40 protein-coding genes, 1 other RNA gene and 1 pseudogene are annotated in these 43,724 nt (G+C 69.1%); 29 read left to right on the top strand and 13 right to left on the bottom strand.

What is annotated here, in order from left to right; translation table 11 throughout:
* The 3 genes from I0C86_RS04045 to I0C86_RS04035 all read left to right on the top strand — a co-directional run.
* Positions 1-813 (top strand): Nif3-like dinuclear metal center hexameric protein (locus tag I0C86_RS04045; RefSeq protein WP_196199830.1); only part of this gene is annotated, 813 nt, incomplete at its 5' end.
* On the top strand, positions 810-1,550 hold the full coding sequence (locus tag I0C86_RS04040; RefSeq protein WP_196199829.1) for a zinc ribbon domain-containing protein: 741 nt from the start codon (positions 810-812) through the stop codon (positions 1,548-1,550). The genes I0C86_RS04045 and I0C86_RS04040, both read left to right, overlap by 4 nt.
* Positions 1,551-1,559: 9 nt before the next feature.
* On the top strand, positions 1,560-2,780 hold the full coding sequence (locus I0C86_RS04035; RefSeq protein ID WP_407676262.1) for a bifunctional RNase H/acid phosphatase: 1,221 nt from the start codon (positions 1,560-1,562) through the stop codon (positions 2,778-2,780).
* A gap of 1 nt (position 2,781) precedes the next feature.
* Here the strand turns inward: I0C86_RS04035 and I0C86_RS04030 are convergent, their stop codons facing one another.
* Positions 2,782-3,675 (bottom strand): alpha/beta fold hydrolase, encoded by an 894-nt coding sequence (locus tag I0C86_RS04030; protein WP_196199827.1) that lies wholly within the window; start codon positions 3,673-3,675, stop codon positions 2,782-2,784.
* A gap of 264 nt (positions 3,676-3,939) precedes the next feature.
* Between I0C86_RS04030 and I0C86_RS04025 the strand changes: the two genes are divergently transcribed.
* A complete protein-coding gene (locus tag I0C86_RS04025) occupies positions 3,940-4,179 on the top strand; it encodes a DUF3311 domain-containing protein (RefSeq protein WP_196199826.1) in 240 nt (79 codons plus the stop codon).
* Between the two features lie 6 nt (positions 4,180-4,185).
* Entirely contained in the window at positions 4,186-5,862 is a 1,677-nt protein-coding gene (gene mctP / locus I0C86_RS04020; RefSeq protein WP_196199825.1) for a monocarboxylate uptake permease MctP, read from the top strand.
* A gap of 349 nt (positions 5,863-6,211) precedes the next feature.
* Here the strand turns inward: mctP and I0C86_RS04015 are convergent, their stop codons facing one another.
* The gene (locus I0C86_RS04015; RefSeq protein WP_196199824.1) at positions 6,212-6,973 is read right to left on the bottom strand and encodes a sulfite exporter TauE/SafE family protein; all 762 of its coding nucleotides are present in this window, start codon (positions 6,971-6,973) and stop codon (positions 6,212-6,214) included.
* Between the two features lie 129 nt (positions 6,974-7,102).
* On the opposite strand from I0C86_RS04015, the gene I0C86_RS04010 reads away from it, so the two are divergent.
* From I0C86_RS04010 to I0C86_RS03970, 9 genes are all read left to right on the top strand, one after another.
* A complete protein-coding gene (locus I0C86_RS04010) occupies positions 7,103-7,732 on the top strand; it encodes a SigE family RNA polymerase sigma factor (protein ID WP_196199823.1) in 630 nt (209 codons plus the stop codon).
* Positions 7,729-9,240 (top strand): hypothetical protein, encoded by a 1,512-nt coding sequence (locus I0C86_RS04005; RefSeq protein ID WP_196199822.1) that lies wholly within the window; start codon positions 7,729-7,731, stop codon positions 9,238-9,240. The genes I0C86_RS04010 and I0C86_RS04005 overlap by 4 nt, the downstream gene beginning before the upstream one ends.
* 134 nt (positions 9,241-9,374) lie before the next feature.
* Positions 9,375-9,816, top strand: an RNA gene (gene rnpB, locus I0C86_RS04000) — RNase P RNA component class A.
* Between the two features lie 457 nt (positions 9,817-10,273).
* The gene (locus I0C86_RS03995) at positions 10,274-10,639 is read left to right on the top strand and encodes a hypothetical protein (RefSeq protein ID WP_196199821.1); all 366 of its coding nucleotides are present in this window, start codon (positions 10,274-10,276) and stop codon (positions 10,637-10,639) included.
* 379 nt (positions 10,640-11,018) lie between these two features.
* A complete protein-coding gene (locus I0C86_RS03990; RefSeq protein WP_196199820.1) occupies positions 11,019-11,543 on the top strand; it encodes a hypothetical protein in 525 nt (174 codons plus the stop codon).
* Between the two features lie 84 nt (positions 11,544-11,627).
* Positions 11,628-13,937 (top strand): hypothetical protein, encoded by a 2,310-nt coding sequence (locus tag I0C86_RS03985; RefSeq protein WP_196199819.1) that lies wholly within the window; start codon positions 11,628-11,630, stop codon positions 13,935-13,937.
* Positions 13,938-13,959: 22 nt separating this feature from the next.
* Positions 13,960-14,664: a hypothetical protein gene (locus I0C86_RS03980; protein ID WP_196199818.1), complete on the top strand. Its 705-nt coding sequence runs from the start codon at positions 13,960-13,962 to the stop codon at positions 14,662-14,664.
* Positions 14,665-15,553: 889 nt separating this feature from the next.
* Entirely contained in the window at positions 15,554-16,309 is a 756-nt protein-coding gene (locus I0C86_RS03975) for an XRE family transcriptional regulator (RefSeq protein WP_196199817.1), read from the top strand.
* A 2-nt stretch (positions 16,310-16,311) separates the two neighbouring features.
* Positions 16,312-16,779, top strand: coding sequence for an NUDIX domain-containing protein (locus I0C86_RS03970; protein ID WP_196199816.1), 468 nt, complete (start codon positions 16,312-16,314; stop codon positions 16,777-16,779).
* A 59-nt stretch (positions 16,780-16,838) separates the two neighbouring features.
* On the opposite strand, the gene I0C86_RS03965 is transcribed toward I0C86_RS03970, so the two are convergent.
* From I0C86_RS03965 to I0C86_RS03955, 3 genes are all read right to left on the bottom strand, one after another.
* Positions 16,839-17,528 (bottom strand): HAD family hydrolase, encoded by a 690-nt coding sequence (locus tag I0C86_RS03965; protein WP_196199815.1) that lies wholly within the window; start codon positions 17,526-17,528, stop codon positions 16,839-16,841.
* Positions 17,525-18,367: a GntR family transcriptional regulator gene (locus I0C86_RS03960; protein WP_196199814.1), complete on the bottom strand. Its 843-nt coding sequence runs from the start codon at positions 18,365-18,367 to the stop codon at positions 17,525-17,527. Before I0C86_RS03960 ends, I0C86_RS03965 begins: the two co-directional genes overlap by 4 nt.
* 628 nt (positions 18,368-18,995) lie before the next feature.
* Positions 18,996-19,613, bottom strand: coding sequence for a hypothetical protein (locus I0C86_RS03955; RefSeq protein ID WP_196199813.1), 618 nt, complete (start codon positions 19,611-19,613; stop codon positions 18,996-18,998).
* A 53-nt stretch (positions 19,614-19,666) separates the two neighbouring features.
* Between I0C86_RS03955 and I0C86_RS44865 the strand changes: the two genes are divergently transcribed.
* The 3 genes from I0C86_RS44865 to I0C86_RS03940 all read left to right on the top strand — a co-directional run bounded on the left by I0C86_RS44865 (position 19,667) and on the right by I0C86_RS03940 (position 21,576).
* Positions 19,667-20,137, top strand: coding sequence for a hypothetical protein (locus tag I0C86_RS44865; RefSeq protein WP_323373449.1), 471 nt, complete (start codon positions 19,667-19,669; stop codon positions 20,135-20,137).
* A gap of 86 nt (positions 20,138-20,223) precedes the next feature.
* Positions 20,224-20,661, top strand: a complete 438-nt coding sequence (locus I0C86_RS03945; RefSeq protein ID WP_196199812.1) for a hypothetical protein — start codon at positions 20,224-20,226, stop codon at positions 20,659-20,661.
* 372 nt (positions 20,662-21,033) lie between these two features.
* Positions 21,034-21,576, top strand: coding sequence for an SUKH-4 family immunity protein (locus tag I0C86_RS03940; RefSeq protein WP_196199811.1), 543 nt, complete (start codon positions 21,034-21,036; stop codon positions 21,574-21,576).
* 51 nt (positions 21,577-21,627) lie between these two features.
* Here the strand turns inward: I0C86_RS03940 and I0C86_RS03935 are convergent, their stop codons facing one another.
* A complete protein-coding gene (locus tag I0C86_RS03935; RefSeq protein WP_196199810.1) occupies positions 21,628-22,314 on the bottom strand; it encodes an alpha/beta fold hydrolase in 687 nt (228 codons plus the stop codon).
* A gap of 2 nt (positions 22,315-22,316) precedes the next feature.
* Positions 22,317-23,117, bottom strand: coding sequence for a DinB family protein (locus I0C86_RS03930; protein WP_196199809.1), 801 nt, complete (start codon positions 23,115-23,117; stop codon positions 22,317-22,319).
* A 72-nt stretch (positions 23,118-23,189) separates the two neighbouring features.
* Here I0C86_RS03930 and I0C86_RS03925 point away from each other — a divergent pair, with 72 nt between their 5' ends.
* From I0C86_RS03925 to I0C86_RS03915, 3 genes are all read left to right on the top strand, one after another.
* The gene (locus I0C86_RS03925; RefSeq protein WP_196199808.1) at positions 23,190-24,167 is read left to right on the top strand and encodes a helix-turn-helix transcriptional regulator; all 978 of its coding nucleotides are present in this window, start codon (positions 23,190-23,192) and stop codon (positions 24,165-24,167) included.
* Positions 24,168-24,289: 122 nt separating this feature from the next.
* Positions 24,290-24,631: a VOC family protein gene (locus I0C86_RS03920; RefSeq protein WP_196199807.1), complete on the top strand. Its 342-nt coding sequence runs from the start codon at positions 24,290-24,292 to the stop codon at positions 24,629-24,631.
* A gap of 28 nt (positions 24,632-24,659) precedes the next feature.
* Complete coding sequence (locus tag I0C86_RS03915; protein WP_407676264.1) at positions 24,660-25,037, top strand: DUF6968 family protein; 378 nt, start codon at positions 24,660-24,662, stop codon at positions 25,035-25,037.
* 134 nt (positions 25,038-25,171) lie between these two features.
* Here I0C86_RS03915 and I0C86_RS03910 read toward each other — a convergent pair whose 3' ends face one another.
* Together I0C86_RS03910 and I0C86_RS03905 are read right to left on the bottom strand one after the other, a co-directional pair.
* A complete protein-coding gene (locus I0C86_RS03910; RefSeq protein ID WP_196199805.1) occupies positions 25,172-25,684 on the bottom strand; it encodes an NUDIX hydrolase in 513 nt (170 codons plus the stop codon).
* Between the two features lie 34 nt (positions 25,685-25,718).
* The gene (locus I0C86_RS03905) at positions 25,719-26,246 is read right to left on the bottom strand and encodes a hypothetical protein (protein ID WP_230393507.1); all 528 of its coding nucleotides are present in this window, start codon (positions 26,244-26,246) and stop codon (positions 25,719-25,721) included.
* A gap of 336 nt (positions 26,247-26,582) precedes the next feature.
* On the opposite strand from I0C86_RS03905, the gene I0C86_RS03900 reads away from it, so the two are divergent.
* The 3 genes from I0C86_RS03900 (at position 26,583) to npdG (ending at position 28,506) form a co-directional block, all read left to right on the top strand.
* Positions 26,583-26,786 carry a hypothetical protein gene (locus I0C86_RS03900; RefSeq protein WP_196199803.1) on the top strand — a complete coding sequence of 68 codons (204 nt, stop codon included), beginning with the start codon at positions 26,583-26,585 and terminating at the stop codon, positions 26,784-26,786.
* 87 nt (positions 26,787-26,873) lie between these two features.
* Positions 26,874-27,629, top strand: a complete 756-nt coding sequence (locus I0C86_RS03895; RefSeq protein WP_196199802.1) for a histone — start codon at positions 26,874-26,876, stop codon at positions 27,627-27,629.
* 178 nt (positions 27,630-27,807) lie between these two features.
* The gene (gene npdG / locus I0C86_RS03890; protein WP_196199801.1) at positions 27,808-28,506 is read left to right on the top strand and encodes an NADPH-dependent F420 reductase; all 699 of its coding nucleotides are present in this window, start codon (positions 27,808-27,810) and stop codon (positions 28,504-28,506) included.
* A 157-nt stretch (positions 28,507-28,663) separates the two neighbouring features.
* On the opposite strand, the gene panB is transcribed toward npdG, so the two are convergent.
* On the bottom strand, positions 28,664-29,521 hold the full coding sequence (gene panB / locus I0C86_RS03885) for a 3-methyl-2-oxobutanoate hydroxymethyltransferase (protein WP_230393506.1): 858 nt from the start codon (positions 29,519-29,521) through the stop codon (positions 28,664-28,666).
* 128 nt (positions 29,522-29,649) lie between these two features.
* Entirely contained in the window at positions 29,650-31,434 is a 1,785-nt protein-coding gene (locus I0C86_RS03880) for an NAD+ synthase (protein WP_196199800.1), read from the bottom strand.
* 359 nt (positions 31,435-31,793) lie between these two features.
* On the opposite strand from I0C86_RS03880, the gene glnA reads away from it, so the two are divergent.
* Positions 31,794-33,146 (top strand): type I glutamate--ammonia ligase, encoded by a 1,353-nt coding sequence (glnA, locus tag I0C86_RS03875; RefSeq protein ID WP_196199799.1) that lies wholly within the window; start codon positions 31,794-31,796, stop codon positions 33,144-33,146.
* 168 nt (positions 33,147-33,314) lie between these two features.
* Positions 33,315-33,740 carry a DUF350 domain-containing protein gene (locus I0C86_RS03870; protein WP_196199798.1) on the top strand — a complete coding sequence of 142 codons (426 nt, stop codon included), beginning with the start codon at positions 33,315-33,317 and terminating at the stop codon, positions 33,738-33,740.
* A gap of 283 nt (positions 33,741-34,023) precedes the next feature.
* Here the strand turns inward: I0C86_RS03870 and I0C86_RS03865 are convergent, their stop codons facing one another.
* On the bottom strand, positions 34,024-34,572 hold the full coding sequence (locus tag I0C86_RS03865; RefSeq protein WP_196199797.1) for a hypothetical protein: 549 nt from the start codon (positions 34,570-34,572) through the stop codon (positions 34,024-34,026).
* A gap of 219 nt (positions 34,573-34,791) precedes the next feature.
* Here I0C86_RS03865 and I0C86_RS03860 point away from each other — a divergent pair, with 219 nt between their 5' ends.
* The gene (locus I0C86_RS03860) at positions 34,792-38,088 is read left to right on the top strand and encodes an NACHT domain-containing protein (RefSeq protein WP_196199796.1); all 3,297 of its coding nucleotides are present in this window, start codon (positions 34,792-34,794) and stop codon (positions 38,086-38,088) included.
* A 41-nt stretch (positions 38,089-38,129) separates the two neighbouring features.
* Here the strand turns inward: I0C86_RS03860 and I0C86_RS03855 are convergent, their stop codons facing one another.
* The gene (locus I0C86_RS03855) at positions 38,130-39,074 is read right to left on the bottom strand and encodes a S66 peptidase family protein (protein WP_196199795.1); all 945 of its coding nucleotides are present in this window, start codon (positions 39,072-39,074) and stop codon (positions 38,130-38,132) included.
* Positions 39,075-39,143: 69 nt separating this feature from the next.
* Here I0C86_RS03855 and I0C86_RS03850 point away from each other — a divergent pair, with 69 nt between their 5' ends.
* From I0C86_RS03850 to I0C86_RS03840, 3 genes and pseudogenes are all read left to right on the top strand, one after another.
* A complete protein-coding gene (locus I0C86_RS03850; RefSeq protein ID WP_323373448.1) occupies positions 39,144-39,947 on the top strand; it encodes a type 1 glutamine amidotransferase in 804 nt (267 codons plus the stop codon).
* Positions 39,948-39,959: 12 nt separating this feature from the next.
* On the top strand, positions 39,960-43,223 hold the full coding sequence (locus I0C86_RS03845) for a bifunctional [glutamine synthetase] adenylyltransferase/[glutamine synthetase]-adenylyl-L-tyrosine phosphorylase (protein ID WP_196199794.1): 3,264 nt from the start codon (positions 39,960-39,962) through the stop codon (positions 43,221-43,223).
* Positions 43,216-43,724: pseudogene (locus tag I0C86_RS03840) on the top strand (hypothetical protein); the annotation flags it as partial. The gene I0C86_RS03845 and the pseudogene I0C86_RS03840, both read left to right, overlap by 8 nt.

Genomic DNA, 43,724 nt, shown 5'->3' with positions numbered 1-43,724 from the left:
GGTCTGGTGGTCGGTGACCCCTGGGCGCCGGTACGTCGGGTCTGCTGCGTTGTCGACGTGGTGCCCGAGACCGTCGCCGAAGCGTTCGACCAGCGGGCCGATCTGATCGTGGCGCATCATCCGCTTCTGCTGCGCGGCGTCTCGTCCGTCGCCGCGACCACGTACAAGGGCCGGATCGTGCACGAACTGATCAAGAACGACGTGGCCCTGTACGTCGCGCACACCAACGCCGACGTCGCCAGTCCGGGCGTCTCCGACGCGCTCGCCGCCCGGCTGGGCCTGATCGACCTGCGGCCACTGGTTCCGCCCGCCCCGGGCGATCCGGCGGCGGGGCAGGGGCGGGGAATCGGCCGGATCGGCCGGCTGCCGACCCCGATGACGCTGGCCGAGCTGACCGCGTACGCCGGCCGGGTGCTGCCGCCCACCGCCTGGGGCGTACGCGCCGCCGGTGAGCCGGACCGGCTGATCCGGACCGTGGCGGTCAGCGGCGGCGCCGGCGACTCCTATCTCGCGGACGCCGAGCGGGCCGGCGTCGACGCGTACCTCACCGCGGACCTGCGCCACCATCCGGTAAGCGAGCACCTGGCCGGGGGCGGGCCGGCGCTGCTGGACGCCGCCCACTGGGCGACGGAGCGCCCCTGGCTGGACGACGTCGCCGAGCACCTGCGGACGCGACACTCCGTCGAGACCGTGGTGTCCGATCTGGACACCGATCCCTGGACGGTGCACGCTGCCTCCGCCGAACCCGCGGTACATCCCGCATCTCCGATGCCATCCCCCGCATCTCCAGTGGACAAGGAGTCCCACCGATGAAGGCCGACCCGAAGGACCAGCGTCGTCTGCTCGACTTACAGGCGATCGACACCGGCCTGGCGCAGCTCGCCCACCGGCGCCGTACGCTGCCCGAGCACGCCGAGTTGGAGGCGCAGGCCCGGGAGCTGTCCGCGCTGGAGGACGAGCGGGTCCGTGCCCAGGTGGCGGTGGACGACCTGGATCGTGACATCGCCCGGCTGGAACGGGACGTGGAACAGGTCCGGATCCGCAAGGACCGGGACCAGGCCCGGCTGACGGTCGGCTCCGGACCGGCCCGGGAACTGGAGGCGTTGCAGCACGAACTCGTCTCGCTCAACCGGCGGCAGACCGAGCTGGAGGACGCCGAGTTGGAGCTGATGGAGCAGCGGGAGACCGCGCAGGGCGTACTCGACGGTATCGAGCAGCGGATCACGGCGACCCGCCAGCGGCGGGCCGAGACCGAGGAGCGGCGGAACCAGAACCTCGCCGAGATCACCAAGGAGGAGGAGTTCAAGGCCGGCGCGCGGCAGCCGCTCGCGGCCGACCTCCCGGCGGACCTGCTGACCCTCTACGACAAGATCCGGGAGACCTCGGGTGGGCTCGGTGCGGCGCTGATGCAGGGTGGGCGCTGCGGCGGCTGCCGGCTGGATCTGTACGGGGCGGACCGGGCCCGGATCAGGGCCGCCGCACCGGACGAGGTCGTGCGCTGCGAGGAGTGCCGGCGGATCATGGTGCGTACCGCCGAGTCGGGGCTGTGACCGTAGTCGATGGCAGGATCGGAAGGGGGATCGGTGCCCGGTCGTAGGGTCGTGGTGGAGGCGGACGGCGGCGCTCGGGGCAATCCCGGTCCGGCAGGCTACGGCGCGGTGGTCCGGGACGCTGGTACCGGTGAGGTGCTGGCCGAGCGGTCCGAGTCGATCGGCGTCGCCACCAACAACGTCGCGGAGTACCGGGGCCTGATCGCCGGCTTGGAGGCAGCCCGCGAGGCGGGGGCGACCGGGGTCGAGGTGCGGATGGACTCCAAGTTGGTGGTCGAGCAGATGGCCGGCCGCTGGCAGATCAAGAACGCCGGGCTCCGACCACTCGCCGCCCAGGCCGCCGGGCTGGTCCGCCGGTTCGACGCGGTGTCGTACACCTGGATTCCCCGGGAGCGGAACCGGCACGCCGACGCGCTCGCCAACGCGGCGATGGACCTCGCCGCGGGCAAGGTTCCCGGCATCGACCGGGACAGCGCCGCCGCCGGTCGGGCGGCCGAACCCGACGGGGCCGGGGCGCCCGCCGATCCGACCGGGCGGGCCCGGACCCACGAGGCCGCAGCCCAGGGGTCCACGGCGAAGAGTTCCTGGGAGCCGCGGCCGTCGGACACCGCCACCCGGCTGCTGCTGCTCCGGCACGGCGAGACGGAGTACACCCAGCGGGGCCGGTACTCCGGCCGGGGCGACGTCCCGCTCTCCGACCGTGGCCTGGCCCAGGCCGGGGCGGCGGCCCGCCGGGTGGCCGGGCTGGTCTCCTCGGTCGCCGCCGTGGTCAGCTCACCGTTGTCCCGGTGTACGTCGATGGCGGGGATCATCGCCGGTGGGCTCGGCGGCGTACCGCTGGTGGTCGAGCCGGACCTGATCGAGTGCGACTTCGGCGAGTGGGAGGGACGGACCTTCGCCGAGGTACGCGAGCGGTGGCCCGCCGAACTCGACGCCTGGCTGGCCTCGCCGGCCGTCGCCCCGCCGGGCGGGGAGTCCTTCGTCGAGGTCACCGCTCGGGTGAACCGGGCGACGGCCAAGTTGCTGGCCTCGTACCCGGGGGAGACGGTGGTGGTGGTGTCGCACGTCTCGCCGGTGAAGATCGCGCTGCGCGACGCGCTCGCCGCGACGGACGCCTTCCTGCACCGGCTCTACCTCGACCCGGCCGGTCTCTCCCTGATGGATATCTGGCCGGACGGCGGGATGGCGGTCCGGACGGTCAACGACACCGCCCACCTGGCCGGGATCTGATTCACCGCTCGTTGGTCAGCCGCTCGTTAGTCAGCCGCTCGTCGGTCAGGAACGTGAGCACCGTCTTGACGAACCGGCTCCGGTCGTCCATCCAGGGGAAGTGGCTGGCGGCTTCCTGGACCGCGACCTCGGTCCTCGGGAAGAGCGCGGCGAGTGCCTCGGCGGCCTCGGGGGTCGGCGCGGGATCCAGTGCGCCGGCCACGATCAGCACCGGGGCGTCGAGTTCCGCCAGTGCCGCACGGACCGCCGGCACGTCCGGGGCGAAGCCGGCGTAGTACCCGGCGGCGGCCGGACCGGACCACTCCCACTGTTCGGCCTCGACATGCGCGCGGGCCCGTTCGTCCCACCGCCCGTAGGCGAACGGGGCGGCGCGGGTGCGCAGCACCGCCACCTCGTCCGGTGCGGCGCCCCGGGCCGCCGCCTCCTGCCAGGCTTCCATCGCCGCCTTCGCTTCCGGGTACCACCACTCGGTGGATCGGGCGACGATGGCCTCGTCGAAGCCGACCGTCTCCACTCCGACCGACCGCAGGCCGGGCGTGACCAGTACGAGCCGGGTCAGCCGGTCGGGGAACCGGGCCGCGTACAACTCCGCGAGGTTTCCGCCGGCGGAGTGGGCGAGCAGGTCCATCCGGTCCAGTCCGAGGTGGAGCCGAAACGCTTCGACGTCGTCCACGAGCCGGTCGCACCGGTAGCTCGCGGAATCCTCCGGGACCGCCGACTCGCCGCTGCCCCGCAGATCGAGCCGGAGCAGGGTGCGGTCCCGGCCCAGTCCACCCAGGTCACCGAGGTAGCTCGAGGCCCGGGCTGGCCCGCCGGGCAGACAGACCAGCGGCGGCCCCGAGCCGAGCACGTGGTACGCCAGTTCGGTGGTGTCGTACGAGCGAAATCGCGGCACCCGGCCAGCATGGCAACCTCCCGTCCGGCGATCAAGGCTTATCGCCGACCCTCGATCCGTTCTTCGACCCGAACGGTCTGCGCTGCGGGCCTTGTCGGTCCTGTTGGTCACCATTCGGCGCACCGTGCTCGCCGTTTGGCGCAACGGCCCCGGCGCGGCCACGTGACGCCCGTCACTCTGTCCTAGCCTCCGGCGGCACGTGTGGATCCATGACGGACAGCCCCGGAGGAGTTCCGGTATGAGCGAGCGCAGCGAGGTGACGGCATGAGCGAACCTGAAACCCAGGCGGCGCCGGTCCCGGCGGTGTCCAGAGCGAAGGACCACAGTCCGTGGAACTGGCTGCTCTTCATCCCGATCGTGGTGCCACTGATCACGCTGCTGTTCAACGCCGACTCGCCCCGGCTGTTCGGCTTCCCGGTCTTCTACTGGCTGCAGCTGGCCTTCATCCTGCTCGGGGTCACCACCACGACGCTGGTCTACCAGATGACGAAGAAGCGGAGGTGAGCGGCGGTGTGGCGGGACCATCTCACTGAGATCATCGTCTTCGCGGTCCTGTTCCTGCTGGTCAGCGGGATGGGCTTCGTGGCGGCCCGATGGCGGGCGCCGAACGACATGGCCCATCTCGACGAGTGGGGCCTCGGCGGGCGCAGCTTCGGCGGCTGGATCACCTGGTTCCTGGTCGGCGGCGACCTCTACACCGCGTACACCTTCGTGGCCGTACCGGCGCTGCTGTTCGGAGCCGGCGCGGCCGGGTTCTTCGCCGTGCCGTACACGATCATCATCTATCCGCTGGTGTTCCTGGTGCTGGTGCGGCTCTGGTCGGTCTCGCACCGGCACGGGTTCGTCACCCCGGCCGACTTCGTCCGGAAGCGGTTCGACTCGCCGACCCTGGCGCTGATCATCGCGATCACCGGCATCGTCGCCACGATGCCGTACATCGCGTTGCAGTTGGTCGGCATCGAGGCGGTGCTCAAGACGATGGGCGTGACCGGGGAGAGCACCATCGCCCGGCACCTGCCGATCATCATCGCGTTCGCCATCCTGGCCGCCTACACGTACCAGTCCGGGCTGCGGGCACCGGCGCTCATCGCGTTCGTCAAGGACACGCTGATCTACATCGTGATCCTGGTGGCGATCGTCTACCTGCCGTACAAGCTGGGTGGCTGGGGGAGCATCTTCGACGCGGCGGACGCGAAGTTCGACAAGAGTCCGTCGCCGAACGACGGCATCCTGCTCAACGCCAACAACCAGTTGCAGTACGTCACCCTGGCGCTGGGCTCGGCGCTGGCGCTGTTCCTGTACCCGCACAGCATCACCGGCGTACTGGCCAGCCGGAGCCGGGACGTGATCAAGCGGAACATGTCGGCGCTGCCGGCGTACAGCCTGCTGCTCGGGTTGATCGCCCTGCTCGGGTACGCCGCCATCGCGGCCGGGGTCACCCCGCTGCCCGGCTCGACCGAGGGCACCGTCGACAACAACACGGTGGTGCCACTGCTGTTCGAGCAGCAGTTCCCGAGCTGGTTCGCCGGGGTGGCGTTCGCGGCGATCGGGATCGGCGCCCTGGTGCCGGCGGCCATCATGTCGATCGCCGCCGCGAACCTGTTCACCCGGAACATCTACAAGGAGTACCTGAACAAGGACGCCTCGGCGGCGCAGGAGGCCAACGTCTCCAAGATCACCTCGCTGGTGGTCAAGGTTGGCGCGGTCGCCTGCATCGTCTTCCTCGACCCGCAGTTCTCGATCGACCTCCAGCTCATCGGCGGCGTCATCATCCTGCAGACGTTGCCGGCGGTCGCGCTGGGCCTCTACACCCGCTGGTTCCACCGTGGTGCGCTGATCGCCGGCTGGGCCGCCGGGATGGGCCTGGGAATGTGGATGCTCTACCAGATCCCGAACCCGGCGACGAAGCGGCTGCACTTCGGCGGGTCCGCCTTCCCGCTGGAGAAGTTCGGCTTCGACGGCTCGACCAAGACGATCTATGTCGGACTCGTCGCGGTCGCGGTGAACCTGCTGGTCGCGGTGCTGCTGACCCTGGTCCTGCGGGCCGCGAAGGTGACCGAGGGAGTCGACGGCACCGAGCGGGACGACTACTTCGCCGACGAGGGCGACCCGAGGCTCGTCCCCAGCCCCCGGGAGGAGGCCGAGATGGCGGCGGCCGACCCGGCCGAGCCCGCCCCCAAGGTCTGACCCTCAACCGAACCACCACCTCGCCCCCCGAAGATCCCCGTGACCAGGGGACCGTCCCGGCACCGTCCGGAGTACGGCTTCCCTGGTCACGGGGATCGCCCACGGGTGGAGAGCGGCGAGGCTTGGTAGCCTGGGATCGACCGACAGGGCACGGCCGACCGGAGGTGTGATCGATGGCGGAGACGATCGTCCTCGGCCTGATCGCGGCGTGCGAGATGGCATTCTTCGGCTGGATGCTGCGGGAGGTCCGCCGGCGGTACCCCGCCCAGCGGGGCCGCTGACCGGCGTTGACCCGGGACGACCCGGCGCGACCCGGGGTCGCGGAGAAGTCGGGCCGCACTGGCTGTGGTCAGGACAGCGCGCGGTAGAGCAGGAGCAGGCCGATCGCCGTACCGAAGACCACGATCACTGACTTGAGCACGGTGGGCGGCAGCCGACGGACCAGCCACGCACCGCCGTACCCGCCACCGATGGTCGCGGGCGCGACCAGCGCGACGGCGGTCCAGTCGACCGGGCCGAACGCGGCGAAGACGGCCGTGGTGGTCAGCCCGACCACCGCGGACAGCACATTCTTGATCGCGCTGACCCGGGCCAGCGTCTCGTCCAGGACCAGGGCCAGACCGGCGATCAGCATGACGCCGAGCGCGGCGCCGAAATAGCCGCCGTAGACCGCGCCGAGCACGACCATGAGCTGTACGGAGAGTCCGCGACGGCGTGGGCCGAGGTCCCGGGGATGCCCGACCAGCCGGCGCAGCTGGTCCTGGAACGCGAGTACGGCCGTCGCGCCCAGCACCAGGAACGGCACGACCAGCTCGAACGCCCGCTCGGGCGTGGAGAGCAGCAGCGCGCCGCCGGCGGCCGTGCCCAGCACGGTGCCCGGGAGCAGACGGAGCAGCCGGCGTCGTTCCGGCAGGTCCGCACGGCTGCCGACCACGCTGGCCAGGTAACCCGGGCAGACCGCGATCGAGTTGGAGACGTTCGCCGGCACCGGGGGCAACCCGACCGCGATCAGCGCGGGAAACGTGATGAGCGAGCCGCCACCGGCCACCGCGTTCACCGTGCCGGCGGCGAGCCCGGCGGCGACCAGCAGCAGCATCTCGGAAAGCCCCATAAGTCACCGAGGCTAACCGCTCGCCGGTCGGCGGCCACCGTCCCGTCCCTTCTCCATGTCCAGTCTCTCAACTTTCCGGCGGCGTGCCGCGTTCTGTTCGGTGACACTGGCCAGCAGAAGGGACGGCATGTGGATGACGACGGGTTCCGCGAGTTCGTGGAGGTCCGGTACGCGGACCTGCTGCGGACCGCGTACCTCTTGACCGGCACCCGGGACGCCGCCCAGGACCTGCTGCACGCCGCCCTGCTGAAGGCGATGCGTCGGTGGCGCCGGCTCGACGAACCGGTGGCGTACGTCCGGAAGATACTGGTGAACGAACGCACCAGCCGATGGCGCCGGATGGGTTCCCGCGAGCTGCTCACCGCGACCGTGCCGGACCGGGTACGCCCCGACGCGGCCGAGGCCGTGGTGGTACGCGACGAACTGATGACCGCGTTGCAGAAGCTGCCCGCCCGGATGCGGGCGGTACTGGTGCTCCGGTACTGGGAGGACCAGTCCGAGGCGGACACGGCGGCGCTGCTCAACTGCTCGGTGGGCACGGTAAAGAGCCAGGCGGCCCGGGGACTGACCCGGCTACGCGAGGTGCTGGCCTCGGAGAACGGTTCGTCGGGGGACCGTCCCGCGTCGTCGGTGCCGGTCGTCCCGCCGACCCGGCCGGTTCGACCGCTCCAGCCGCTTCCTCCGGTTCCACCGCTTCCTACGGTTCCACCGCTTCCTCCGGTTCCGCCGGGGAACATGATCGTTGGGGGGAACGCATGAGTGTGGACGAGCTGCGCGCCGGGTTCGCCCGGCTGGCCGAGTCGGTCGTACCGGACGAGGACCCGTACGCGCTGCTGTTGCGCCGGCACGGGCGCCGCCGCCGACGGATCAGATTCGCCGGGATCGGCGGAGGGCTGGCAACCCTGCTGACCACCGCCCTGCTGGGATCCGCGGTGGTGGGGTTGAGCCCGGCCGGGCCCGGTGACGGAAGAGGCAGCGCCGGGCCGTCGGAAAACGGCTATCCGGTCGCCTCGGATCTGACCTGGCGGCTGATCGAGTCCCCAACCCGGGGCAATCTCGGCGACGACCGGGCACTGGTCGACGAACTTACCCGCGTATTCGCGGCCGACCGGGTGCACCAGGCCGCCGCAGCGCTCCCCGAGGCCAAGGTGCTCTTCGTACACGACTTCCCGACAGCGCGAACCGTCGTCGTCGCGTACCACTCCGAATCGCGGGCCAGCCTGGTGATCCGAATGGGTCGGCGGGGGGCGTCCGTCCAGGAGTTGGCCACGGGGGCGGGCATCATGAACGGCCGGGTCGAACCGTTCCTCGTCGTATCGGAGGCGCTCCAGGGGGACGACTGGTCGGCCCGGTTCACCCTGGGCCTCGCCCCGGCCGGCTGCGCGGTCGAGGTGTCGGACACGGCGACCATCGGCCCGGCGGACGACGGAATCCAGCGAAACTGGCGACCGGCACCGGGCGGTGACTACACGCTCGACGAGCGGGTGCCGGCTCCGGGCTACTGGCAGGCCACCTGTGCCGGGACGCTTCGGCACCGGGCCCCGCTCGACAATCAGCTCGACGAGATCACCGGGTCAGCGGTGGTGGCGGCGACCTCCACACCGGCCACCGAAAGGGCGACGATCGGCGGGGTCACGGTGTCGGCCGGGATCGGCTCGTACCGGGAACTGGCCCGCAGAGCCGGAGTCGGCGACTCCCTGACCAGCGGACCCGCTCCGGCAGCACGGTGGGTCGGTCTACTCCCGTACGACGACGGCGCCGGCAGCGGCAGCACCGGTGACGAGGGAGCCCCGCCAGCCGTACTGGTCAGCTCGAGCGTGCCGGGACCGGTGCTCCTGCAGGTCGGCTGGGGAGTGAAGGGGATGCTGGCCCTGGCCGGGCGAGACGATTCGGGTCCGGATGACTCGGCGACATCCGCCGCCAGCCGGGAGGAGTGGTCCCTCGTCTCCACCGGGTACGCCGACTCCGCAGACCTGATCGCGGTACGAGTCCCGCTACGGGACGGCGGACGGGCGGTGCTGTCGGACCGACTGCTCGTGGTGGGGCGTTCGACCGACGTCTCGTACTCGGCGACCGACGAGGCGGGGAAGGAACTGGCCAGCGGGAGACCGGAACCGTACGGCGCCGCTCTGCTCACCGTGCCGCTCGGTACCAGGGCAACCGTACGGGCCCTCGACGCGGAGGGCAGGACGCTCGCCTCCACCACCCTGACCGAGCCCGAGGCCGGTCGGCAGATGTTCGGCGAGGCGTTCGTGTCCGACTGGTGAGGCGTACCCGGAGCCGGCGGCGGAACGGATCGCCCCCGCCGGCTCCGGGGATCCGGGTGCGAGTGCGCCGCTCAGCGAGGTCGGGTCGGTGGATCGCTTTTACGGATTATCGCTACTATTGGGTACGCGACGGACGAGTCGACCGGGCGGTCGCGTCGGTGGGCCCTGAGCCCGCCGCCGAGGAACGTCCGGACTCCACAGGGCAGGGTGGTTGTTAACGGCAACCCGGGGCGACCCGCGGGAAAGTGCCACAGAAAACAGACCGCCGGACCCGGTCTTCTGGGCGGAAACGCGTGGGATGACCGGTTCGGTAAGGGTGAAACGGTGGGGTAAGAGCCCACCAGCATCCCGGGTGACCGGGATGGCTCGGTAAACCCCACCCGGAGCAAGGTCAAGAAAGGGTCATCGCCGAAAGGCGACGGCTCGCGCAGGCGATCGAGGGCGGCCCGCCCGATGTCTGCGGGTAGACCGCTGGAGCCTGCCGGCAACGGTAGGCCGAGATGGATGACCGCCGCCGGCGCCACCGGCAACGGTGCGCGCTGGTCACAAAATCCGGCGTACAGGTCGACTCGTCCGTCGTACCCCAGGTCAGAGCCGTGATCATGGCTCTGACCTGCTTCTTTGTCTGGTGTCGTTGGTTGACCTTGGTCAGCGTTGGGCGGCGTCTGACGGCCCGGCGACGGCCCAGACGGCCCAGAGACGGCCCAGAGGCGGCCCGGGAGATGCTGACTCCCCGATCAGTTGATCTCGGCTGCGGATGGCTTTGGTGGACTCTGCGGCGGTCTGGTGCTCGTTCACGGCGGGCGACGCGGCGGACGGGTCGGGTACGTCCTGACGGTGGAACTGGTGCCATGACCCGGTGACCCGGTGGCAAGCCAGTCCCGGGGTTGGACTGGCGCGGCAGCCGGAAGCCGGGAGCGCGGCGGCGGCCAACCCCGCCGGCTTCCGTACCGCCTGGCGGTAGTCGAGCTTGCGAGAGTCGGAGTCTGATCCCTCCTCGGCTCGAACGTCGACCGCCCGGCAGGATGACCCGGTGGAGCGGGACACCCTGATCATCCTTCTCGGCGCTGAGGCAGGCGACGTCTACGTGGCATGTCGCGACGCTCTACGGGCGGGTTGCGACTTCAAAATTTTCGACGGGACAGTGCCGGTTAGGAACCTGATCACTATCTACGGGCGTCGAGAGCGTCACACCCGCGCACGCGGCATCCGGACGCTCGGGTTTGTCCAAGCGGTGGATCGGCTGGCCTCGGCCGAAGGGCCGGGAGAGGCGCTGCTCGGTCAGGTTGGCGGTGCGGGGACAGTCTGGTTCTTCCAGCTCTTCCTCACGCCTGACGGCTCTCGTGTCGTCGCCTGCGTCGCAGTCCACCAGGCTGAGGGAGAGGCTGCACGCCCGTAGTTCGGTGGACTTTCCCATCTCGGCACGCGGGCGGCTGCCCGGCGGCAGTCGGTGGCCTTCCGCCCCGGCCGCGTAGCGGTCCGGGGCGGCTCGCCGCCGGGCGGTCTACCGCCCGCGCCGCGCAGCGGCGCTCTTGATCAGAAATAGCGCGATTCGGCAATTGTCAAACCAAGCCAAACCAAGCCCTGGCCAGGCCATCGACGTCGGTTGAGCCGAACAGATCACGGGATGGCTGCCTGGTACCTGAGTGTGAACCTGTAGCGCAACAAAGACAGACGTGACTGTCCGTCATGTTTCCGACACTCTCACCGCATTCGCCCTTGATACTCTGAGGAGGCTTGTGGCCACTTTCTGTAACGATCTTCGTCCTGGAGGCCCAGTGGCAGATTTTCTAGATTTTCCCGCACTCACCGGAACGGCGCTTACGCAAACTTTGTCATTCCTATTCGGGCGACTCAACGCAGTTCTTGATCGACGCCAACAGCCAGGATCTGAACTCGCAGAGGTGCCGGGGGCATTCGAGGGCGATATTGCGAGTTTAGAAGCGAACCAAGAGATTGTCGAACAAAGAAGATCAGAACTCGAGTCCTTGGCGGATATTCTGGGTGCGTATGTCGATCAGCGCGAAACGGTGCGCCATGACGACGGGCGGCTCATGAGGAGTTTGGCGCATCTCAGAGGTCTCCTCGAAGAAGTGTATGGCCAGCACTTCGCGTTTGAGGGCGAATCACGGCCGACGTCCGGTGTCCAGATTCGACAGCGGGTGAAAGAAGCTGAGGGCGGTCTGGTCGGCTTAGACGCAGAGACCGTGGGAGGGGAAGCGCGGGTGGACATCGCGCAGGACGCCGAGCATACCGGACCGGAAGCCACCATTATTGGGGCGCGAATCAGGAGGCTCGGTTAGGCCGCCCAGACCGGAACGACCTTAGCGAAGGGCCACAATGGCATGAATCATGGCTCGGACGTTCCCAGTGGAAATCATCAGCCGATGCGGACGGGCCCCGATCGCGACTGGCTGGCTGACAATATAGGTCGGGACGAACAACGACAGACTCTTACTGAAAACTCGGACAGCCAAGTGACGGATGAGCAAGCATCAGGCAACCAGATTGAAGTCGACGCCGAAGCCGTCAGTGACCAAGCCGAGGGTTCTGCATCGCCGCCTGCGGGAAACGCGTCGGGCGGTCTGGGAAGCTTCGACGGCTTCGAGGTGGGGCTTCAGGAGGAAGTTGCGCCACACGATGTGGTGAATGACGCTACGGTGTCGATCCGACAAGACATTCTGCAAAACCAAGGCACTGTAGTCGGAGTCCTTCATCAGACCGTGCGGCGGATGATGGACTCACACGATCTACCGCCAGATTACGTGCAGCGCGTCGTATCTCTATTTGCGGCTCCTGTCCATATCGGCGACGCCGTCGGAAAACTTCGCGATCACCGCGTAGTTGTCCTCGTCGGCGAACCGGAGTCAGGCCGGCACAGTGCGGCCGTATGGCTCCTGAATAATCAGGGTGGCTTGGAGCTCCGAGAGGTGAGACGCGACCCTGGCGACGGATTTGTCCCGGAGAATCTTGTGTCGCGACGCCCAACCGGATGGATCCTGGATTTGCGTGGACGTACCGACGATATTTCCGGGAATTTTGGCAGAACCCTTGCAACCAGCAGTGAATCGCTCGAGACTGCCAGGTCTTACCTTGTCGTAGTAATCCGGAGGGACCTTTGGCGTCAGACGGGGGCCGGTGGCGAACATCTAAAGGTTGAGCTAGGGCTACCTGGTGCCGTCGCGGTAGTGGAGCGTAGGCTACAGTACGGACATCCACCACTCCCGCTTCATGACGTCCAAAAGTGGACGCAGTTCCCGGAGATCCGAAATCGCATTACAGACCTCGGGCCTCCAGATGCGGTGGAGTGGGCAGAAGCTATCAGATATGAGCACCTTGCACCGGCAACGTTTGACGGAGACGTCACCGAAGATGACATATTCAGATCCAAGGTTAAGAATGTAATTGACTCACAAAACAACTGGCGTTCGGAGCTTCTTCGGTGGCACCGACAGAACCGTGATAGTCGACAGCGAAATTTCCTTTTGACAGCAGCCCTGTTAGAGGGTTCTTCTGCGCCGAGCATCTTCATCGGTGCGGAGCAGTTGGCATTTGCACTTGGTGAGGGGGAGACTTCATCGCCAGGTCAGACTGGACCGGGTCTGCTGGAACTGCTGGACGATGTGCAAGCGGATCTAACCAAGAGCGAGACCATATCTTATAGGCGAATAGGATTCGCGGACGCGGTATTAGATTATTTCTGGCTTGACCGCATTCACCTTCGAGATCGGTTCATGGACTGGGCAACCCGCTTGCCAGTCGATCAGCAAGGGTTGGCCGCTCAAAACACGGCCGAACGCGTCGGGCAATATCTACTCAGATGGGGCATTAACCAAGACGACTTGACATTGATCGAGGGCACTATTTCTATCTGGTCAAGGCATAATCATATCTACAATGCTGCTGTAGCTCTCATGACGGCTGCGGCCTTGGACACCAGCCTGGGTTCGAAAATGCGTATCAAGATGTTGTCTTGGGCGAAGAGCGAGTCTGCCGAGGACCTCCCCGTTAAGTCTGTTGTAGCGAACGTATGCGGTGGACCGATTGGCCTGATTTACCCGAAACTGATGCTGTATCGATTGGGTTATCTTGCGAAGACGGCAGATAGTCAATTGAGGGGCGAGGTCGGCGCCGCAACGGCCTCATTGTGGGCACATGTCGAGTTAAGAGAGCGGATTAGAGTAGGGATTACTAAGTGGTTGGATTCATCTAATGATCTCGAACGGGCTGCGGGTCGACGTATGTTCCTCGCGCTCGCATGTCTATCGGATTCGCAAAGTGGGTTGCCGTCCCTGTTGTCGCAAGCTGGCCAGAATGTCGTTGACGCGCTCCCCCGTGACCGGGCGTTCCTGGTTCGAGGATGGCGAGCGCTACTAAATCAACGGCATGTTGAAGCCGAGGTAGGGGAAGCATTTACTCTCTTCCTCGAAACCGCCCTTAGCTATCCTCAGTGTCAAGCATTCTTACTAAATGTGTTCGTCGAAGCTCTACATGACCCGGTCGACGGCAGATTCCATGCCACACGCAGAGTTGCCTTGGATAACCTGGCCTTCCGGTGGCAGCCGAGTTCACCTGACAATCGCTTTAGTCATCGTCATGCCCTGCGCGACGATCTCATCATGCTCGCATCGAGCTTTGACCCATTATTGCCCTCCCCGTCATCACCTGATCTGCAAGCAGGGCAATGGGATGGGTAGATGGTGGAGACGGCGCCCCTCCGTGGTACAGCACAGCTTTGAAGCCGATGTAAGCAGCGTCGAAGTCGACCTGTGCTTTAAGATCATATGCGATCTTGAATGGAAACAACTGTCCTTTGGTGTAGTGCATAAAGACCCGACCTCTGGAATACGTAGTTACATCCAATATATGTGCGGACAACTCGCCTCTTGTCTGCCCGTAACTGAAGCTCTCCTTCTGCAAGACAGAATGAACAGTGCATTTGGACTGCCTGTCGAGTTGAAGGGGATCGGCGTTGAGATCCTCTGGGTCCAGGTGAAAGCTACCGTGGATCAGGTAACTCTCTCGGCGGCCCTTCATCGAGTTCAGCGCCGACAAGAGATGCAACTACAAGCGGAAGCGCAAGAGCATCAGATACAGCGAGTTGAAGCATTTAGAAGGCGAGTACTGAGCAAGCCTGATATGGCGCTCACCTACTACTTTTTGGAGAATAAGGGATCTGCAGACAAGGCATCTTATAGTAATCTCGAAGAAATATCGCGACAGGTTGCGAAATATGATCGCGAAACATTTTGGATTCAAGTCGCCGAGCTGTTGTTGGAGTTCCTTCGTGATCTCACCCCTGACGAACGCCGGGACAGTGTGAAGGTTCTGAAGGTCTGGCTTGATCGATACGATCGGAAGGAGGCTGTGACAAAGCTTGAGATCTTCGAGGTAGAAGCAGAGCGCCGTGGCGAGGAGGTATGAAGGCTGACTATCGGGAGAGGTTCCTCCCGTGACGCCCGCGCTTTACTTGGGGCTCCTATTCGCGACTCTAGTAGTTGTGATTCTTAGTTTTTTCGAGTGGCTAGGGGGCAAGAACCGCAGGCTCTCCTTTATGGCTGTCGTTGGTTGGATAAGTGTCTTCCTTTTCGTTGTCGCCGGGGTCGCGCTCGCCATTTTTGTAGTTTGATTGTCGGCCCGTTTGTCGGGCGGCCTGGGCATGGAGAAGGTCTGCCGGACACGAATCAGGATGACGATTCAAATCTTTAGGCGGAACGGCATTCGCCGGAGTGGTAACTGTGGAGGGGGCAGCGGGTTCCGTCGGGTAGCGGCCGGTCGCAGATCACGGGGTAGTGGTTGAAGGGGTGGCCTTCGTATGTGACGGTGCTTTCGCCTCGGTCGAAGTCGGGGAGGAACAGGAAGATGTCGGCTACTAATCCCGATCGCTCGAAAGCTGCGCGTACGTCTGCGGCCCGGAAGGGTATGTGAAGGACGAACCGCTCTTCCTGCTCGGCCGGCTCTGTCACCCATGCTGGATGTTGGCTTGCCCGAGGGCTGATCGAGTTTCGGGGTGGCCACTCTCTGGGGCGTCGGCGTCCGGACACGTCCTGTTCTCCTATCGGTCCCGGAGGTCGGGGCGCGGGCTAGAGGGTGATGCCCCGCACCCCGACCGTTGGTGTCGTACTCACCTGCCCTCGCGGCCATTGCGGCGGGCACGAAGACAGGGACAATTCCGTACGACGGTGTGTAGTCAACGGCTGGTGGCGGGTACGTTGCATCCGCCCTGGCGGACTGCCGCCCGACGTCTGGGGGCGTTGGGAAACGTCCTGTGACGGGCTTGAAACGTCCTGTAGTGGAGACGTCCAATGGGGAGATGAACGAACGTCTGCGGACGGTGATGGTTCGTCGTGGCGTACGGGTTGAGGACCTGGCCGACGAGTGCGGTGTTGATCCGAAGACGGTGGAACGGTGGATCAGCCTCGGTCGCGTTCCGCATCGGCGGCATCGGTGGGCCACGGCGCGGCGGTTGGGTGCGGAAGAGGCGTATCTCTGGCCTGCCGTGCTCGCCTCGGTCGCCGGCAAGCGCGAGGAAGCCAGCCGCGCTGAATTGATCGAGGTCTTCCCGGACCGGGCGTCGGTGCCGCGTGAGACGTGGCTACGGCTGCTGACGGAGGCCCAGGAGCGGATTGACCTGCTGGTGTTCTCCGGGACGTTCTTCGCCCAGACACAGCCTCGGGTGGCGCGCATGCTTGCCGATCGGCTGGCGGCCGGGGTGCAGGTCCGGCTGTGCTTCGGCGATCCGACCAGTGACGCGGTAGCGGTCCGGGACCGGGAGGAGGGACTTGGCGGCACGCTGGCGGCGAAGATCCGGGCGTCGTTGACGTACTACCGGGAGCTGGCGGGCGTGGACGGGTGCGAGGTTCGGCTTCATCCGACCACGCTCTACGCGAGCCTGTTCCGGTACGACGACGAGATCCTGACCAACCCGCACGCGTACGGTGAGGCAGCGTCCGCCAATCCGACGTTTCATCTCCGTAAGGTCGACGGTGGCGGGCTGTTCGACCACTACACGGCCAGCTTCGACCGGGTGTGGGCTACGGCGGTGCCGTGGCTGGGGACGGAGGTCTGAGGATGGGTCGCGTCGAGCACTGGAACGATCCGGACGCGCCGAAGGCGAACACGCTCGTTCCTGCCTGCGGGGTGCTGGCGGTCGACGACCAGGGCGCGATCCTGCTGCAACGGCGGCGCGACACCGGGCAGTGGGCTTTGCCGATGGGCAAGATGGAGATCGGCGAGACTCCGTCAGAGTGTGCGGTCCGGGAAACCCTGGAAGAGACCGGGGTCGAGGTCGAGGTGACCGGCATCGTTGGCGTCTATTCCGATCCCGGGCACATCGTGGCGTATTCCGATGGTGAGGTTCGTCAGGAGTATGAGGTGACGTTGCTGGCCCGGCCGGTTGGTGGGAGTCCGGCGGCGAATGATGAGGCGAGCGACGTCGCCTGGTTCCTGCCGGATGAGCTGGCGGGTCTGGACATCCATCCGACGATGCGGCGGCAGATCGCGGACTACCTCGCGGGTCGGGTGCCGCACGTCGATTGAGGGCACGAGTAACGCCCGGGAATGATCGACCGGGGCGCTCGTGTGCGGGGTGGTGGTTGCTACAACTCGTCGACGGCGAAGGCGGCTACCAGTTCGGCCATGCTGTCGATGACCGCGTCCGCTGCGGCGAACCGCTCGCGTTTGCCGGGCTTGTTGGCGTACCCGATGGCGGCGACCCCGGCGGCGTGGGCCGCTTCGATGTCGCTGAGCGAGTCGCCGATCAGGACGCAATGCCCCGGATCGGCGTGCAGCTCCCGGACGGCGTTCAGGACCGGGGCCGGGTTCGGCTTCATCCGGTCCGGGTTGGCGGGGGCACGGCCGATGACCGGGTGTACGTAGCTGGTGAGCCGGCGCCCGCTCAGGTAAGCGTGAACGGAGCCAGCGGAGTTGTTCGACACCACGGCGACGCGTCGGCCAGTCTGGTGCGCGGCCACGATGACTTCACGGCCGTACGGGGTCGGTTCGGCGGTACGGGCCGCGGTGAGCTCCTCGCGGCACAGCGCCTCTTCGACCTGGCGGACGACGGCGGGTCGACCCAACGTGGCGGTGAAGCGCAGAACGGCCAACGGGTCGGGCTCGTGCAGGATCTCGACGGGCAGCGTCACGGCCTGGTCGACGAGCAGGCGGCGCAGCTCGTGGGCGACGGTCGACGCGGGGTGCTGGGCGAAGATGCTGCACACCGGTCCGTCGAAATCGAGCAGGATGACGCGGGCGCGGCCGACGACGGCGGCGAGGTCGGCGCGGCTCACGACGTGTACTCGCGGGCGATGGTTCCCCACATGCTGTCGAACCAGGCGCGGGCCTGCTCCACGTAGAGGGCGTCGTTGGAGGCGTCCTCGTCGCTGGGCGTGAACGGGAACAGGATCGCGTCCTTGCCCATGGCGTCGTAGATCGCCATCGGCTTGCCGTCGATCATCACCGTGTGTTCGACGACCGGGTAGAAGCCGAAGAACGCTTCCTGCTCGTTGATGATGAACAGCTTGAACAGCGGGGCGGCGTTGTGGACCCGTACGTCGGCGGTGGCGGTCTTGACCAGGCCGAGGTCTGCGAGTTCCTGTACGGCGTCGGTCACGGCGTGAATCGACCGGTCGGTGATCCGGCGGGCTCGGTCGCGGATGGCGGGGTCGTCGGCCTGGTCCTCGGCGCGGCACGGGATCGCCATCGGGGCGGTCATGTCGGAGATCAACACCCGCACTCGGATCGACTCCGGGGTGAGTCGGCCGATCCGTACCTTGTCCAGGGTTTCCTGGATGGCGTTGTACAGGGTCTCTCCGGAGAAGCCGGCGAAGTCGATCGTGACGTTCGTAGCCTCGAAGGCGCGTTCGACGTGGGGGCGTAGTCCGACGGGTCGTTCGGTGTTGGCGCGGACGAAGGTGCCGCTGCCCTGGCGGGTGACGATCAACCGTTCCTCTTGCAGCTTGCGTAGCGCTGCCTTGATCGTCTCGCGGGCGACGCTGAAACGTTCGACGAGATCGTGTTGCGACGGCAGTTTCTCGCCTGGGGCGAACTTGCCGGTTTTGATCTCGGCGCGGAGCGCGGCGGCGATCTGCTGCGACGGAGTGCGCGGGTCATCAGGGTCAAGACTCATGAACGAACACTACTGCTGACTAGCCAAGCTAGCAAAGTGCCCCAACTGTCATTGACATGACTAGCCATGTCGGCCTACCTTTGATCCACATCACCTGGCTAGTCAAGATGCCCAGGGAGACAGGTGGAGGTCTGAGCGATGGCTCTGCGTGACGGTACGAGTTCGCCGTGCGTTGTGAGGACGTGTTCCCGGCGGGGTGCGCGTTGGTGCCCGAGTCGCTGGGCGAGGTGGAGGACTACGACGAGAAGACCGGCCGGCGCTCTCCGGCGAAGGACAAGCTGACCGGTCAGCGGGTGTGGCAGGTGCGGGTGATGGACCTGGACCCGGAGCTTGGGAAGCGCTCGCGGGAGACGACGGTGAAGATCTCGGCTGATTATCAGCCCTTCCCGCCGACCGGTGCGCCGTTCGAGGCGGTGGAGTTCGAGGGCACGACGGCCACGCCATACGTGGCGAACAACGGCCCGGATAGCGTGCTCGCTGCGGGCTTCCACGAGGCTGCCCCTGGCAGGCGGGATATGGATGCGGTTCGAGGTCCGACTGTTCCCGGGAGCGTATTCGCCAGCCGCCCGATCCCGGGGGCGGTGGTTCCTGGTCGGTGGGCCTGGGGAGGCGCTGCTGGACCGGCCGCTCAGGTCGTGACCGGGGCCAGTGCTGCCGCGACCTGTCGGGCCGGTTCGGCCGACTCGGCGAGCGGCATCGTGAACGCTGTCCACGAACCGTCCTCAAATTCGATCCGCAGCCGCTTCGGGTTGAGCCGGTGCCATCCGACCCAGGCCCCGGTCACCACCCGGCGTGCCACTTGCCAGACTGGCTCGAGATTCTCGGCCGCGGCCCGGTCGTCGGCGAGCGACCACAGCTTGGTCGGAGCGGTGAAACAGACCAGGAAGCGCCGGTCGGTGACGACGAGGACGGAGCTTCGGAGACCGGGACCGAGCCGGGCGCGGTGCGCGGCGAACTGTAGCCACGAGGCGTGCGAACCGGCCGACCCGCGTCCCGCCCTTCCGAAGACGATGGCGTCCACGAGCCGTTCCAGCGGACCGATGACGATGGTCGGGGAGAGCACTGATAGCACGAGACCGAGGGCGAGGAACCCGTGGCTCGGTGGCTGCTGGGTGGGCAGCGGAGGTGGATTCGGTGGGTCCGGCGGCTCGACGCCGTCGGCCAGACTGATCCTGGCCAGGGCCAGGAAGCCCTCGCCCGGTTCCAGTAACGCGGTCACGCCGCGAGCGAGCCCCTCACTCTGCACCGGCCCAGTATCGCCGACACAACCGCGCCACCGGACCGTCGGCCCATGCCGGCTTGATCGCGTTGAAGGGCCGCTCCTGCCGCATCGTCGGCTCACCTTGGCCAAGGAAGCAGAGCAGTCGGCGTTCCGGTGGGGCAGGCGGCGACGCTGAGGCGCTGTCGGACGCGCGGGCCGAGGCGCTCAAGCGCTGGCCCGACGAGGGTGTGCCGGCGAGGCCCACCGGTTGGCTGGTCACCACAGGCTGGCGCAAGGCGCTGGACCGGCTGCGCCGCGAGGCCGTCGGACGCGACAAGGTGGCGCAAGTGCAGCCGAACCTGCCGGTCGCCGAGCGCCGCCGCCTCGGCATCGGTGAGGCCGGCGATCGAGGTGACGTGCCGACGCGGTATCAGCACGAGCCAGTCCGGCAGCGAGCTGTCGAACGCATGCACGACCCGCCAGTACGCGTCCTCGGCCACCCGCTCACGGGCAACGCATCGAACCGATCATTGTTGCGACGGGACAGACAGTCCATTTGTCGAGGCTAGACGTTCCGCCCGGGCTGGTCGTTGCAGCGACGTGGACGGACTGAACGGCCGGTGACGGTCGAATACCGTGAGACAACACTGTGGGCATGACGTACCCGAATCCCCACCAGGAGTGGAACCCTCAACCGCCTGGGCGTGAGCTCGCCTTTTCGGGTGACGTCGTGCCGGCGCCGCTGCCGCCGACCCTGGCGCTGCCGGTCCCGATGGCACCGCTACCGCCGGTCCCCGTCCCGGTGCTCGTGCCGCAGAAGTCCGCCGGTGCCGCCGTCGTCCTCGAACTGGTCCTCGGCCTCTTCGGAATCTTCGGGATCGGCAACCTGTACGCGGGCCGCGTCGCCGCCGGACTTCTCCTGATGGTCTCCTTCTGGGGACTGTTCTGGGTCAACTTCTTCCTGATCTTCGTGGTCATCGGGATCGTTACGATGCCGCTCACCTGGATCGCGTACCTGGTCGTCGGGCCACTCCTCGCGGCGCGGGGCGTCGACCAGCACAACACTCGGGCCCTCGGCGGGTTCGCCCGCTAGACGTCTGGGGGCGGCAGCTTCCGCCGGTGACCGTGCCACTCTGCTCGGTGCCCTGATACAGACAGCCCCGAATAGTGCAGGACATCCAGCTATCCTCACGCATGGCTTCGTCGATGACGGGCCGTCGATGGCCATGGCCGTGCTTGTGCAGCAGTTGGGCACGGGACCCCAGCACCGCAACGATGTAGCCTTCCCGGTTTGCACGCATGGCGGTCCCGGGAGACGAGCCCATGTCTAACGGCCATGGGGGCGACATCCCGGCGGTTGTCGGTGGCCTTCCCCCGGCGGCGCAGCGGTCCGGTTGGAAGGCCAGCGGGCGGACTGTCGCCCATGCGCGTCCTGAGCATCATCGATCCGAATAGAGGTGGTGGATTGAATACCGAGCTGTCGGAACTCATCGCGGAGCTGCGTACCGACCTGGAGGCGGACCAGCCCGCGACGCTGGTCTGGGCCCAGATCAACGAGGGCGCTCCGGCCGACAAGATCCCCGTCGAGCTGCCGCAGCAGGTCCGGGAGCTGCTGGAGACCGCCGACGGTATCCGCGCCAGCGCGTTCGACCTGCGTGGAGTGAAGCAGCTGGACAACATCCAGTACTACCTCGAGCACATGCCCGAGTTCACCGGCGTCGCCGACGAACCCGCCGAATGGCTCGTCTTCGGCACGCTGAACGAGGAGCCGTTGCTGATCCGGCGCGACACCGGCGCGGTCTGGTACCTCCCGGCGGAGACCACCGACGAGTGGTTCATGCGTGAGCTGTTCCTCGAAGTCGCGCCGGACCTCGACTCGTTCCTCGCCTACTACGTCTTCGGCGCCGGGTACGGCGAGATCGGCTTCGACGACGACGAGTGGTGGGGCTTCCTCGGCGAGCAGGATCTGACCACTCCCGGCGACGAGGACGAGGAGGCGGACGACTGACCGCAACACAGAAGGTGCTCACCTTGACCAGGGATCTGGCCGGGTGACGTGTCAGTTCTCGGCAGTCGCCGCCGCGAGGAGCTGGGCGAGTTCGACGGGCCTGGTGACCATCGGCCAGTGGCCCGAGTCGATGTCGACGTAGTCGAGGTGCTTGACCCTGGCGAGTTCGGGCAGTTCGCCGGCCGCGACCCACTCCTTGGCCTGAGCGGGCGTGAACTCGGGGCACACGAGTACGACAGGTACGTCGAACCGTCGCTCGTCCGTCAGACGTACCGTGCCCCTGGCCACCGCTTCGGGGACGGGGATGGCGGCGGACGAGAAGCCGCGCCTTGCCTCCTCGTCGAGGTCGGCGGAGTCGGGTCCCTCGAACGGGCCCCAGCCGGGGAAGGGCATGGTGCCGTCCTGTATCGGGAAGAAGTCGGCGTAGGGCTGCCCGTCGCCGTTGGGGAAGCCGCCGATGAGGGCGACCCTGGCCACCTTCTCCGGCCGCAAGTCGGCGGCCAGCCACGCCAGAGTGCAGGCGGCGGAATGCCCTACCACCATGGTTTTCTCGGACGCCGAGTCTACGGCGGCGAGCACCGCTGCCACCTGGTCGTCGAGGGTCGCGGACGCGGATCCGTCACCCTGACCGGGGAGGGTGAGCGGCACGGGGCGGTGGCCGAGTGCCTCGAGGGCGGGCACGACATCGTCCCACGCCGTCCCGTCGAGCCAGAGGCCGGCAATAAGCAGGATTTCCATAATCAGTTTTCCTTCTCCAGTAAGGTCAGATCACGTTCGGCATAGAGGCGGTGCTCCCATTCCTCGTTGAGGACGATGCGGAGACATTCCTTGAACGGAAAGTCCTCCATCCGAGGCCAGCCGGGTTCGCTGCGCGTCACCTCGGTGCCGAGTTGCTCGTCGGTGAGTGACTCCATGACGCGGCGGACCATCGCCTGGCGTTCGCGCCGGACCGTGAGCACCTCGTCGAGCGAGGGCTGTGCCTCGCGGTCCCACGGGATATCGTCCCACCCCGGCGCCTCGTCCCACGGCAGGTCCAACGGGTGCCACGGCGAGGCGTTGCCGAGGACCATCCGGTCCACCCAACCGGCGCTGACGAGGTTGAGGTGCCGCAACGTCTGGATGAAGGACCACTCGTCGTCGACGCTGCGGTGCAGCGTCACCTCGGGGAATGTCCTCGCCCTCGCGATTGTGCCGTCCCACAGCCGCTCCAGGATCGCCCACGCCTCACGGAACCCGTCAGAATCGTCGGGCGCCATTTTCGCCCGCTCGGGCATGCGACGGTTCAGTTCGGCCTCGACGAGCGGCGCGATGTCGACACCGTTCACCACGACGTTCCGTAGCTCGCCGCTGATCTCGACGTCGATCAACCCGACGCCGCGCATGCGGCTCTCGCCGAACAGGGCGCCCCGGATCCGGACTCCGGTGAAGTCGACCGCCTGCATGGTGGCGTCGTTGAGGCGTACGTGGTCGAAGGTGGCGCCCCGGAGGCTCACGCGCTCGAAGTGGGCTCCGGCAAGGTCCTGCTCGTGAAACTCGGTCATGGGCCATCACGCTAGAACCAATTCCGGACGATCTACTTCCGGTTCTTCTCGTGTCTCCCTTAATCTGCTCGGGTGTCGACCGATCTCAGCCCCACCGCGCGAGCGCTGCGTGCCATCGAAATCCTCCAGACCCGGCCCGGCACGACGGCAGACGAGCTTGGCGAGAGACTGGGTGTGACGGAGCGGGCCGCGCGGCGATATGTCGGGATCCTCCGGGAGGCCGGCATCCCCGTCGAGTCGGCTCGGGGTCCCCATGGCGGGTACCGGCTTCGGCGCGGCACGAAACTGCCCCCGGTCGTCTTCACGCAGGCGGAGGCGCTCGGTCTGGTCATGGCGGTACTCGACGGCCAGCCGGCCGCCGCCGACGTCGAGGACCTCGTCGGTTCCGCCCTGGCCAAGGTCATCCAGGCCCTCCCCGAGAGCGTGGGCCGGCAGGCGGGTGCGCTGCGAGAGCACGCGTGGACCGCGCCCGACCGGTACTCGGCCCGGCCAGATCCCGCCACCACCAGCGCGCTCGTCGCCGCTGTCGCCGTCCGCCGTCGCGTGCTGGTCACGTATCGGAGCGAGTCCGGCAAGGAGTGGGAGGCCGAGGTGGATCCCTGGGCGGTCGTCGTCCGCCACGGGCGCTGGTACCTCCTGTGCCACTCTCATCGCGCGGAGGCGATCCGCACCTACCGGGTCGACCGGATCCGCGCGGTCCAGCAGATCGCGTACGAGTTCGAGCCGCCCGAGGACCTCGACCCGGTGGCGGCGCTGGAGGAGAACCTGGGCACCGGGTGGGAGTTTCCCACCCGGGTGCTGTTCGACGCCCCACTGGCCGAGGTCGCCCCGTGGATCCGGCCGCCCATGGGCCGGCTCGAAGCGTCGGGGGACGGATGCGTGCTCGTCGGCAGCACGAGCAATCCGACGATGTACGCGCAGGAATGGTTGGCGAATGTGCCGTTCGCCTTCCGCGTCGACGGTGGGCCGGAACTCCGTGCCGCGATGGAGACGCTCGCCGCGCGTTTCGCTGCCGCCCTGGCGGACCACTCCGGTCCTGATGTCTCCTGATGTCTCCTGATGTCTCCTGACGTCTCCTGACGTCTCCTGACGTCGATTCCACATCAGACGACGGCCCCGGCCGGCTCGCCGCCATTGGACGCCATCGACCGGTAGCCAATTAGCATGGCGGCATGGCCCTTGACCTGTACGCGGGAATCCCGGTCGACGACTACCCGGCGGCGTTGGCCTGGTACGAACGACTCCTCGGCAAACCGCCGACGTTCGTCGCGAGCGACACGGAGGCCGTGTGGGAACTCGCCCAGCATCGGTCGGTGTTCATCGAGCGGCGGCCCGAGCATGCCGGTCACGCCATGCACACAATCTTCGTCGACGATCTTGACGCACTCGTCGCCCGGGCAGCCGACCGGGGAGTGGAGCCCTCGAAGCGGGAGACCTACTCGAACGGTGTACGCAAGGCCACCTACCACGACCCCGACGGGAACGAGATCGGTTTCGGCGGCGCCCCACTGTGACCACCGACGCGGAGTGGGAACCCAGGTGATGATCTATCAACTCGGTGACATCGTGGCCGAGCGGCAGGTGGACGCGATCGCCGAGGACGGCAGCCGTACCCCGGTGGTTCTGAGGATCGGCAATCCGCTGCCGGACGCCCTGCCCGGCGGGGACTGGTACTGCCCGCACCAGATTCTGGGCCTGGGCGACGAGGCCGTGCGGGCATCCTTCGGCGTCGACTCCTTGCAGGCCCTGCTGCTGTCCGTGTACGCGCTGCGGCTGAAGCTGGCGGAGCGAGCCGAGACGGCATCTGTCCGGCTGGACTGGCTGGGCCAGCCCGACCTGGGTCTGACGGTCGACCCGGAGGTACCGGGGCGCCTGCCACCCGGTGTGGTCGGTCCGGGGTCACGGAGTTCGCGCGAGTAACGGTCGTGACGGGTACGGACGACGTGGCGTCGACCCCGCCCTGCCAGGTACTGATCCATGGCGCCGCAGCCGTTCCTGGTGTTGGCACCTGCTGACCGCCGAGCTGCCCTCCTGCGGAGGTGGTACGTCCCCGATCAGGAGCGGAAAACGGAGGCGGCGGAGGCGTCGGTGGCGGCGTCGGTGGCGAACCAGGTACCGGTGCCGGCCGGGGCGAGCGCCTGCGTGATGGTGATCCGGGCATGCTCGTCCAGCGGCGGCAACTCGTCCGGCGGGAACCACTCGACGGCGACCGACTCGTCGTCGTTGACCCGTGCCACGCCGTCGACGTACCGGCAGCGGAAGCCGATGTTCAGGAACTGGCACTGGTCGCCGTTGGGGTAGGTGTGCGGATGCGCCAGCACGCTCGACACCCGCTCGGGGGTCACCCGTACGCCCGCCTCCTCGTAGACCTCCCGGACCACGGTCTGTGCGGGTTGCTCGTCGGGCTCCACGAAACCGCTGAGAACCGACCAGCGCCCGTCGTCGGCACGCTTGCCGAGCAGTAGTTCTCCGGCGTCGTTCAGCACCACCGCGCTGACGCTGGGCAGCCAGAGAAGGTCGTGTCCGACCGCCTTGCGCAGCCGGGTCACGTACTCGGGGACGGTCATGCCAGGACGATAGTCAGCGTTCGGGCGGGCCGGTTCAGCGGGCCGGAACCGGCGGGAGCGTGCCAGGGACTGTCGTCGGTTCCGGTCCTGACATCGGCGGCGGTGCGGGCGCGGTGGACGACCGCGCGGGCTCCGGTGTCGGTGTTCCGTCGGGCGGGGCGTTGTCCGGGCACGGCACCTGGCTCCGGGAGAAGTCGCGGCGTTCCTGGTCGAGGACCTGGCGGAAACAGACCCGCATCTCGGTCGACGCCCGGCCGGCCATCAGGGGTTGGGACATCGTCACGTGCACCCGGAAGACGACCCGTACGCCGGGGGAGTGGCGTCGGTCGGTGCCGTCGACCGTCAACACGTCGACGCGATCGTTGCGGGCCGCGCTCTGGCCGAGTCCGGCCGCGTCGTCGGCGACGCCGTGCACCAGTGCGTCACCGATCACGGCGGCCCGCCGTTCCGCTTCGCTATGCGCCCGTTCCTCGATCGAGGGCTCTGTCGTGATGGTCAGAATGGTGTGCCCGACGCTGGCGACGAGCAGCAGCAGAATGGCCAGCACGACGATTGACAGCACCCGGGGAAGCCGCCCTGTCCCATCCGCCCGCCGCACCATGCTCACACTGCGAATTGTGCTCCATTCTTCGCCGCCAAGTGCCAGGTCAAGGCGATGAGGCGGTCGGCGGAGCGTACCGGCGGGGATTTTTTTCCCACGCCTGGCGGAGTGCGTCGCCGACGGGTCCGCACGTCGCTGACGGTGGTGAATCCCTTGCCGCAGAAAGCCTTTCCGGAGTACGACCACAGTTTGCCGATTCCACGACCGGGGTTATCCGATGGGGTCTACTGTGGAAGTCCTCCCGTCTTTTTGCGTGAAACGGTAGCGCCTGGTCGGTTTGCCGTGCACAGTAATCCCATGAGCGACAGCGGGAGTGATGTGCAGTACTTCTGGTGCATCCGCCATCACCGGACAGAGACCGGTGCTGACGTGTGCCCTGCGAGGTACGTGCTCGGTCCTTATGCCTCGGCCGCCGACGCGGAGCAGGCGTTGCAGCGTGTACGGCAACGCAACGAAGAGTGGGATGCCGAGGATGCCCGCTGGGCCGGGGAGGAGCGCTAGACCGGCGCGGCGACAGTCCGCGTCGAGAAACTCCGTGGTGCTCCGCGAGGAGACCCCCGAGAGCATGTCCCGCAAGGAGGAACACAGATGGCCGAAGCAACCAGGGCCAGCCGCCCGGTGGCGCGAAGTGCCGCCGGGAAGAAGACTGCGGCGCGGAGCCGGACGGTGGGTGCCAGCAAGGGCACCGCGGCCCGGCGGACCGCCAGTTCGTCGGTAGCCAAGAAGGCGCCGGCGAAGAAGGCCCCGGCCAAGCGCGCGACGGCGGCGAAGAAGGCGCCGGCGAAGAAGGCGACAGCGAAGCGGGCGCCGGCGAAGAAGGCCACCGCGAGGAAGACGACGGGTACGCGGGCGGCAGCGAGCCGCCCCGGCACGGCGAAGCGTACGACGGCCGCGAAGAAGACGACGGCGGCGAAGAAGACGACGACGGCGAAGCGGACCACCACCGCGGCGGCGAAGAAGACGACGGCGGCGGCCCGGAAGACGGGCGCGACGGCCAAGCGGACCACCTCGACGGCGGTGCAGAAGGTCACCGCCCGGAAGGCTCCCGCGAAGAAGGCTCCGGCGAAGAAGGCCACGACGAAGCGGACGACGGCGACAACGGCTCCGGCGAAGCGAGCCACCGCCAAGAAGGCTCCGGCGAAGCGGGCCACGGCAAAGCGGGCTACGGCGACGAAGGCTCCGGCGAAGCGGGGAACCGCGGCGGCGAAGCGCACCACCGCCACGCCGGCCAAGAAGATCACCGCCCGGAAGGCGCCGAGTAAGCAGGCTGCGGCCCGCAAGGCGCCGGCCAAGGCACCGGCGCGGAAGGCCACCAGGTCGTCCGCCCAGAAGATGGTGGGTTGAGTTGCGCACCGGAACGCCCCGGAGCGGGGGCGTTCCGGTGCGGTACGCGCGTCGGCGGTGACAGGTGTCGGCGGTGACGCGCGTCGGCGGGGGCAACGGAGGCGGCGCCGGGCGGATGTGACATCCCGCATCCGGCCCGGCGCCTCCGCCGTGACGTCGGGTTTGCGAGGATGCCGGCATGGCATATGACGCGAGCGCCCTGCCCGACGTTTCCGGACTGACCGTAGGAATCATCGGTGGCACGGGCGACCAGGGGCGAGGGTTGGCCTACCGGCTCGCTCGGGCGGGTCAGCGCGTACTCATCGGCTCCCGCTCGGCGGCACGGGCCAGCCAGGTGGCGGAGGAGATCGCCGCCCTGCCCGGCCTGCCCGCCGACCCGACGGTGTCCGGCGGTGACAACGCCGAGGTGTCGAGCCGCTCGGACGTGGTCATCATCGCGGTGCCGTGGGACGGACACCGGGACACGGTCGCCGCACTGCGTGAGCCGCTGGCCGGCAAGGTGGTCATCGACTGCGTCAACCCGCTCGGCTTCGACAAGCAGGGGCCGTACCCGCTGCGGGTCGAGGAGGGCAGTGCCGTGCAGCAGGCCGCGGCGCTGTTGCCGGAGTCCCGGGTCTGCTCGGCCTTCAACCACGTCAGCGCCCCGCTGCTCGCCGATCCGGGCATCGACCGGATCGACCTGGACGTACTGATCTGCACCGAGGAACGGGAGCTGGTCGGACTGGTCGCCGCCCTCGCCGCGCGGATCCCGGGCATGCGTGGCATCTACGCCGGCCGGCTCCGCAACGCGCACCAGGTCGAGGCGTTCACCGCCAACCTGATCGCGATCAACAAGCGCTACAAGGCGCACGCCGGACTCCGCGTCACCGACCTCTGACCGACCCGCGTACCGCCGGACCGCCGACTCGCCGGACCGCCCCCCGCATACCGCCTGGCCCGCGTACCGCCGGACCGCCTGGCCCGCGTACCGCCGGACCGTCCGACCCACACCGGGGCCGGCGCGGTCCGGCGGCCGTCGCGCTCGGCGGGCGGAACTAGAAGGTGTGCTCGGCGGTCGGGAACTCGCCGTCGCGGACCTCGGCGGCGAACCGCTGGGTAGCTTCGGCCAGCGTGCCGGCCAGGTCGGCGTAGCGCTTCACGAACCGTGGCATCCGGCCGGACCGCAGGCCCGCCATGTCCTGCCAGACCAGCACCTGGGCGTCCGTGTCCGGGCCCGCCCCGATCCCGATGGTGGGGATCGCCAGCTCGTGGGTGATCCGCTTGGCCACCTCGCCCGGGACCATCTCCAGGACGACCGCGAACGCGCCGGCCTCGGCCACCGCGAGCGCGTCCGCCAGTACGTCGTCGGCGGCGTCGCCGCGGCCCTGTACCCGGTAGCCGCCGATCGTGTGCTCCCGCTGCGGCGTGAACCCGATGTGCGCCATCAGCGGGATGCCGGCACCGGTGATCGCCCGGATCTGCTCGGCCACCTGCCGGCCGCCCTCCAGCTTCACCGCGTGGCAGCCGCCCTCCTTCATGAACCGTACGGCGGTGCGCAGCGCCTGGGTCGGCCCCTCCTCGTACGAGCCGAACGGCAGGTCACCGACGACCAGCGGATAGTCGGTCGCCCGTACCACCGCCCGTACCAGGGGAAGCAGGTCGTCGACCGTGATCGGTACCGTCGTCGGGTAGCCGAAGACGTTGTTCGCCGCGGAGTCACCGACCAGCAGCACCGGAATTCCGGCCTGGTCGAAGATCGCCGCCGTGTACTGGTCGTACGAGGTGAGCATCGGCCAGCGCTCGCCGCGTTCCTTGGCGGCGATCAGGTCACGGGCCCGTACCCGCCGGGTCGCCGGACCGCCGTAGAGCGTCGCCACCTCGGCTGGAGCGGACTCCATCCCTTGCTCAGACATCTTCGTCTCCTTCCGCCTCGAGGCCGCGTCCACGGTCCCCGGGTCGCTTCCGATCGTCCCACCGTTTCCGGGGGCGCCGGCAGAGAAGAGTGCAGGTTGTCACACCAACCGACCAGCCCGCTGGCGGCTTATCCGCGTTCGCGCCAGCGGTTGGTGATCGGCAGGCGGCGGTCCCGGCCGAACGCCTTGATCGAGATCTTCGAGCCGGGGGCGGACTGCCGGCGCTTGTACTCGGCGATGTCGACCATCCGCAGCACCCTGTCCACCACCTCCGGATCATGCCCGGCGGCGACGATGTCGTCCCGGCCCTGGTCGCCGTCGACATAGCCGACCAGGATCGCGTCGAGTACGGAGTAGTCGGGCAGGGTGTCGCTGTCCAGTTGCCCCGGGCTCAGCTCCGCGCTCGGCGGCTTGCGGATCGAGTTCTCCGGAATCGGCGGGGTCTCGCCACGTCGGATCGCCTCCGCGTTGCGCCAGCTCGCCAGCTTCCACACCAGGCTCTTCCAGACGTCCTTGAGCGGATTGAACCCGCCGACGGAGTCGCCGTAGAGGGTGGAGTAGCCGACCGCCAACTCGCTCTTGTTGCCGGTGGTCAGGACGAGGTGGCCCTCCTGGTTCGACAGCGCCATCAGGATCACCCCGCGGACCCGCGCCTGGAGGTTCTCCACCGCCATCCCGGACAGCGACAGGTTGGCCAGAAAACCGTCGACCATCGGCTGGATCGCCTCGACCCGGTAGTCGAGCCCGGTCCGCTTGGCCAGGTCGGCGGCGTCGTCCCGGGAGTGCTCGGAGGAGTGCTGGCTGGGCATCGACACCCCGACCACCCGCTCCGGTCCGAGCGCGTCCACCGCGATCACGGCGACCACCGACGAGTCGATCCCGCCGGAGAGACCGAGCACCACCGAGCGGAAGCCGTTCTTGTCGACGTAGTCGCGCAGCCCCAGCACCAGCGCCTGCCACACCTCACCGGAATCGACGACCGGTTCGGTGATGCCGCCGACAGCCGGCGGACCGGCCGGCGCGGGCAACGTGTCGCTGATCCGGATCCGGGTGATGGACATGTCCTCCGGGGCGTCCGCCGGAGCCGGCTGCGCGGGCTCGGTGCCGGTCGGCGCGTCCACGCGGGCGGCGGGCAGCTCCAGGTCGTGCAGCAACAGCCGCTCGACGAACTGCGAGGCCCGGGTCAGCAGGGTGCCGTCCGGCGCGACGATCATCGAGTCGCCGTCGAATACCAGTTCGTCCTGGGCGCCCACCGTGTTGACGTACGCCACCGTGGCGTCGGCCTCGGCGGCCCGGCGGCGGATCAGCGGCAGCCGTACGTCGTCCTTGTTCAGCTCGTACGGCGAGCCGTTGATGTTGACGACCAGGCCGACGCCGGCCCGGCGGGCGACCTGGAACGGGCCGCCGGCCTGCCAGAGGTCCTCGCAGATGGTGAGCGCGACGTCGACCCCGCCGATCCGGACCACGGTCAGGGTGTCACCGGGGACGAAGTAGCGGTCCTCGTCGAAGACGCCGTAGTTGGGCAAATGGTGCTTGAAGTAGCGGGCCACGACCCGCCCGTCGTGCAGTACGGCGAGGGCGTTGCGCGGCCCCCGACGCGGGGTGGCGTTGGCGTTGACGGTGGCCGGGCCGTCGGCGTCGAGGTAGCCGACGACCACCGGAATTCTTCCGAGGTCGTCCCCGGCCAGGTCGACGGCGAGCTGCTCGAGGGCCGCCCTGGAGGCGACGACGAAGGAGTCCCGGAAGACCAGGTCCTCCACCGGATATCCGGTCAGCATCATCTCGGGGAACACCACGAGCTGCGCCCCGGCCCCGGCGGCGGCCCGGGACCGGTCCCGGACGATCGCCGCGTTGCCGGCGATGTCGCCGACGGTCGGATTGACCTGGGCCAGGGCGATGCGCAAGGTCGGCATACCTCCATCTTGCCCCAGCCGCCGCGCGGGGGCGCGCCCCACTCCTGGTTGTAAGGAAGGGCCCCTTGTTATCGCTTTCTGTAGAAGAAGGGCCCCTTCTTAACGCCGGCCCTCGCTTTAACGCCGGCACTCGCTTTAACGCCGGCCTCGCCCTTGACGCAGGCCCTTGCGCGGGGAGCGGCGGAACGGTCGTTCCCGCTATGTTTGGTATGAACGCCCAACATGCGGGCAGGGTGGGCTACCCCGCGCATCCGTTGCGGTCTAGCTCACGTAACGTCCGTGTAACGAAACCGGGGAAGACTGGACTGCCGGGCGTGCGCCGGCTGGGCCGGTCCGAACAAAGTGTGCGAGGGGTTGAGGTGGACCGTCAGCAGGAGTTCGTGCTCCGTACGCTGGAAGAGCGTGACATCCGTTTCGTCCGGTTGTGGTTCACCGACGTGCTCGGAACGCTCAAGAGCGTGTCGGTGGCGCCCGCAGAGCTGGAGGCCGCCTTCGACGAAGGGATCGGCTTCGACGGCTCCGCGATCGAGGGCTTCGCCCGGGTCTTCGAGTCGGACATGGTCGCCATGCCCGATCCGACGACCTTCCAGGTCTTTCCCTTCGAGGGTGGGGTCAGCGGCGAGAGCGCCCGGATGTTCTGCGACATCCTGCTGCCCGACGGCGGCCCGTCCTGGGCCGATCCCCGGCACGTGCTGCGCCGGGCGCTGTCCCGGGCGGCGGAGAAGGGCTTTACCTTCTACACCCACCCCGAGATCGAGTTCTTCCTGCTCGAGAACGGTCCCGCCGACGGCTCGGTGCCGGTGCCGGTCGACTCGGGCGGCTACTTCGAGCACACCACCCACGCGGTGGCCAGGGACTTCCGCCGGCAGGCGGTACTGGCCCTGGAACGGATCGGCATCTCGGTCGAGTTCAGCCACCACGAGGTCGCGCCGGGCCAGCAGGAGATCGACCTGCGCTACGCCGACGCGCTCACCACGGCAGACAACATCATGACGTTCCGGCACATGGTCAAGGAGGTCGCGCTCTCCACCGGGGTACGCGCCAGCTTCATGCCCAAGCCGTTCACCGACCAGCCGGGCAGCGGGATGCACACCCATCTCTCCCTCTTCGAGGGGGAGCGCAACGCGTTCCACGACGCGAGTGACCCGATGAAGCTCTCCAAGGTCGGCCGCGCCTTCATCGCCGGGCTGCTCACCCACGCCCGGGAGTACACGGCGGTCACCAACCAGTGGGTCAACTCGTACAAGCGGCTGTTCCCGCAGGCGTTGCCGGACCGGATCACCGAGTCCCCGGCGTACGTCTGCTGGGGGCACCTCAACCGGTCCGCGCTGGTCCGGGTGCCGGCGTACGGCAAGCCGAACTCCGCCCGGATCGAGGTCCGCTCGCCGGACTCGGCCACGAACCCGTACCTCGCCTTCGCGGTGCTGCTCGGTGCCGGCATGAAGGGCATCGAGGAAGGCTACGAACTGCCGCCGGGCGCCGAGGACGACGTCTGGTCGCTGTCCAACGCCGAGCGCAAGGCGATGGGGTACGAGTCCCTGCCGGAGAACCTCTCCGAGGCGATCGACGTGATGGCGGGGTCGGAGCTGGTCGCCGAGGTGCTCGGCGAGCACGTCTTCGACTTCTTCCTCCGCAACAAGCGCGCCGAGTGGGAGCAGTACCGCCGCGAGGTCACCCCGTACGAGCGCCAGCGTTACCTGGGGCTGCTCTGACGATCAGATGTTAGGAAGGGCCCCTTCTTATACAGAAAGCGATAAGAAGGGGCCCTTCCTTACAGCCGTGCGGGTGGTGTGGGGCTGTCTGGCCTTGCCGCCGCACGCTATCGTCCTGACGAACGCGGCCCCCTCCGGCGGCCGTCCACACCCGTTGGGAGGCAGTCGGTGGTCGAGGATCTGTTCGCGGGAGCCTGGCAGAGCATCGTGTTCGGTGTGGTCGGCATTGCGCTGATGGCGGCCGGATTCGGGCTGGTCGACGCCCTCACCCCGGGAAAGCTGCGCGAGCTGATCTGGGTGCAGCGCAATTCCAACGCCTCGTTGCTGCTGCTGGCCAACCAGCTCGGCATCGCCGGCATCGTCTTCACCGCGATCCTGACCAGCTACACCGACTTCGCCAAGGGGCTGGCCTCGACCGTCCTGTTCGGTGTCATCGGGATCGGCATCATGGCGCTGGCGTTCCTGGTGCTGGACTGGCTGACCCCGGGCAAGCTCGGTGAGGTGATCTGCTCCGAGGAGCCGCATCCGGCCGCCCGGGTGAGCGCGGCGACGCACTTCGGGGCCGCCCTGATCGTCTGCGCCTGCATCGCCTGATCCCGTCCCCGGCCGGCGGCGGGATGACGGTGTGGCCCGCCGCCCGCCGCCCGCACCGCGCGCCTGCCGCGTACCGTCCCACCGGTCCGTTCCGGACGGCGGTGGGCACGATGCTCGGGACGCGCAGGGGGAGGCGCGCAGGGGGAGGCGCGCAGGACGAGGCGCGCAGGACGAGGCGCGGCAGGACGAGGCGCGGCAGGACGAGGCGCGCACCGGTTCGGGGTGCTACCTCGTTCGACCTGATTCCCTGGTCGTTTTCAGAGTGGCCGGGGTGTCGCTCTGATCACTCGTCCGCCGCGCCGCCCGTCCGGCCGTCGTGCTTCGTACCGTCGTGCTTCCAGCCGCCCCAGCCGCCGCCGTGTCCCGGGCCGCCGCCCCAGGCCGGCAGCACGCCCGCCTGGAACGCCTTGATGATGGCGTCGGCCTGCTCCCGGGTCAGTTTGCCGTCCGACACCGCCTTGTCGAGTCGGGTCTTCAGCCACGCCTCCCGATCCGCGTTCGACTTCCCATCGGGCTTGTCCTGGCCCCGGTCCTTCCGCTCGGCCTGGTGCTGCTGCCTGATCTTCGCCAGCGCCGCCTCGACCTTGTCCTGCGGAACACCCAACTCGGTGGCGAGTTCCTCGGCGAGCTTGTCGCGCCGGTCCAACGCACGCTTGTCCTGACCGTGCGGAGCCGCCCCGCTGTCGGAGGATGTCGACGGGGACGGCTTGGGCGACGTGCCGTCCTCGGCGAACGCCACGGCGGGGGCGGCGATGCCCACCGTGAGTACTCCGGCGGCGACCAGGCCGCCGAGGATCCTCTTCCGGGAGGGTCGGGAAGGCAGGCTGTTCATCTGGTTTTCCTCTCGTCGGCGAAGCGGTCTGCAGTCGTCCAGACTGCCGCATCACCCTGTGTGGCGGCCGTAGCCGACCTGGCAGAGGGCTGAGAATCATGGCCGAACCCCCGATCTCCGCCCCGGTCCGTGCTCGACCGGGCGGTCCTGGCCCACTACCGTCGGTTGTCCGGTACGGCCATGCTTGGGCCGGGAGTCTCGATCGACAGGAGTAGCCGGGTGCCCCGGACGCTTTCTTACGCCGCCGCCGCACGGCTGCTCGGCGGCGACCGTGGCCGGGTGGTGAGCGCGCTCGACACCATCGCCGGAGGCGCCCTGCTCGGCACGGCCGTCGCGGTGCCGGCGGTGCTGGCGCTCTTCGACGCCAAGGCCGAGTTCGTCCGGCTCAGCCATGAACTTGTCCGTACCGTCTCGGAGCGGCGTGCCGGCCTGACCCGGTACGACCGGACCGAGCGGCTGGCGGCGGCACACCGGGTGCTCGTGGTGACCGCGTTCTTCGAGGCGCTGACCGAGGCCGACCTCCCGTTCCGGTTCGGTGACCTGGAGCTGACCGAGCGGGAACAGGTCGCGGTGGCCGGGGCGCACGGCGCCGACCACGGGCCGCTGTTGCGGGCGTTCTTCGGCGACGGGGTTCCGGCGCCCGGCCCGGAGCAGGCGTACCGGGACTTCCGGGCGGCACTGGACGGCTACTACCAGGAGGTCGTCGACCGGCTGCGGCGGTTCGTGGTCGGACTGGCCGCCTGGGAGTGGCTGGGTCTCGGCGAGCAGCAGCGGTTCGACGCCCTCCTGAATGTCCTGCCGACCAGTGCGGTGGACCGGCACCAGGAACTGCTCGGCCGGTTGGCTGGCGATTTTCCCGAGGTGGCCTTCTGGGCCGGGCTCCGGGAGCACGCCGCGACCCGGAACGAGCTCCGCCAGCTCTCCGCCGCACTCGGCGACCTCGAACAGATCCTTTGCCAGATCTCGACCGGACGGGCACCGGACGAGCGCCGGGCCGCACTGGCCGGGACGTACGCCAGGGGGCTGGATCGGTCGATCGTCGAGTCCGGGGACGTACCGGCCGGGATCAAAGTGCCGACCCTCGGTGCGGCGTACGTGCCACCGTTGTGCCGGGTGGCCGCACTGGGCCCGGACGCCCGGCCCAGCGACGAGTCGTGGTGGCTGGAGCAGCCGGTCCGGCGGGACCTGTCCGAGTTCCTCACCGGCTACCTCACCACTCCGGGCGCGGTCGAGGCGCCGCTGCTGGTGCTCGGACAGCCCGGTTCCGGCAAGTCCGTACTCACCCGGGTGCTGGCGGCCCAGTTGCCGGCAGCGGACTTCCTGCCGGTCCGGGTGGTGCTTCGCGACGTGCCGGCCGCCGCCGATCTTCAGGATCAGATCGAGTACGCGGTGCGTGCGGCGACCGGCGAGCGGCTGGACTGGCCGGCGCTGGCCCGTTCCGCCGGTGACGCCCTGCCGGTGGTGCTCCTCGACGGCTTCGACGAACTGCTCCAGGCGACCGGGGTGAGCCAGACCGACTACCTGCTCAAGGTCGCGGCGTTCCAGCGTCGCGAGGCCGACCAGGGCCGACCGGTCGTGGTCCTGGTGACCAGCCGGACCAGCGTCGCCGACCGGGCCCGGCCGCCGGAGGGGACCGTCGGGTTGCGGCTGGAGCCGTTCGACCAGGAACGGGTCGCCACCTGGCTGGCCGCCTGGAACAGGGTCAACGCCGACGAGTTCGTGGCCCGCGGGGTGGCCCCGCTGGACCTGCCGACCGTGCTGGCCCACCGCGAGCTGGCCGAGCAGCCACTGCTGCTGCTGATGCTGGCGCTGTACGACGCCGACGGCAATGCGCTGCGCTCGGCCGGGGCGCTGCGCAAGGACGAACTCTACGAGCGCCTGCTGCGCCGGTTCGCCCACCGGGAGGTGGTCAAGCACCGCCGGGGACTGCCGAACGGGGAGGTCGACCAGGCCGTCGAGGGGGAACTGCGCCGGTTGTCGGTGGTCGCCTTCGCGATGTTCAACCGCAACGCCCAGTGGGTCACCGAAGCCCAGTTGGAGACCGATCTGCTGGCCCTGCTCGGCGCCGCATCGCCGTCCGGCACCGCCGCCGACCTGCGCGCGCCGCTGGGGCATGCCGAGATCGTGCTCGGCCGGTTCTTCTTCGTGCACCGGGCCAGGGCGGAGCGCGACAACAGCCCGTTGGAGACGTACGAGTTCCTGCACGCCACCTTCGGCGAGTTCCTGGTCGCCCGGTTCGCCTGGCAGGTGCTGACGAACATCGCGGCCAGAGAAGCCGCCGCGACGATGTCGTTCGGTAGCGGACCGCCCGACGACGACCTGCTGCACGCCCTGCTGTCGTACGCGGCGCTGAGCGGGCGCACTCCGATCCTCGGATTCCTGACCGGGCTGATGTCCGGCGGATCGGGCGGCGGATCGGGCGGCGGGTCGGCGGGACTGACGACGTTGCTGGTCGGGCTTTTCCAGAAGGCTCACCATGCCCGGCCGTCCCGCCGGTACGAGTCGTACCAACCCCGTCCGCTGCCGCTGCCGGCCCGACACGCCGCGTACAGCGCGAATCTGCTGCTACTGGCTATCTGCGCCGGTGGCACCCTGCGTGGCGGCCGGCTCTATCCGGGCCGCAACGTGGTGGCCTGTTGGCACCGGGAAACCCTGCTGTGGCAGTCCCAGCTCGGTACCCAGGACTGGACCAGCCTGGTGGAGACGCTGGTCCTCGATCGGCTGCGGTCCGCCGACGGCACCCGGGACATCGAGCTGCGGATCACCACCGATCCGGCCACGTGGCGGCCCCGCCCGGTCGATCCGCTGTGGACGTACGACCTGTCGCCGGAGCGATCGCAGAGCTTCGTCCGGTCGGGCCAGTCCTGGGCACAGCTCGCCCGCCGGGCGTACCTGCGGTGTGCGATCGACGACGATGTGCTGATCCACGCGCTCGAACCGGCGGTGGCGGTCCTTCCGGAGGGAATCAACCACTTCCGCCTCAATTCGCAGGGCGGGGCCGCGTCCACCCTGCACGACGTGCTCGCGTTCGTGATGTTCCCGTCGGATGACCGCGGCGCGGACGAACGTCTGCACGGCTTCCTGCGGGTCGTCGCGACGCTGACCACGTTCGACAACGCGTACGTGGTGCACCGGCTGGCCGCACTCGTCCTCGATCGGCTCGCGAATGACCCGGGACTGCCGGCCGACATGGCCTACCAGGTCGTGGGATCGTTGCCCTGGTACCTGATCACCGAGAGCAGGCTGGCCGATGCGTTGCTCCGGTGTGCCCGGGTCTTTCTCGGCCGCGACCGGGCCGTCGACAAGCTCCTGGGAGAACTGTTGCGGGCCGGGGCCCTGAACGAGTCCTCCGCTGCCGACCTGCAAATCGCCGCCGAGGTGTTCGTCCAGTTGGCCGAGGCCGGGGCCGCTGGCGGCGTTTCGGAACCGTTCCTCGCAGCTGTGGTCGCGTCCGTGAATGCGGATCCGGAGCTACGCGCCCGGTACGACCGGACCTTGGAAGGTGCCGCAGACTGACGACGCGTCGGGCAGCCGCCGGTCGCGCGCTACCCAGCGAACTAGCTCGACGTCCAGCGGCGTACGGCGGGGGAGACGGTAAGGGTGCCGGCGGTGGCATCCAGGGTCGCCGGTACGCCGACCGGCACGGTGAGCTGGCCGACCCCGTGCCCGATCGGCAGTCCGCCGAGCACCGGCACCCCGAGGTCACCCAGCCGCTCGGCGAGCACGTCGGCCACACCGATCGCCCAGTTGTCGGCGCAGTCGGTGAACTGGCCCACCGCCACCCCGGCCACCCCGGCCAGCACTCCCGCCCGGCGCAGGTGGGTGAGCATCCGGTCGACCTTGTACGGCGGCTCCCCGACGTCCTCGATCAACAGGATCGCCCCGGTCAGGTCCGGCATGTCCGGAGTTCCCAGGGACGACACGATCAGGCAGAGGTTCCCGCCGATCAGCGGGCCGGTGGCCGTACCGGGGACCAGCACCGGGGCGGTCTCCTCGGTCGGCAGCCGGTGCACCACCACCGGTTCGGTGCTCATCAGCGCGGCGCGCAGCGACTCGGCCGAGGCCGGCGGGGTGCGCTCGTCCAGCCAGGCGGCCCCGGGGCCGTGTACGGTGGCCAGCCGGGCGCCGCGCCAGAGCGCGAGTTGCAGCGCGGTGATGTCGGAGAACCCGGCCACCACCTTCGGGTCGTGGCGGACCGCCGCCATGTCGAGGGCGTCGACGACGCGCTGCGCACCGTAGCCGCCCCGGGTGCAGAGGACGCCGCGTACCGACGGGTCGGCGAAGGCGGCGTTGAGGTCGGCGGCCCGAAGTGCGTCGTCCCCGGCCAGGTAGCCGCGCCGGGCGTACGCGTTCGGGGCCAGGACCGGACGCAGGCCCCAACCGGTGAGGAGTTCGACGCCCCGGGCAACTCGTTCCGGTCGGGTCGGCCCCGAGGGTGACACCAGCAACACTGTGTCCCCGGGACGTAGCGCCGGTGGCCGTACGGCCTGATCGTCGGGCACCGTGCCTCCTCCTCCACTCGGCCCAGAGCCTATCGGTGCCGGACGGGGCCACCGGATAGCCTCAACACCGTGGCAACCGAGACCGGAACCGAGAGTGTGACCGCGACCGCGATCGCGCTGGTGATCGAGAACGACCCGACGAACGGCGCCCGCCGGCTGGGGGAGTGGCTCACCGAGGCCGGTCTCGAACTGCGGGTGCTGCGGCCGTACGCCGGGGACGCCCTCCCCGAGGACCTGACCGGATACGACGCGCTGGTGGTGCTCGGCGGCTACCAGCAGCCCTACCCGGCGCCCGACGGCACTCCCGGCGCCGGTTGGTTCCCGGCCCTGGAGGGGCTGCTCCGCAAGGCGGTCCGGTACCGGGTGCCCACCCTGGCGATCTGTCTCGGCGCCCAACTCCTGGCCACCGCCCACGCCGGCACGGTGCAGCGGAGCGAGGCCGGGCCGGAGATCGGGCCGACCGTGGTGGGCAAGCGGGACGCGGCCGACGGCGACCCGCTGTTCAGGTACGTGCCGATGATCCCCGACGTGCTCCAGTGGCACGTCGACGAGATCACCGAGTTGCCGCACGGGGCGACCCTGCTGGCCGCCTCGACCCGCTACCCGCACCAGGCGTTCCGGCTCGGCGACCGGGCCTGGGGACTTCAGTTCCACATCGAGTGCGACACCGACATGATCGCCGACTGGGCGAGCGACTCGGCGGTACTGGCCGAACTGGACTACGACCCCGAGCTGGTGGTGGCCGCCTGCGCCGAGATACTGCCGGACGTGGAGGAGGTGTGGCAGCCGTTCGCCGCCCGGTTCGCGGCGCTGGCCCAGGGCCGGCTGCCGGACGCGGAGCCCCGGCGGACGCTGCCGCTCCTCGGACATTAGGAGGCGCCGGCGATGAGCAGACCGACCAGCGCACCCGGCCGGCTCGCCCGGTACGGCTTCGGCGTGGGCGACGGCGGTGGTGTCGCCGGCAACGGTGCCGGGCGGGCCACCGAACTGCTCGGGCCGGACGGGCTCGGGCTGTGGGACGTCGTCGCCCTGGAACCGGTCGACGAACCGGCCGGCCAACTGCTCACCGCGCTGTCCCGGGCCGCCGACCCCGACCTGGCGCTGCGTCAACTGCACCGGATCGTGGAGGCGGAGCGTCGTTCCGCCGCAGACCCGGACAGTTCGGCCCTGATCACGGCGATGCACGCCGATCCGGGGCTGCGACGCAGGATGGTCGCCGTCCTCGGGGCCTCGTCGGCGCTCGGCGACCATCTGGTGGCGAACCCGGAACAGTGGCAGGCCCTGTCCACCGGGACGGACGGGCTACCGCCCAGCGCCGAGGGAATGCTGCACCCCGAGCTCGCCGAGGGAATGCTGCACCCCGAGGTCGCCGAGGGAATGCTGCGTCCCGAGGTCGCCGGGGGCCCCGCGCCCAGCGACGCCACCGGGCCGGGCACCCCTGGGCGCCTGCCGCCGGAGGCCGCGTTGCGGCAGGCGTACCGGCTGGCCCTGCTGCGGATCGCGGCCGCCGACCTGACCGGCGGGCGCGGCCTGGAGCAGACCATGGCGGCGATCTCCGCACTGGCCGACGCCACCCTGGGTGCCGCGTACGACATCGCGGTCGACGAGTTGCCGGACGGCACCCCGGCGCCCCGGCTCGCCGTGCTAGCGATGGGCAAGTGCGGGGGCGAGGAGCTGAACTACGTCTCCGACGTCGACGTCATCTTCGTGGCCGCGACGGACGAGGACCTGCCCGCCGCCACCCAGGTGGCTACCCGGCTGATCCACATCTGCGGACTGGTGGCCTGGCCGGTCGACGCCGCTCTGCGGCCCGAGGGCAACCGTGGCCCGCTGGTGCGTACCCTCGCCAGTCATCTCGCCTACTACCGGCGGTGGGCCCGGACGTGGGAGTTCCAGGCGCTGCTCAAGGCCCGTCCGGCGGCCGGGGACACCGAGCTGGCCGGGGAGTGGATCGACCAGCTCGCCCCGCTGGTCTGGCGGGCGGCGGAACGCCCGGAGGCGGTCGAGGACGTCCGGGCCATGCGCCGGAAGATCATCGACAACATCCCGCCCAAGGAGCTGGAGCGCGAGATCAAGCGTGGTCCGGGCGGGCTACGGGACATCGAGTTCGCCGTGCAGCTCCTCCAACTCGTACACGGGCGGGTCGACGAGTCGCTGCGGTCCCGGGGCACGCTGCCGGCGCTGCGGGCGCTGGTCGCGGGCGGCTACGTCGGCCGGGCCGACGGCGAGGCGCTGCTGCGCGGGTACCGGTTCCTGCGCGGCGTCGAACACCGGCTCCAGTTGCAGGGCCTGCGGCGTACCCACACCGTGCCGGCGGACCCGCCCGCGCTGCGCTGGCTGGCCCACGCGCTCGGCTACACCGCACTGCCGGGCCAGAGCGCCGTCGAGGCGTTCCGGGCCGACTGGGTCGGGCACGCCACCGAGGTACGGCGGCTGCACGCCAAACTGCTCTACCGGCCGCTGCTGGAGGCGGTCGCCCGGGTGCCGGCCGACGGACTGCGGATGACCCCGGAGGCGGCCCGGAAACGGCTGGAGATCCTCGGATTCGGCGATCCGGCCAGGGCGCTGCGCCACCTGGAGGCCCTGACCGGCGGGCTGACCCGGACGGCGGCGATCCAGCGCACCCTGCTTCCGGTGCTGCTCCAGGAGTTCGCCGACGCGCCGGAGCCGGACCGGGGCCTGCTCAACTACCGGACGGTCTCCGACAAGCTCGGCGGCACCCCCTGGTACCTGCGACTGCTGCGCGACGAGGGGCCGGTGGCCCGCCGGCTGGCCCGGATCCTCGCCGGTTCCCGCTACGTGGCGGACCTGCTGGCCCGGGACCCGGAGGCGCTCCGGCTGCTCGCCGAGGACGCCGAACTGACCCCACGCGACACCGACGTACTGCGCGACGGCCTCGCCGCCGCGGCCGACCGGCACCTCGGTGGCCGGGGGCCGCAGCCGGCCAACCCGACCGAGGCGATCCGGGCCGTCCGGGCGCTGCGCAGCCGTGAACTGATCCGGGTCGCCTGTGCCGACGTGCTCCACCAGGCCGGTTCACTGACCCCGGGCCGGCCGAGCGGCCCAATCCCGAGCGGACCAATCCCGAGCGGACCAATCCCGAGCGGCCCAATCCCGAGCGGGCGTACCCCGGGCGGACCAACCAGACCGGTGCCGCCCGTCCGCCCGGAATCGGGTACGGCAGGTGCCGCGATGTTCGACGTCACCGCGGTCGGCGCGGCGCTCTCCGCCGTCACCGACGCCACCCTCGGGGCGGCGCTGCGGGTGGCCCGGGCGACCCAGCCGACGGTGCCCGGACTCCGGTTCGCGGTCATCGGCGTCGGCCGGCTCGGCGGGTACGAGATGAACTACCTCTCCGACGCCGACGTGCTGTTCGTCTACGACCCCCCGCCCGGAGTCGCCGAGGACGTGGCGAGCACGGCGGCCCGGGGGATCGCCGAGGAACTGCGCCGGCTGCTCGGAATGCCGGCACCCGATCCACCGCTCGGAGTCGACGCCGACCTGCGTCCCGAGGGACGGCAGGGGCCGCTGGTCCGCAGCCTGGCCGCGTACGCGCAGTACTACGCCCGCTGGTCGAAGGTCTGGGAGGCACAGGCCCTGCTGCGCGCCCGGTACGTCTGCGGCGACGCCGACCTCGGCACCGAGTTCGAGGCCGTCGCCGACCCGGTGCGCTATCCGGAGCGGGGACTTACCCGCGAACAGGTGGTGGAGATCCGGCGGATCAAGGCCCGGGTGGAGACCGAGCGGCTGCCCCGGAACGCCGACCCGGCGACCCATACCAAGCTGGGCCGGGGCGGGCTGGCCGACGTGGAGTGGGCGGTGCAGTTGATGCAGCTCCGGCACGCCGGCTCGCTGCCGGAGCTGCGCTGCACGCGTACCCTCGACGCGCTGGCCGCCGCCCGGGACGCCGACGTCGTCGATGCCGCCGATGCCGCCGCGATGGCCGCCGGCTGGACCATGGCGGCGCAGGTACGCAACGCGTTGATGCTGGTGCGCGGCCGGGCCGGCGACCAGTTGCCCCGGCACGGGGTCGAACTCGCCGGGGTGGTGCGGCTGCTCGGTGCGGAGGATCCGGGCGAGTTCCTCGACGAATACCTGCGGACCGCACGGCGCAGCCGGGCCGCTGCGGAACGCGTACTCAATGCCTGACCGGCACCGGACGGCGTTGCCGGCCGGCCCGGCCCGCACCGTGCTCGGCGCGGTCGGGCTGGCGACGCTACTGGCGGTGACGTTCCTGCTCGCCCCGCCGCTGGGGACCGACCTGTCCGCACAGGTCGCCCGGGCCAACTTCTTCGCCCGGCACGGCTTCGCGCCGCTCGACCTCGGCTGGTACGCGGGTGTGTCGCCGTACGGGTACAGCCTCTTCACCCCGCCGCTGATGCACTGGCTCGGCGGGGACTCGCTCGGCCCCCGCCTGGCGGGGGCCCTGGCCCTGCTCGTCTCGGCGGCCGCGCTGGCGCTGCTCCTGGTCCGAACCGCCGCCCGCCGCCCGCTGGCCGGTGCGCTGGTCGGCGCCGCCTGCATAGCCGGCAACCTCGTCTCCGGCCGGATCACCTACGCCATCGGCATCGCCCTCGCCCTCCTAGCCCTACTGGCACTGACCACCCCCCACCCCAACCGCCGCCCCACCTCCTCCCACCCCATCTCCTC

The organism is Plantactinospora alkalitolerans (assembly GCF_015690345.1).
Classification (GTDB): domain Bacteria; phylum Actinomycetota; class Actinomycetes; order Mycobacteriales; family Micromonosporaceae; genus Plantactinospora; species Plantactinospora alkalitolerans.
The sequence above is the reverse complement of the archived record's forward strand: the minus strand, read 5'-3'. Positions and strand labels throughout refer to the sequence as shown.

Coding starts and splice junctions, on each gene's coding strand:
- I0C86_RS04040 (WP_196199829.1), top strand. CDS start 810: ATGAAGGCCGACCCGAAGGACCAGCGTCGTCTGCTCGACTTACAGGCG.
- I0C86_RS04035 (WP_407676262.1), top strand. CDS start 1,560: ATGGCAGGATCGGAAGGGGGATCGGTGCCCGGTCGTAGGGTCGTGGTG.
- I0C86_RS04025 (WP_196199826.1), top strand. CDS start 3,940: ATGAGCGAACCTGAAACCCAGGCGGCGCCGGTCCCGGCGGTGTCCAGA.
- I0C86_RS04015 (WP_196199824.1), bottom strand. CDS start 6,973: ATGGGGCTTTCCGAGATGCTGCTGCTGGTCGCCGCCGGGCTCGCCGCC.
- I0C86_RS04005 (WP_196199822.1), top strand. CDS start 7,729: ATGAGTGTGGACGAGCTGCGCGCCGGGTTCGCCCGGCTGGCCGAGTCG.
- I0C86_RS03985 (WP_196199819.1), top strand. CDS start 11,628: ATGCGGACGGGCCCCGATCGCGACTGGCTGGCTGACAATATAGGTCGG.
- I0C86_RS03975 (WP_196199817.1), top strand. CDS start 15,554: ATGAACGAACGTCTGCGGACGGTGATGGTTCGTCGTGGCGTACGGGTT.
- I0C86_RS03970 (WP_196199816.1), top strand. CDS start 16,312: ATGGGTCGCGTCGAGCACTGGAACGATCCGGACGCGCCGAAGGCGAAC.
- I0C86_RS03960 (WP_196199814.1), bottom strand. CDS start 18,367: ATGAGTCTTGACCCTGATGACCCGCGCACTCCGTCGCAGCAGATCGCC.
- I0C86_RS03945 (WP_196199812.1), top strand. CDS start 20,224: ATGACGTACCCGAATCCCCACCAGGAGTGGAACCCTCAACCGCCTGGG.
- I0C86_RS03935 (WP_196199810.1), bottom strand. CDS start 22,314: ATGGAAATCCTGCTTATTGCCGGCCTCTGGCTCGACGGGACGGCGTGG.
- I0C86_RS03930 (WP_196199809.1), bottom strand. CDS start 23,117: ATGACCGAGTTTCACGAGCAGGACCTTGCCGGAGCCCACTTCGAGCGC.
- I0C86_RS03920 (WP_196199807.1), top strand. CDS start 24,290: ATGGCCCTTGACCTGTACGCGGGAATCCCGGTCGACGACTACCCGGCG.
- I0C86_RS03915 (WP_407676264.1), top strand. CDS start 24,660: ATGATCTATCAACTCGGTGACATCGTGGCCGAGCGGCAGGTGGACGCG.
- I0C86_RS03910 (WP_196199805.1), bottom strand. CDS start 25,684: ATGACCGTCCCCGAGTACGTGACCCGGCTGCGCAAGGCGGTCGGACAC.
- I0C86_RS03900 (WP_196199803.1), top strand. CDS start 26,583: ATGAGCGACAGCGGGAGTGATGTGCAGTACTTCTGGTGCATCCGCCAT.
- I0C86_RS03895 (WP_196199802.1), top strand. CDS start 26,874: ATGGCCGAAGCAACCAGGGCCAGCCGCCCGGTGGCGCGAAGTGCCGCC.
- npdG (WP_196199801.1), top strand. CDS start 27,808: ATGGCATATGACGCGAGCGCCCTGCCCGACGTTTCCGGACTGACCGTA.
- panB (WP_230393506.1), bottom strand. CDS start 29,521: ATGTCTGAGCAAGGGATGGAGTCCGCTCCAGCCGAGGTGGCGACGCTC.
- I0C86_RS03880 (WP_196199800.1), bottom strand. CDS start 31,434: ATGCCGACCTTGCGCATCGCCCTGGCCCAGGTCAATCCGACCGTCGGC.
- I0C86_RS03865 (WP_196199797.1), bottom strand. CDS start 34,572: ATGAACAGCCTGCCTTCCCGACCCTCCCGGAAGAGGATCCTCGGCGGC.
- I0C86_RS03845 (WP_196199794.1), top strand. CDS start 39,960: ATGAGCAGACCGACCAGCGCACCCGGCCGGCTCGCCCGGTACGGCTTC.